Below are 56,411 nucleotides of genomic sequence, written 5' to 3' on the forward strand. Positions count from 1 at the left end.
GAGCTGATGGAGGAGATGGGCAAGCTCCAGGAGGAGCTGGACCACGCCGACGCGTGGGACATCGACTCCAAGCTCGAACTGGCGATGGACGCGCTGCGCTGCCCGCCGCCGGACGCCGACGTCACCCAGCTCTCCGGCGGTGAGCGCCGCCGGGTGGCGCTGTGCAAGCTGCTGCTGGAGGCCCCCGACCTGCTGCTGCTCGACGAGCCCACCAACCACCTGGACGCGGAGAGCGTCTCCTGGCTGGAGCAGCACCTGGCCAAGTACGCCGGCACCGTCATGGCGATCACCCACGACCGGTACTTCCTCGACAACGTGGCCGGCTGGATCCTGGAGCTGGACCGCGGCCGGGCCGTCGGCTACGAGGGCAACTACTCCACCTACCTGGAGAAGAAGGCCGCCCGGCTGGCCGTCGAGGGCCGCCGCGACGCCAAGATGAAGAAGCGCCTCACCGAGGAACTGGAGTGGGTCCGCTCCAACGCCAAGGCGCGGCAGACCAAGTCCAAGGCCCGCCTCGACCGCTACGAGGAGATGGCCACCGAGGCGGAGAAGACCCGCAAGCTGGACTTCGAGGAGATCCAGATCCCGCCGGGCCCGCGCCTGGGCAACACGGTCATCGAGGCGCACAACCTGACCAAGGGCTTCGGCGACCGGGTGCTGATCGACAACCTGTCCTTCTCGCTGCCGCGCAACGGCATCGTCGGCATCATCGGCCCGAACGGCGTCGGCAAGACCACCCTGTTCAAGACCATCGTCGGGCTGGAGCAGCCGACGAGCGGCGAGGTCAAGGTCGGCGAGACCGTCTCGCTGTCGTACGTCGACCAGAACCGGCAGGGCCTGGCCGGGGACAAGACGGTCTGGGAGGTCGTCTCCGACGGGCTGGACCACCTGATGGTCGGCAAGGTCGAGATGCCGTCGCGGGCGTACATCGCGGCGTTCGGGTTCAAGGGCCCGGACCAGCAGAAGCCGACCAAGGTGCTCTCCGGCGGCGAGCGCAACCGGCTCAACCTCGCGCTGACGCTGAAGATCGGCGGCAACGTGATCCTGCTCGACGAGCCCACCAACGACCTGGACGTGGAGACGCTCTCCAGCCTGGAGAACGCGCTGCTGGAGTTCCCCGGCTGCGCCGTGGTCATCTCCCACGACCGGATGTTCCTGGACCGGGTCGCCACGCACATCCTGGCCTGGGAGGGCGACGACGAGAACCCGGCGAAGTGGTTCTGGTTCGAGGGCAACTTCGAGGCGTACGAGAAGAACAAGGTCGACCGGCTCGGCGCGGAGGCGGCCCGCCCGCACCGGGTGACCTACCGCAAGCTGACCCGCGACTAGCAGCGGGACGCTGCCGATCATGAGTGATCGTTTCGTCTACCACTGCACCCTGCGGTGGTCCGACCTGGACGCGTACGGCCACGTCAACAACTCGCGCTTCCTCACCCTCTACGAGGAGGCGCGGGTGGCGTTGATGTTCGCCGGCGGCCGGGCGTGGGGGGTGGGCTCGTTCGCCGACGGGGTCGTGATCAGCCGGCACGAGATCGACTACCTGCGCCCGGTCGAGTACGCCCTCGGCCGGGCCACGGCGGAGGCCGCTCCCACGGTGCGCATCGAGCTGTGGGTGGAGGAGATCCGGGGCGCCTCCTTCACGGTCGCCTACGAGCTCTTCGACGGCGACGTCCTGGCCAGCCGCGCCCGTTCGGTGCTGGTGCCGTTCGACCTGACCCGGCAGCGGCCCCGGCGGATCACCCCGGAGGAGCGGACGTTCCTGCTGACGTACGCGCCGCAGGGGCCGGCGGCGTGACGACCGACGGGCCGGTCCCCCCGGCACGGGCCGCCGGCGGGCACGGGATAGCCGACGCGGCCGACGCGGGGGCCTTCCTGGCCCGCCTCGTGCGACTGGACCCCGGCGCGCCGGTCCGACTCCGGTCGACCGGCGCGAGGGGCCGTACGGCCCTCTGGGGGCGCCTGCCGTGGGGCGTGCTGGTCGTCCGCACGGTGGCCGGCGACGGCCCGGGCGACGCCACGGTGTCGGGCGCCGAGTTGCTGACCGAGCTGTCGACGGGTGGGGCGGCACTGCCGACGCGGCGGGACGAGCGCTGGCGGTGGCCGCTGCCGCCCGCGGCCAGTCGCCGGGTGGAGACGCTGCCCGCCGGCGAGCTGCGGCGGGTCGCGGCGGCGGCGGCGGGAGCCCTGCGCGACGCCAGCGCCCACGGTGTCGGTGGGCGCGCGGTCGGGCAGCGGGCGCTGCGTGACGCGCTGCTCGACCACGTGCCGGTGGTGGTCACCCCGGACGACCCGCCCGGCGAGCCGGTGGAGGTGACCCAGCGGATGGTTCAGGGGTTGGTCCGGATGGGCTTCCTGGGGTCCGGTAAGGGGTTCACCGGGACGGACGGCGGGGGCGACGTTCAGGTGCGAACGGTGGGCCGATGGGTCGGTCTGGTGGGACCGTACGGAGCGATCTGGTCGCAGACGGCCACGAATCTCGTCGTGCGGCCTGTCTGAGTTCATCCGTTCGGATGACCCGTGGTCATTCTTCTGTCCTGGTGCTGCCGTTAGGGGGGTGCCTCAACCCGGCTGTCCGGGTACCGTCCATCCTCGGATCCAACGCACCGTAGGCGGCTGGATCCGCTGGGGAGTGAGGTGCGCGAGCGATGCCGTGGTGGTCATGGCGCCCCGGTCCCGCCAACGGCGGCGGCGACCCGGAAAGTCGGAGCGGGGTCACAGTGGAGAGCACCGTCCGGGTCGGACCACCGACCCCCCGTCAACCGGGAGACGACTGCCCACCGCCGGAGCGAGCCGTGATCGCGGACATGCCCGCCACGGTCGAGCCGGTCACCCTGCCCCGCGTCTGCGACGCACTCGACATGCTCGACGTGCGCTACCTGGCCGACGGTGACGGCAACCTGCTGGCCATGTGGGAGCGGCACGCCGTGCTGGTCACCCTGGAGGGGCCGGAGGACGAGATCCTGGTGATGCGCGCCCGTCCACACGCGACGGTGCCGCCGGACTGGGCCGACCGCGCCTACCGGGTGGTCAACGAGTGGAACCACACCCGCCGCTTCTGCAAGGCCTACGTCGGCGACCCGACCGAGCGCGGCCAGCTGCCGATCTACGCGGAGTTGCAGGTGCCGTTCAGCGCCGGCGCGCACGACGCGCTCCTGGTCGAGATGCTCGACTGTGGCGCGGCCGTCGCCACGAGCTTCGTGGACTGGCTGCACGACGAGGGCGCCCTGCTCTGAGCCGCCAGACGCCCGGCGGGCGGCGGACCCGGTCCGACGCGTACCGCCGGGCTCCCGCCCGGCTGTGCCATCAGCGTGAATCTCGGCAACGCGGCCGGCATCCGGCACCGTCCGAAGCGGACCGCCGCTCCCGCCATGCATCCGGTGCCCGGGTCAGGCCGGTCCCGCCGGATCCTCCATCGCGTTGACCATGAAGTAGGCGGCCCGCTCCAGGTAGTCCCAGAGCGCGGTGGCGATCTCCGGCGGCAGGTCGAGCCGGTCGACGGCGCGGCGCATGTGCAGCAGCCACGCGTCCCGCTCGGCGGCGCCGATCCGGTACGGCGCGTGCCGCATCCGCAGCCGGGGGTGCCCCCGCTGCGCCGAGTACGTGTTGGGGCCGCCCCAGTACTGCATGAGGAACAGGGTCAGCCGGTCCGCGGCCGGGCCCAGGTCCTCCTCCGGATACATGGGACGCAGCAGCGGGTCGGCGGCGACACCGGCGTAGAACTCGTCCACGAGCCTGCGGAAGGTGGGCTCGCCGCCGACCGCTTCGAAGAGGGTCATCGACGCCTCGGGACGGTCGGACTCACCTGCGGCATTCACCGTTCCATCCTGCCAGGTGCGGCCCGGAGCGATCGGGGGGTGTCGGCTGTGGGTCGGGTCACCGTGTGCCGCTGCTGTCCCGCCTCGCCGGGGCGACCGCCCAGCGGCCCACCGGCTGGCCCGGGGACTCCTCCCCGACCAGCCCCGGCGCGTCTCCCGTCCCGGCCGCCTCGCCAGACTGCCGCAGGGTGGCCGCGCTCGCCCGCTGCGCGGCGTCGATGGTCGCGTCGATCGTCGACCGGTTCGGCCAGCGCACGGCGGCGAGCGTCATCAGCAGCACCCCGACGGCGCTCCACACCCCCACCACGAGCGGGATGGAGTATCGCTCGGCCAGTAGCCCGGTGATGAGGACGGCCAGGCCCTGGATGACCTGGACGCCGGTCGCCATCACGCCGAAGGCGCGGGCCCGGTAGCCGTCGGGCAGGGCCCGGACGAAGAGCCCGTTGGCCACTGGCAGCATGCCGGCGACGGCGAACCCGCAGGCGGCGGCGAGCAGCGCCACCACCAGTGGTGGCGGGTCGAGCAGGGCCGGCACCAGGGCCAGCGGGGAGAGCACCGCCAGCGGCCGCATCAGGCTCAGCCTGCGGTCCGGCCCGAACGCCCGGCTCACGATCAGGCCGCCGAGGATGAAGCCGACGGGATTCGCCGCCATGATGATGGCCTGGGCGGCACCCGCGTCCAGCCGGCCGGCGTGCTCGCTGGCCCACGCGGCGGCGAGGCCCTCCGGCACCACGGAGAAGAGCATGGCGGCGAAGACCAGCACGGCGATGGCCCGTAGCACCGGGGTGCCGAACACGATCTGGAACCCCTGCGCGGTCTCCCGCAGCAGGTGGCTGCGGTGCGCGGCGGTCATCGCCGTCGGTCGGTCGGCCACGCCGAAGCGGACCAGCGCGGCCGACAGGGCGAAGGTCGCCGCGTTCACCAGGAGCGCGGTGGTCGGGTTGAACGCCGCGATGGCCGCGCCCGCCAGGTAGCCGACGACCTGGGCGGCCTGGCCGACGCTGCTGATCATGGACAGCCCGACCACCAGGCGGTCCCCGGTGAGGATCAGGGGGATCAGCGCCGACTTGGCGGCCTGGCTCGGTGGATTGGCCAGCGTGGTGGCGAAGAGCAGCGCCAGGACCGCCGCGACGGGCATGCCCGGGATGGCGATGCACACCATCAGCAGCATCCGGACGAGGTCGCAGACGACCATGACCTGCCGGTAGCGGTGCCGCTCCGCGAGCGTGGCGAGCAGGGGACCGCCGACGAGCCAGGGCAGGTAGCTCACCGCGAAGGCGGCGGCGGAGAGCGCGACGGACCGGGTCTCCTCGTAGACCAGCAGGGTGACCGCCGCCTTGGCGATGTAGTCGCCGATCCAGGAGAGGGCGCTCGCCGTGAATACGGCGCCGTACTCGCGGTTGACGAACACCTCGCGGAAGGTTGCGGGCCCTTCCGGGGGTGGTCGCTCGTCAGGCACCGTCGCCTCCATCGTTCCCTGGGCGGGCCACTCGTGATGGACGGCCCGGGAACCGTCGTCAGATCTACGGATCAGCGAGGACGTGATCACGCTCCGGGGGAGCGCGTGCACCGGATTTTGCCCGATCGTCCGACGACTGGCTAGGGCGAAGGGGTTGATCGTCGCATCCCCGACTGAACGAACGGACGATACCCGAGGGGCCGCCCGGCTCGCGACCCCCACCGCCCGGCGTCGGGGTGCCTCAGGTGGCGCCGCCCTGCCCGGTCTCGCCGGGAGTGTGCATCGCTATGCCGGGGTAGAGCCGGGCGGCGGCGATCTTCGCGGTGATGCCGGAGTTCTCCAACGCCTCGGCGAGCCGGCGACGCAGTTCCCGGCCGACGGCGAACTGCCCGTCCGCGGTCGTCTTGACCACCGTACGGATGACCGCGCCGTCGACCGTCATCTGCTCGACGCCCAGCACCTCCGGCGCCTCGACGATCTCCGGAGCGAGTTCGGGGTCCATCGCCACCGAGGCGGCGGCGGTCCGTAGCACGGCCGTGGCCTCCTCGGTGCCGGCGAAGCCGATCGGCAGGTCGACCACCACCAGGGCCCAGCCCTGGCTCTTGTTACCCACCCGGACGATCTCGCCGTTGCGGATGTACCAGAGCACGCCCCGCCCGTCGCGGACGGTGGTGACCCGCAGCCCGACCGCCTCCACCACGCCGGTCGCCTCGCCGAGGTCCACGGTGTCGCCCACGCCGTACTGGTCCTCGATCAGCATGAACAGGCCCGCGATCAGGTCCTTGACCAGGCTCTGCGCGCCGAAGCCGAGGGCCACCCCCGCGATGCCGGCGCTGGCCAGCAGCGGGGCCAGGTCGAAGCTGAACTCCTTGAGGATCATCAGCAGCGCGATGCCGAAGATGAACGCGGTGCTCAGGCTGCGCAGCACCGAGCCGATCGCCTCGGCCCGCTGCCTGCGTCGCTCGGGGACGAACTCGCCGGGCTCGACGGCGGCGGTGGGGATCCGCTCGCGCAGCGGGCGCAGCATGGTCGGCACGCCCGCGTCGGTGGTGGTGCGCACCAGCCGGCGGATCGTCCGGTGCACCAGCCACCGGGCGGCGACGGCCAGCAGCAGGATCAGCACGATGCGCAGCGGCTTCAGCAGGATCCAGTAGCTGCCCTCGGCGAACCACACCGATCCGGTCATGTCGTAGACGCTCTTGCACAGGGCGTCGTCCAGGCAGGTCGGCGACGGGGCCGGGTCCGGCGCCTCGACGGCGGGCAGGGCGGGCGTCAGGCTGACATCGGTCACGGTGTCTTCGTACCGCACCCGGCGGGGCGGGATCGCGCCGACCCTCCGCGGCGTGACCCGGCCCGGCACCCTCCCGGACAGGGGCGCCAGCGGGCGCGGGTGAACCGGCCATCCTGACACGTGCCGGAAACGCATCCGGAGGGACCCCGGATTAGTACGTGCAATCCGGGGGCCGATCAGGGACGATGGGCGCACGGACGTCGGTGATCCGGCCGGCGTCGGCCGTGGTGGGTCGCTGTGCCCGTTCCCGGTCGGCGGTGGTGAGTAGGAGCCGCTGAACCGGGAGGGTGAACGCGATGCCTGACATACGACCCACGGTGGGCTCCGGTGCGCTGGTCCTCAATGCCACCTACGAGCCGCTGTGCGTCGTGTCGGTGCGTCGTGCCGCCATTCTCGTGCTCTCCGCCAAGGCGGTCTGCGTCGCCGACGGCGACGGCATCCTGCACAGCGCCCGCGACGCGCTGCCGGTGCCGTCGGTCGTCCGGCTCACCCGCTTCGTACGGGTGCCCTACCGCACGCACGTCGGCCTCTCCCGTCGCGCCATCTTCGCCCGGGACGGCTGGCGGTGCGCCTACTGCCGGGGCCCCGCCGAGACCATCGACCACGTCTTCCCCCGTAGCCGGGGCGGCCGGCACGCCTGGGAGAACGTCGTCGCCGCCTGCGCCCGGTGCAACCACACCAAAGGCGACAAGACGCCGGCCGAGCTGGGCTGGCGGTTGCACGCGCTGCCGGCGGCCCCGAGGGGCACCGCCTGGCGGGTGCTCGGCCACCGCGCGCCGGATCCCCGCTGGGCCGACTGGCTGGACCTGCGCGAGCCCGAGGCCGCCTGACCGTCGCCCCGCCCGCCGACCGCGGTAGGCGGCACGGCCGCCCGGCGACACCGGCGCCCGGCGGCCGGTCAGGCCGTGCGTGCCCGGACCAGGGACGCGAAGACCACCACGTTGTCGGCGTACCCGGTCTCGCCGCCCACCCAGCGCCCGCCGCAGGTGATCAGGCGCAGCCGGGGCCGGCTGAAGTCGCCGAAGACCTCGTCGACCGGCAGTTGGTCCTTGTCGAACCGTTCGACCGAGTCCACCTCGAAGACCGCCACCGAGCGGTCCTGCCGGGCGACCTCGATGCGGTCGCCGTCGCGCAGGTCCCGCAGCTTGTGGAAGACCGCCGGCCCGGTGGTCGTGTCGACGTGCCCGACGATCACCGACGGGCCGTACTGACCCGGGGTCGGCCCCTGGTCGTACCAGCCGGCCTCCTGGGCGCGGGCGGCGTCGGGCACCCCGATGGTGCCGTCCGGGGCGATCCCGACGGCGTGCACGGGCGCCCGGACGTCGATCGGGTCGATGGCGATGCCGACGGGCCGGCTGGCGGGCAGCACCGGGAACTCCTTCGGCGCCGGCCGCAGCGCCGCGAGGAACCGGTCCGGCAGCAGGCTCACACCGGCGATCCGCTCCACGCCGAGCATCGTGATGATCAGCGCCATCAGCGTCCCGATCACCAGGACCGGCAGACCCGGGCCCCGCTCCGAGAACGGCCGGCGGCGGCCGGCCGGAATCCGGCGGTACCGGGGGCGGGCGGACACGGTTCCGGCGGCCGGATCCGTGGTGGCGACGCTCGCCGACACCGCCTCCCCGGCCACCCGTCGCAGCCGGCGGACGGTCGCGGCCGCCGCCCGGCGGGACGCGCGCAGCGCCCGCCGGGTGCCCGCCCGGACCCGGCCCGGATCAGCTCGCCTGGTACGCCTCCGCAAGCGGGCCATGGCGACGGCGGGTCAGGAACCGGTCCCGGTCCGGCGGCGGTTGCCGAAGAAGCCGAAGCCCACGGCCAGCGCCACCACCGCGAGGCCCCCGACCATCAGCATCGAGCCGGTGCCCGACGCGCCGGCGGTGCCGCCGCCCCCGGTGGCCGGGCCCTTGCTGGGCTGCTCCATGTTCAGCACGGTGAGCGTGGTCGTCGCGGTCCTGCCGTTGTCGCAGCGCAGGTTCACCGGGTAGTCGCCGGGCGCCTTGCTGCCCGGGATGGTGACCTGACCGGTCAGGAAGCCGTTGTCCGGCCGCAGGATCACGCGCCCGAAGGCGTCGGAGTGCACGTCGGCCTGGCGGTCGTTGGCGTTGTCGCAACTGGCCCGGATACTGACCCGGGTGCCGGCCTGCGCGCTGTTGGGCACCACCTCGACGAAGGTGTTCTCGCCCGCCCACCCGGGCGCGACGGTCGCCAGGACGAACGCCCCGACCAGCGCCAATACGGTCAGAACCCTGGTCAGGGCACGTTGGAACGCTGTGAGTACCGGCATGATCCCCCCTTCCGGTGACGATCACCGGAATCCTCCCCGGGCAACAGTGGCCTGCTTTCCCGCTGGCCGGGGGGCAAACCCGGGGGCCGGTCAGCGGGACCGGTCGGCGGGGGCGTCAGCGGGGCCGGTCGGCCGGGGGCAACGGGGTGACGGGCTGCCACTGGAGCGGGGTGGAGAGCACCATCGTGCTGGACGGCTGGCCGTACGGGGCGAGCCGGTCGATGACCGCCTCGAAGTCGTCGATCGACCCGGCGGCCACCTTGAGCATGCTGCACGCGTCGCCGGTGATGCGGTGGATCTCCAGGATCTCCGGCCAGCCCGCCACGTCCGGGTCGTGCAGGATGCACCGCGACCCGTAACAGGACATCCGGATCAGCGCGACCACGGTGCGGCCGGCCCGGGTCAGGTCGACGTGGGCGTGGTAGCCGGTGATCACCCCCGACTCCTCCAGCCGGCGTACCCGCTCGGCCACGGCCGGCGGCGACAGGTGCACCCGGCGGGAGAGTTCGCTGAAGGAGAGGCGCGCGTCGGCCTGCAGTTCCCGCAGCAGCGCCCAGTCCATGTCGTCCATGCGGCGACCTTACCTCCGTAAACCCGAATCCGACTCATGCCTTCCGCGTCGCAGGTCAGAGGGGGTGTGTGCCGTTGATCCGGCATTCCAATCGGGGGTTCCGCCGAGAGACCATGTCGGTCATCCCCAAAACGGCCGACCGTCGGCCGTCCGGGTGACGCAGAACAGAGGGAGGCCACCGGTGGAGCAGACGGAGCTGCGGGTACCCGCCAAGGCGGCGGTGCGCCCGGCGACCCCGCGGCAGCGCGCCGCCCGCGCCGCCCGCAACGGCGGTGAACCGACGCTGGAGTTCACCGAGCGGGTGCCGTACGACGCGTACGTGCAGGCCAGCACGCTGCACCGGTTGCAGCAGCCACTGAGCGACGACCCCGGCGAGATGTCCTTCCTGGTGGTCAGCCAGATCATGGAGCTGTACTTCGGGCTGACCTGCCACGAGCTGCGCGAGGCGCAGCGGCTGCTGCGGGCCGACCGGGTGTGGGACGCGCTGGCCCCGCTGCGCCGCGCCGCGCTGCACCTGGAGGGGCTGAACGCGGCCTGGAAGGGGCTGCGCTGGATGACGCCGGCCGACTTCAACCGGTTCCGCAACCTGCTGGGCGAGGGCTCCGGCTTCCAGTCGGCCATGTACCGGCACCTGGAGTTCCTGCTCGGCCTCCGCGACGAGGCGCTGATCCGCCCGTTCCGCAGGCAGACCGAGGTCTACGCCGAGCTGCGCGCCACCCTGGCGGCCCCGAGCCTCTGGGACGACGTGCTCGCCCTGCTGGCCCGGCACGGCCACGACCTGCCGGCTGACCTGCTGGACCGGGAGTTCGCCGCCGAGCACCAGCCGCACGCCGCCGTGGAGGCGGCCTGGGTGCGGATCTACGCCGAGCCCGGGCCGGAGAACCACCTGCGGATGCTGGGCGAGGCGTTGACCGAGGTCGCCGAGCAGTTCGGCGACTGGCGGCAGCACCACGTCAAGGCGGTGCAGCGCACAATGGGCGCCAAGGTCGGCAGCGGCGGCTCCGCCGGACTGGCGTGGCTGCAACGCAGCATGGCCCGGGTGGTCTTCCCCGAGCTGTGGTCGGCCCGGACAGCGATGTGACCCGAGAGCGAGACAAGCCCATGCACACCCCCGCACCTGAATCGTTCGGGCTCGCCGACGGCGAAACCGGGGCGCGCCAGCTCGACGCCGCCGATCCCGGGCACCGCCACCTCTTCCACGTGCCGCCGGCCGACGGCGGCCGGTATCCCGAGGCCGCCTACCTGGCCGGCAACTCACTCGGCCTGCAACCCCGGGCGACCCGCGAGGAACTCCTCGCCGACGTCGAGTCGTGGAGCCGGCTCGCCGTCGAGGGCCACCTGGAGGGCGAGCGCCCCTGGCTGCCGTACCACGAGCTGCTGACGGCGCCGGCCGCGCGACTGGTCGGCGCCACCCCGGCCGAGGTCGTGGTGATGAACTCCCTGACGGTCAACCTGCACCTGCTCATGGTCAGCTTCTACCGGCCGGCCGGGGAACGCACCAGGATCGTCATCGAGGACAGCGCCTTCCCCTCCGACAGCTACGCCGTGCGCAGCCAGGCCCGCTTCCACGGCCTCGACCCGGACGCCACGGTCGTCCGGCTACGACCGCGGGCGGGCGAGGACAACCTGCGCACCGAGGACGTGACCGCCTTCCTGGCCGCCGAGGGCCACACCGTCGCGCTGCTGCTGCTCGGCGGGGTCAACTACCTCACCGGCGAACTGATGGACATCCCGACGATCACCGCCGCCGGCCGGGCGGCGGGGGCCGTGGTCGGCTGGGACCTGGCGCACGCCGCCGGCAACGTCCCGCTCGCGCTGCACGACTGGGACGTCGACTTCGCCGCCTGGTGCTCGTACAAGTACCTGAACTCCGGGCCCGGCGCGCTGGCCGGGGTCTTCGTGCACGAGCGGCACCTCGGCGACGCCGACCTGCCCCGCTTCGAGGGCTGGTGGAGCACCGAGGCGGCCACCCGCTTCGAGATGACCCCGGTCTCCCGGCCGCCGGCCACCGTGGAGGCCTGGCAGATCTCCAACCCGCCGATCTTCGCGATGGGCCCGGTGCGGACCTCGCTGGAGCTCTTCGACGCCGTCGGGATGCCCGCGCTGCGCGAGCGCAGCATCCGGCTCACCGGCTACCTGGCGGGGCTGCTCGACGAGGTCACCGCGACCCGGCCGCTGACCGTGGTCACCCCGCGCGAGCCGGAGCGGCGCGGCTGCCAGCTCTCGGTGCGCATCGGCGCGGGCAGCGCGTCCGGGCTGGCCAAGCGGCTGCGGCACGAGCACGGGGTGATCGCCGACGCCCGGGAGCCGGACATCATCCGGTTCGCCCCGGTGCCGCTCTATTCCACGTACCACGACTGCTGGCGGGTGGCCGAGGCGCTGGCCGCCACCGTGGCGGAGGTGAACCGATGACGCAGGAACGAGACGAGATCGCGGTGGTCGGCGCGGGCCTGGCCGGCTGCCTGCTGGCCTGCTTCCTGGCCCGGCGCGGCTACCCGGTGGCGCTCTACGAGCGGCGGCCCGACCCGCGTACCGGCAGGGTGGAGCGGGGACGGTCCATCAACCTGGCGCTCTCCGAGCGCGGCCTGGACGCGCTGCGGCGGATCGGCCTCGACGAGCAGGTGCTGGCCGACGGGTTGCCGATGCGCGGCCGGATGATCCACCCCGTGGACGGGGAGGCGCAGTTCCAGTCGTACAGCGCCTCCGGCGACCGGGCGATCAACTCGATCAGCCGGGGCGCGCTGAACAACGCCCTGCTGGACGCGGCCACCCGCCTGCCGGGCGTGCGGGTCGCCTTCGACCACCGGCTCGTCGGCCTCGACCCGACCAGCGGCAAGATGACCTTCGAGACCCCGCAGGGCGAGGTCGCGGCCACCGCGTCGGTCGTCCTCGGCACCGACGGCGCCGGCTCGGCGGTGCGCGGGCAGCTGCTGGCGTACGGGCTGCTGACCGAGAGCGTGGACTTCCTGGACTACGGCTACAAGGAGCTGACGATCCCGCCGCTGGGCGGGGACTTCGCCCTCGACCCGGAGGCGCTGCACATCTGGCCGCGCGGCACCTCGATGATGATCGCGCTGCCGAACCCGGACCGCTCCTTCACCTGCACGCTCTTCTGGCCCACCCACGGCACCGCCAGCTTCGCCTCGCTGGGCAGCCCGGCGGCGATCGAGCGGCACTTCGCCGAGCACTACCCCGACCTGCCGCCGCTCGCCCCGGGCCTCGTCGACGACTACCAGCACAACCCGGTGGGCGTACTCGGCACCGTCCGGTGCACGCCCTGGCAGGCGTACGGGAAGGTCGGCCTGCTCGGCGACGCGGCGCACGCCATCGTCCCGTTCTACGGCCAGGGCGCGAACTGCGCCTTCGAGGACGTGGTCGAGCTGGACCGCTGCCTGGACGAGTGCGCCGACGACTGGTCGGAGGCGCTGCCGATGTTCCAGCAGCGCCGGCAGGAGAACGCCGAGGCCATCGCGCAGATGGCGTTGGCGAACTTCGTGGAGATGCGGGACAAGGTCGCCTCGCCGCTGTTCCAGGCCGGCCGCAAGGTCGAGCACACGCTGGAGCGGCTGCTGCCGGGCCGGTACGTCTCCCGCTACGAGCTGGTGTCCTTCTCGACCACCCCGTACGCCGAGGTGCGTCGCCGGGTCCGCCGGCAGCACCGCCTGCTCGGGGCGGTCGCCGCCGGGGCGGCGGCGCTGCTGGCCGGCGCGGTCGGCCTGGCGATCAGCCGAGGGCGGCGTCGATGACCGCGACCTGGGATCCGCGCCTGATGGCCGGGACGGCGCCCGACGGCCCACCGCTGCTGCGCAACTTCGTCGGTGGTGAGTTCGTCGAGGGTGGGCGGCGGTTCGTCAAGCGCAGTCCGGTGACGGGTGAGCCCGTGTTCGAGGTCGTCGAGGCGGATCGGGGTTGTGTGGATGATGCGGTCGCGGCGGCGCGGGCCGCGTTGCGGGGGCCGTGGGGTCGGATGGGGGAGCGGGAACGCGCGGAGGTGTTGCGTCGGGTCGCCGATGAGTTGGAGCGGCGTTTCGATGATCTGGTGACCGCCGAGGTGGCGGATACGGGTAAGTCGATTTCGCAGGCGCGGACGTTGGATGTTCCGCGTGGTGCGGCGAATTTCCGTGCGTTTGCGGAGATCGTGGCGACGGCGCCGACGGAGTCGTTCACGACGGTGACGCCGTCGGGTGGTCGGGCGCTGAATTATGCGGTGCGTAAGCCGGTGGGTGTGGTGGCGGTGATTGTGCCGTGGAATTTGCCGTTGCTGCTGTTGACGTGGAAGGTGGCTCCGGCTCTTGCCTGTGGTAATGCGGTGGTGGTGAAGCCGAGTGAGGAGACGCCGGCGTCGGCGACGTTGTTGGCGGAGGTGATGGCGGCTGCGGGGGTGCCGGAGGGTGTGTTCAATCTGGTGCACGGGTTCGGTCCGGATTCGGCGGGGGAGTTTTTGACCCGGCACCCGGACGTCGACGCGATCACGTTCACCGGTGAGTCGTCGACGGGGAGCGCGATCATGCGGGCGGCGGCTGATGGGGTGCGGCCGGTGTCGTTCGAGTTGGGTGGGAAGAACGCGGGTCTGGTGTTCGCGGATGCGGATCTGGATGCGGCGGTGGCGGGTTCGGTGCGGTCGAGTTTCACCAATGGTGGTCAGGTGTGTCTCTGTACGGAGCGGATTTATGTGCAGCGGCCGGTGTTCGAGGAGTTCACGGCCCGGTTGGCGCAGCGGGCTGGTGAGTTGTCGTTCGGGTGGCCGGCCGACGAGGCGACGGTGAACATGCCGTTGATTTCGCATCAGCATCGGGAGAAGGTCCTCGGCTACTACGACGTGGCCCGTGGTGAGGGGGCGCAGGTGCTTGCCGGGGGTGGGGTGCCTGCGTTTGGTGATGCGCGTGATGGTGGGGCGTATGTGCAGCCGACGGTGTTGACGGGGTTGGGTGCGGATGCGCGCACCAATCGTGAGGAGATCTTCGGGCCGGTGGTGCACGTCGCCCCCTTTGACGACGAGGACGAGGCGTTCGCGCTGGCCAACGGGACGGAGTACGGGTTGGCGGCGGCGGTGTGGACGCGGGATGTGGGTCGGGCGCATCGGGCCGGTATGAGGTTGGATGCGGGGATCGTGTGGGTGAACACGTGGTTCCTGCGTGATCTGCGCACCCCGTTTGGTGGGGTGAAGGCGTCGGGGATCGGGCGTGAGGGTGGCGTGCATTCCCTTGATTTCTATTCGGAACTGACCAACGTCTGTGTGGACCTGGCATGAGCGAGCGCGGCGAGGAGCCCGAGATGAGCGTCGACTACGAGGCCGCCGCCAGGGATCTGGTCGAGGCGCGGGAGAGCGGTAAGCCGTGTCCGCCGCTGCGGGGGCGGCTGTTGCCGGAGGGCGACGTCACGTCGGCCTATCTGGTGCAGCAGCTTCAGGCACGGCAGTGGTTGCAGCGGGGTCACCGGCGCGTGGGCGCGAAGATCGGGTTGACGTCGCGGGCGGTGCAGGAGTCGTTCGGCGTGTTCCAGCCGGACTTCGGTGTGCTGCTCGATGACATGGCGGTGCCCGACGGGGCCGAGGTGTCGATGGGCCGGCTGTTGCAGCCTCGGGTGGAGGCGGAGGTCGCGTTCGTGTTGGGCGCGGATCTGCCGGATGAGCGGATCACCAGTGCGGATGTGATCCGGGCGGTGGATCATGTGTTGCCGGCGATCGAGATCGTGGATTCGCGGGTGGCGGGGTGGGACATCTCGATCGTGGACACGGTGGCGGACAACGCCTCCAGCGGCCTGTTCGTGCTCGGCACCACGCCGCGTCGGCTCGCCGACGTGGACCTGAGGCTGTGCGGGATGGTCCTCGAACAGGCCGGGGAGCCTGTGTCGGTCGGCGCAGGGGCGGCGTGCCTGGGCAATCCGTTGCACGCGGTGCAGTGGCTGGCGCAGACGATGGCCCGCTCGGGTGACCCGCTGCGCGCCGGGGACGTGGTGCTGTCCGGCGCGCTCGGCCCGATGGTGCCGGTGACGCCCGGCGCGGCGTACGAGGCGCGGATCTCCGGTCTGGGCTCTGTCCGCACGTGCTTCTCGAAGGAGGCGTCGTGAGCGTCGGGGTTGCGGTGATCGGGTCGGGCAACATCGGTACCGATTTGATGATCAAGGTGCTGCGGTTGTCGGAGTCGCTGCGGATGGTGGCGATGGTGGGTATCGACCCCGCCTCCGACGGCCTGGCGCGGGCCCGCAGGCTTGGTGTGGCGACGACTGCCGAGGGCGTCGACGGTCTCGTGGCGATGCCGGAGTTCGCCGAGGTGGAGTTGGTGTTTGATGCCACGTCGGCGGGTGCGCATCGGCGTAACGATGCGGTGTTGGCGGCGCATGGTCGCCTCGTGGTGGATCTGACGCCGGCGGCGATCGGTCCGTATGTGGTGCCGCCGGTGAATCTGGACGAGCATCTGCATCAGCGGAACGTGAACATGGTGACGTGTGGTGGGCAGGCGACGGTGCCGATCGTCGCGGCCGTCGGTCGGGTTACGCCGGTGGTGTACGGGGAGATCGTGGCGTCGATCGCGTCGAGGTCGGCGGGGCCGGGGACGCGGGCGAACATCGACGAGTTCACGGAGACGACGGCGCGGGCGATCGAGGTGGTCGGTGGCGCTGATCGTGGTAAGGCGATCATCGTGTTGAATCCGGCGGATCCGCCGTTGTTGATGCGCGACACGGTGTACTGCCTGTGTGAGGACGCTGACGCGGATCGGGCGGCGATCGCCGGGTCGGTGGCGGAGATGGTGGCGGCGGTGCAGGAGTACGTGCCGGGCTACCGCCTGAAGCAGGACGTGCAGTTCGACCTCGTGGACGCGTATGTGCCGTCGTTGGGGCGGCGTCTGAGCGGGTTGCAGGTGTCGGTGTTCCTGGAGGTCTCCGGTGCGGGGCATTACCTGCCGGCGTACGCGGGGAATCTGGACATCATGACGTCGGCGGCGTTGCGTACGGCGGAGCGGCTGGTGGCGGTGCGTTCCGAGGCTGCTTCGGGGGTGCTGTCGTGACTGATCTGTACATCCAGGACGTGACGTTGCGCGACGGCATGCACGCCGTGGCTCACCGGTACACCGTGGAGCAGGTCCGTACGATCGCCGCCGCGCTCGATGCGGCCGGGGTGGCGGCGATCGAGGTCGCCCACGGTGACGGGCTGGCCGGTTCGAGTGTCAACTACGGCCATGGTGCGGCCAGTGACGCCGACTGGATTTCGGCGGCGGCCGAGGTGATGACGAACGCGAAACTCACCACCCTGCTGCTGCCCGGCATCGGCACCATCGCCGACTTGAAGGCGGCGAAGGCCCTGGGCGTGACGAGTGTGCGGATCGCGACGCACTGCACGGAGGCCGACATCTCGGCGCAGCACATCGCGTGGGCGCGGGAGAACGGCATGGACGTGTCCGGGTTCCTGATGATGTCGCACATGAACGATCCGGCCGGTCTGGCGGGGCAGGCGAAGCTGATGGAGTCGTACGGGGCGCACTGTGTCTACGTCACCGACTCTGGCGGCCGACTGCTCATGTCGGACGTGGCGCAGCGGGTGGACGCGTACCGGCAGGTGTTGGCACCGGATACGCAGATCGGTATCCACGCCCACCACAACCTGTCCCTCGGCGTCGCCAACAGCGTGGTGGCGGTCGAGCACGGCCGGATTCTCGGCGACGCCGCGGTGAGCGACCAGGCGAGCCATGGGCGCACCGTGCGGGTCGACGCGTCGCTGGCCGGGCAGGGCGCCGGGGCCGGGAATGCGCCGTTGGAGGTGTTCGTGGCCGTGGCGGAGTTGCACGGGTGGGAGCACGGTTGTGACGTGTTCGCCCTGATGGACGCCGCCGACGACATCGTGCGCCCGTTGCAGGACCGGCCCGTGCAGGTCGACCGGGAAACCCTGTCCCTCGGCTACGCCGGGGTGTATTCGAGTTTCCTGCGGCATGCCGAACGCGCCTCGGACAAGTACGGGGTGGACGTGCGGTCGATCCTGGTCGAGTTGGGACGCCGTCGGATGGTCGGCGGGCAGGAAGACATGATCGTGGACGTGGCACTGGACCTCGCCGAAGGTCGCGCGCAGACGGGCGCGAGACAGTGAGCGTGAGGATCGAGCCGGGTGTGCGAGCCGCGCAGTCGCGAACGAGGGAGAAGCCATGATCGGGCCGGACACCGCCGGTATCGCCGAGCGGTTGGGCGTGGCGGCCGACACCGCCACCGCCATCCCACAACTGGCCGCCGAGACCGGTCTCGATGTGGATGCGGCGTACGCGGTGCAGACCGCGTTGATCCAGCGTCGCCTCGACCGGGGTGAGCGCCTGGTCGGGTTGAAGATGGGCCTGACCAGCAAGGCGAAGATGGCGCAGGTCGGCGTGGACGAGGTCATCTGGGGCCGCCTCACCGACACCATGCGTGTTCCCGACGGCGGCACCCTCGACCCGAGCAGGTTCATCCACCCCCGCGTCGAGCCGGAGGTGGCGTTCCTGCTCGACCGCCTGCCCGAACCCGGCGAGCCGGTCGGGGACTTCACCGACGCCGTCCGCGCCGTCGCGCCGGCGATCGAGATCATCGACTCCCGCTACGCCAACTTCAGCTTCTCCCTACCGGATGTGATCGCCGACAACACCTCCGCCGCCGCGTTCACCATCGGCGCCTGGTCACCCGTGCCCGACGGCCTGGACAACCTGGGTGTGCTGCTGGAGATCGACGGACGGGTCGCGCAGGTCGGCTCCACCGCCGCGATCCTCGGCGACCCCCGCCGCGCCTTGGACGAGGGCATCCGGCTGGCCGGACGCCACGGCGTACGCCTGCGCGAAGGGTGGGTGTTCCTCGCCGGTGCCGCCACCGCCGCCGTCCCCCTGAAACCCGGCGCCCACGTCCGCGTCGTCGTCGAACACCTCGGCACCATTTCCCTGCGAGCAGCAGCATGACCACCAACCACGACACGACCGCGAACCACGGCACGACAGCCGGCCCCGACACGCGCGCAGGCCACGGCACGGGCACGCAGGCGCACGTCGTCGCCGGCAAAGCCGTACCCCGAGGCGCGTTTCCCCACGTCAAGGTTGCCGGCGGCTTCGTCTTCGTCTCCGGCACCTCCAGCCGCCGCCCCGACAACACCTTCGCCGGCGTGCAGGTCGACGAGCTCGGCACCACCAACCTCGACATCCGCGCCCAGACCCGCGCCGTCATCGACAACATCGCCGACCTGCTGAAGACCGTCGGCGCCGACCTGACCGACCTCGTCCAGGTCACCACCTACCTCGTCAACATGAACGACTTCGGCGGCTACAACCAGGTCTGGGCCGAGTACTTCGACGCCACCGGCCCCACCCGCACCACCGTCGCCGTCCACCAGCTACCCCACCCACACCTGCTCATCGAGATCCAGGCCGTGGCCCTTCTTCCGTCAGGAGGTCAGTCGTGAGTGAGATCGCGGAGCCGTTCAGCTTCCCCGGCTGGATCGCGGAGAACCAGCACCTGCTGAAGCCGCCGGTCGGCAACAAGGAGATGTTCCCGGGTGGGGACGACTTCATCGTGATGGTGGTGGGCGGGCCCAACCAGCGCACCGACTTCCACGTCGACCCGTACGAGGAGTTCTTCTACCAGGTCAAGGGCAACATGCACATCAACCTGATGCTCCCGGAGGGGCCGCGTACGGTGCACGTGCGCGAGGGCCAGATGTGGATGCTGCCGCGCAACACCCCGCACTCGCCGCAGCGGCCCGAGGCCGGCTCGATCGGCGTGGTCGTGGAGCGGGTCCGCGAGGAGGGCACGCTGGAGAAGTTCCAGTGGTACTGCACCGAGTGCGGGCACAAGGTGCACGAGGTCGAGTTGCAGGTCCGGGACATCGCCGCCGACCTGCCGCCGGTCTTCGCGGCGTTCTACGCCGACGAGGCCGCGCGTACCTGCGCGAACTGCGGCGCGCTGCACCCGGGCAAGGGCTGATGCCTGCCGGGCCCGGGCAGGGGCGGCCTCCGGTGGTCGACGTGCACACGCACGTCGTACCGAAGGGATGGCCGGACCTCGGCGCGGCGTGCGGCGGGTCCGGTTGGCCCTGGCTGCGCGTCGACTCCGAGCGGGCGGCCATGATCATGGTGGGGGAGACGGAGTTCCGCCCGATCGGGGCGGAGTGCTGGGACGCGCCGACGCGGCTCGGGGACATGGCCGCCGACGGCGTGGACGTGCAGGTCGTCTCGCCCACCCCGGTCTTCTTCAGCTACGACCGTCCCGCCGACCAGGCGGTGAAGGTGGCGCGGATCTTCAACGACCTGACCCTGGAAGTCACCGCCGCCGGCGGCGACCGGCTGGTGCCGTTCTGTCAGGTGCCGTTGCAGGACCCGGAGGCGGCCTGCGCCGAACTGGACCGCTGCCTCGCGGCCGGGCACGCCGGGGTGGAGATCGGCAACCACGTCGGCGACCGCGACCTGGACGACGCCGGCATCGTGGAGTTCCTGACGCACTGCGCCGAGGTGGGCGCGCCGGTCTTCGTGCATCCGTGGGACATGCCGGGCGGCCCCCGGCTGGACCGGTGGATGGCCCGCTGGCTCGCCGGGATGCCCGCCGAGACGCACCTGTCGGTGCTGGCGCTCATCCTCGGCGGCGTCTTCGACCGGGTGCCCGACACGCTGCGGATCTGCTTCGCGCACGGCGGCGGCAGCTTCCCGTTCTGGCTGGGCCGCGCCGACAACGCCTGGCACCGCCGGGGCGACCTGGTACGCGGTGCCTCCACCGCCCCGCCCAGCTCCTACGTCGACCGGTTCTGCGTGGACTCGGTGGTCTTCTCCGCGCCGGCACTGCGGCTGCTGGTCGACACGATGGGCGCCGATCGGGTGCTCGTCGGCAGCGACTACCCGTACCCGCTGGGGGAGCGGCCGGTCGGCCGGGTGGTGCGCGAGGCGGACTTCCTCAGCGCCGAGCAGCGCGACCTGCTGCTCGGCGGCAACGCCCTGCGCTTCCTCGGCACCGCGGGGCAGGGGTGAGATCCGGAGCCGTCGCGGCCCCCAGTGCGCGCGACGGCTCCGGAGCAGAGGGACTCAGGAGTGCGGGCAGGTGTCCCGGTACTCCTCGATCGTCGAGCCTTGGGGGCCGGGCAGAGGAACTGGGCGCGTCGCGCCCGGCGGCCGGCCGTGTCGCGCGGCGCAGCGGGACACGGGCGGGCAGGATGAGGGGATGGCCGAGCCGCACGACCTGACCGCGCTGGAGCAGGCCGCCGCGATCGCGCGCGGCGAGCTGTCCAGCGTCGAGCTGGTCGAGCACCACCTGACCCGGGTCGACGCGCTCGGCGACACCGTCGGCGCGTTCGTCACGGTCACCAGCGAGCGGGCCCGCGTGGCGGCCCGCGCGGCCGACGCCGTACCCGCCGACGAGCGCGGCCCCCTGCACGGCGTACCGACCGCCATCAAGGACCTGACCCTCACCGCCGGGGTGCGCACCACCTTCGGCTCGGCGGCGTTCGCCGACTTCGTGCCGCCGGTGGACGCCGACGTGGTCCGGTTCATGGCGCGGGCCGGGCTGGTGAGCCTGGGCAAGACCACCACGTCGGAGCTGGGCTGTTCGCTCTACTCCGAGGGGCTGGTCGCGCCCCCGGCCCGCAACCCGTGGGACCTGGCGTACACCGCCGGCGGCTCCAGCGGAGGAGCGGCGGCGGCCGTCGCGGCCGGGCTGGTGCCGGTCGCCCAGGGCTCCGACGGCGGCGGCTCGCTGCGCATCCCCGCCTCGCTGTGCGGCCTGGTCGGCTACAAGCCGAGCCGCGGCCTGGTCTCCGGCGGGCCGGTCGGCTTCGGCGCCTACGGCCTGCCCACCAACGGCCCGATCGGGCGTACGGTCGCCGACGTGGCGGCGCTGCTCGACGTGCTGGCCCGGCCGGTGCCCGGCGAGCCCTACCTGGCGCCCGACCCGCCCGCCGGCGGCTGGCTCGGCGCGGCCCGGGCGGCCGACCCGGGGCGGCTGCGCGTCGGGCGGTTCACCGCCCCGATGCTCGCCGACGAGCCGGTGCACCCCGACTGCCTCGCCGCCGTGGACCGGGCGGCGGCGCTGCTCACCGCCGCCGGCCACGAGGTGGTCGACGTCCCCGCGCCCCTCGGGCCCGCCGTGTGGCCGCTGTTCGAGATCGTCTGGTACGTGCTGGCGCTCGCGCCCGTGCCGCCGGGGCGGGAGAGCGCGCTGCTGCCGCTGACCCGGCACCTGCGGGCCCGGGCGGCGGAGATCTCCGCCGGCACCCTCACCGCCACGCTCGGCGAACTCCAGGCGCAGGTACGCCTCGGTGTGCGCCGTACCGCCGGCTGTGACCTGCTGCTCTGTCCCACCCTCGCCGCGCCGCAGGCGCCGCTGGGCTGGTTCACCGAAGGCGGCGACCCGGCCGAGGACTTCGACCGGCAACGTCGCTTCTCGCCGTACTGCGCCGTGTTCAACGTCACGGGTGATCCGTCCGTCTCCCTGCCGGTGGGCGTCACCGCCGAGGGGCTGCCCGTGGGGGTCCTGCTGACCGGTCGGTACGGCGACGACGCGAGGTTGATCGCCACGGCTGCGCAACTGGAGCACTCCAGTGGCGGATGGGATCGCCACCCCGCAATCTGGCGGGCCGTGGGCTCCGCTAACGTGAATGGCGACGGTGTCGGGCGGTCGGCGCCATGATCGTCCACCCGACCCGGATCCTTGAGGTCTCTTCTTCCGCCTGGGGGCGTTGGGATTGTCTGTAACCGAGACGTTGCTGGTCTTCGTCGGCATCCCGGCGGCCGCGGTGCTGGTGATCGCCGGTCTGGCGTACGCCGGTAGCCGTGGCGGCGGCGGTGGCGGCGCCAGGCGCTACCGGCCGGGCCGGCCCTTCGACTTCACTCCGGTCTGGTTCCTGGGCCGGCCGGAGCAGCTGGCCGACTCGGCCGGCACCGCCCTGGCAGCGGGCGCGCAGGCGCCGGCGCTGACCAGCCGCAAGCAGGAGCAGGCCGGCATCGAGGCGCCGGCCGGTGGAACCGGAGGCGCAAGTGACCGTTGGTGAGAAGCAGGCCGGGACGGGTAACCCGCCCGAGGTGCTGGACGGGCCGTTCTCGACCCGCCAGCTGCTGCGCATCGACGAGGCCCTGCGCCTGGCCGACCAGGGCACCGGCCTGGTCTTCTCGGTGTTCGTCGGCGGCCTCGACGAGCCGATCCGGGAGCACGCCGAGCGGCTGCACCGCCAGCTCGCCGAGCCCGACAAGTCGGTCCTGATCGCCGTGTCGCCCAACCAGCGGCAGCTGGAGATCGTCACCGGGCGGCACGCCCGCAAGCGCATCCCCGACACCTACGCCCGGCTCGCCGCGCTCTCCATGGTGGCGGCGTTCGGCGGCGGCGACCTGACCGGCGGCATCATCATCGGCCTCGACCAGCTCGCCAGCCACGCCGGCAAGGGCTGACCGTCCGGAGACGACCCGCACCACCACGGTGAAGCCCGGTCCGCCACGCGGACCGGGCTTCACCGTGTGCTGACGCTTACGTCAGGCGCTGCGGGCGTCCCGCTCGCGGGCCCGCAGGGCGCGGACGACGCCGTCGCGGCCCTCCGCCACCAGCCGGCGCAGCGACGCCGGCTGACCGTCGCCGGCCAGCCACGCGTCGGTGGCCGCCACCGTCTCGTCGTCCACCAGGAACATCGGGTACGCCAGCTGGACGAACTCCTGCGCCGGCTCGCTGTCCCGGCTGCCCCAGACCTGGTCCACCACGGCGAAGTACTTCTCCCGGTAGGGCGCGATCAGCTCGTCCTGCGCCGGGTGGATGAAGCCCTGCAACAGTGCCCGGTTGCGCCAGTTCGGCAGCGCCTCCGGGCCCGTCAGCTCGGCCCACACGGCGGCCTTGTTCTCCGCCGTCGGCAGCAGCGCGTGCGCGTACGCGGCCTCCCGCTCGCCGCTCGACGTCCGGTCGCCGGCCAGCTCGGCCTCGATCTCGGCGGTCCCGGCCGCGCCGTTGGCGACCAGCGCGTCCAGCAGCGCCCAGCGCAGCTCGGTGTCGATGGACAGGCCGGCCGGGACGTCGTTGCCGGCCAGCCAGCCGCGCAGGGTCGCCAGGTCCTCGGCCGAGCGGGCCGCCTTGGCGTACGCGCGGGCCCAGGTCAGCTGGAATCCGCTGCCCGGCTCCGCCGCCGCCAGCGCCGTACGCGCGGTGCGGGCCAGCTGCGCCCAGCCGGTCGGCGCCCACGCCGGGTCGGCGTAGTAGGTGAGCGTCGTGATGGTCTGGCGCAGGGCGGCGTTGACCAGGTTGATGTCGGTCTCGGCGGGCAGCCCCGCCAGCACCAGCGCCACGTAGTCGCGGGCGGCCAGCTCCGCGTCGCGGGTCATGTCCCAGGCGGCGGTCCAGCACAGCGCGCGGGCCAGCGACGACTCGAAGCCGGCGATGTGCTGCACCACGGTGGCCATCGACCGCTCGTCGAGGCGCAGCTTGGTGTAGGTGAGGTCGTCGTCGTTGAGCAGCAGCACGTCGGCGGCGGGCACGCCGCGCAGCGCGGACACCTCGGTCCGCTCCCCGGTGACGTCGACCTCGTGGCGCTCGCGGCGCACCAGCCGGCCGTCGGTCAGGTCGTAGAGACCCACCCCGATCCGGTGCGTACGCAGCGTCGGGTGCCCGGCCGGCGCCTCCTGGAGCACGACCACCTGCTCGTAGCTGCCGTCCGCGCCGATCGTCAGCTCCGGCCGCAGGGTGTTGACCTGCGCCGTCTCCAGCCACTGGGCGGCGAACTTGCGCAGCTCCCGGCCGGAGGCCGTCTCCAGCTCGCTGAGCAGGTCGTCGAAGGTGGCGTTGCCCCAGGCGTGCTTGGCGAAGTAGGCCCGCAGCCCGGCCAGGAACGGCTCCTCACCCACGTACGCGACCAGCTGCTTGAGCACGCTCGCGCCCTTGGCGTAGGTGATGCCGTCGAAGTTGACCTCGACGGCCTCCAGGTCCGGCATCTCGCAGTAGACCGGGTGGGTGGAGGAGAGCTGGTCCTGACGGTAGCCCCAGTTCTTCCGGATCGACAGGAAGGTCGTCCAGGCCTCGGTGAAGCGGGTGGCGTGGGTGTTGCACCAGTGGCTGGCCCACTCGGCGAACGACTCGTTCAGCCACAGGTCGTTCCACCAGCGCATGGTGACCAGGTCACCGAACCACATGTGCGCCAGCTCGTGCAGGATCGTGTTCGCCCGCTGCTCGTACTCGTAGTCGGTCACCTGGGAGCGGAAGAGGTAGTGCGCCTCGGCGTGCGTGACGCAGCCGAAGTTCTCCATCGCGCCGGCGTTGAAGTCGGGCACCCACAGCTGGTCGTACTTGGGCAGCGGGTAGCGCACGCCGAACTGCTCGTGGAAGAAGTCGAAGCCCTGCTTGGTGACCAGGAAGAGGTCGTCCGAGTCGAGGTGCTGCGCCATCGAGGCCCGGCAGAACGCCCCCAGGTCGATGCCGTCGTGGGTGTCGCGCACCTCGTGGTACGGCCCCGCGCAGAGAGCGGTGATGTAGGTGCTCATCCGCACCGAGGTGGGGAAGTGGACCGTCTTCAGCCCCTCGCCCGCCGCCTCCTCCCGCTCCACCGGCATGTTCGAGACCACCTTCCAGTGGTCCGGGACGGTGGCGTGCCAGGTGTAGACGCTCTTCAGGTCGGGCTGGTCGAAGCAGGCGAAGACCCGCTGGGCGTCGGCCGTCTCGAACTGGCTGTAGAGGTAGGTCTCGCCGTCGACCGGGTCGACGCTGCGGTGCAGGCCCTGCCCGCTGTTCGAGTACGCGAAGTCCGCCTCGACGACCAGCGTGTTGTCGCTGTCCAGTCCCGACAGGGTCAGGCCCTTCTCGGCCGACCAGTCGCTCAGGTCCACCGGGGCGCCGTTCAGCGTCGCGGACCGTACGGAGTCGGCGGCAACTTCGATGAAGGTGCTCGCGCCGGGTTGCGCGCACCGGAACCGGACCTCGGTGGTCGAGCGGAAGGTGCGACCCTCCGCCGCCCGTACGGCGGACGAGAGGTCCAGACTGATGTCGTATCCGGTCACGTCGAGCAGGCGGGCCCGCTCGGTGGCCTCGACCTGCGTCAGGTTGCGCACTCCCGGCACTTTTCGTCTCCATCCCGTCTCGCCGCACGCCTCTTGGCGCCGTCATCGGCCGTTCGTGGCGGCCGGATTCGAGTCTTCCATGCACGAACACCCCGTGGTGGGCGAGGTCACGCTCTCATTCTGCTGTCGGTCGATGCCCGTGGGGGTGAGGATCGCAGAAGGCGCCGGGAAGCCGGCGCATCCGTCGTGAAGGGACCAGCCGTGAGCGAGCGTGCCGCCGTAGACATGTTCTTCGACCCTCTCTGCCCGTGGGCGTGGATCACCTCCCGTTGGCTGCTGGAGGTGGAGCGGGTTCGGGACGTGGACGTCCGGTTCCGCGTGATGAGCCTGTCGGTGCTCAACGAGGGCCGGGAGCTGCCCGAGCAGTACCAGGAACTGATGCGGACCGGCTGGGGCCCGGTGCGCGTCTGCATCGCGGTGGAGGAGCGGTACGGCCAGGACGCCGTACGCAAGCTCTACACCGCGCTGGGCACCCGGATCCACCTCGGGCGGGAGAAGCTCGGGCGGGAACTGTTCGTGGCCGCGCTGACCGAGGTCGGGCTCGACCCGGCGCTGGCCGACGCGGCCGAGGGCACCGACCACGACAAGGCGCTGCGGGCCAGCCACGAGGCCGGCATGCGTCCGGTCGGCACCGACGTCGGCACCCCGGTGATCCACGCGCCCGGCCCGGACGGCGGCACGGTCGCCTTCTTCGGCCCGGTGGTCACCCCGGCGCCGAAGGGCGAGGCCGCCGGCCGGCTCTGGGACGGCGTCCTGCTGGTCGCCGGGACCCCGGGCTTCTACGAGCTGAAGCGTTCCCGGGACCGCGACCCGATCTTCGACTGACCGCCCCCGCTCTGGTCGAACCGCCCCGCTCTGGTCGAGGGCCCGCGTCGGCTTCCCGGCCGTGGGCCCTCGCCCGGCCGTCGGCCCTGCCTGGCCGTGGCCCTGCCTGGCCGTGGCCCTTCGCCCGGCGGTGGGCCTCTCGCCCGGCGGTGGGCCTCTCGCCCGGCGGCGGGTGGACCCATCGCCCGTCGCGGGGCGGGGACCAGGCGGGGAGGGGTGCGGGGCGTCACCGGGACGGCGGCGGGATCGTTGGCCCCGGTGTCCGCCGCAGCGACCCGCAGGGCCGCACCCCGCAGCTCGTGGAGGCAGTTCCGATGGCCAAGCACCGTGTGCCCGGTGACGATCCGTCGACCCGGGAGGGGGTGACCGAGCGCCCGGACACGGCGTACTGGTCGGTCGACGACTCCCGCTGGCCGGCGGTCCGCCCCGACCTTCCCGCCCACATGGTGGACCTGCTCGCCCCGCCGATCGTGGTCGGTGTCGCCCGCGTGCCGGTCACCTCCCGGCTCACCCCGCCGGCCGGGCACCGGCCGGTCGTGCCCGTCGTGCCCGCCGAGCACCGGCCCGTCGTGCCCGCCGAGCAGCCCGTGCCCGCCGAGCGGCCCGTGGTGCCCGCCGAACACCGGCCGGTGCCGGCGACCTCGGCCGGGCCCCGCAGGATCGTTCCCGCCGGGCCGGGTGCGCCGGGCCGGCGACCGGCGGGCGCTCCCACGCCGGGCGGTCGGCACCGCCGGGCGGCGGGACAGCCCGACCGCACCGCCTGAGCCCGGCGCCGCCCGGTAGCTCTTTCATCTGGTGGACCCCGCGCGGGTCCCGCGTCGGCGGGACCCGCGTCGCCGGTAGCGTCTTCGCACATGACGGTCGTGCATCCGATCGCCCGGGCCTGGATCACCACTGGCGGCACCGGCGCGCAGAACTACGACGAGTTCGCCGACGACGCGGAGATCACCGCGATCATCGAGGCGAACCCGCACAGTGCCCTCGGCATCGAGATGCCGCACCGGGCGCCGGAGAGCCTGGGGAAGTCGTTCCTCGACGCCCTGCCGGACGCGGTGGCCCGCCTGGCCGAGGCGAAGGCCGACGGCAGCTACACCCCGGCTGAGCAGGTCGTGGTCCTCTACCGGATCAGCGCGCCGGGGGAGGAGCACGCGTACGGGCTCTTCGCCATGGTCGACACCAACCAGATCTCCACCCGGGCCGACGAGCCCGGTCTGGTCATCCGCAACGAGGACGTCTTCATCGCCAAGGTGCGCGAGCGGGTCGCCCTCGCCGAGGCGCTGGGTCACCTGCTGTCGCCCGTACTCCTGCTGCAGACCGGGCGTGGCGACGAGCTGCACGCCGCCCTCGCGGCGGCGACCGACGCGGCCGGGGCGCCGGCGGCGACCGACACCGACCAGGCCGGCCGCACCCACGCCATCTGGCTGCTCGGGCCGGGCCCCGAACAGGACGAGCTGACCGCGCTGGCGGGCGGCGGCGAGCTGGTCGTGGCCGACGGCAACCACCGCAGCCTGGCCGCGCAGACCGGCGGACTGCCGCGCTTCCTGTCGGTGATCACGACCCCGGCGTCGGTGGCGATCCAGCCCTACAACCGGCTGGTCAGCGAGCTGACCACCAGCGCCGACGACCTGCTCGCCCGGCTGCGCGCCGCCGGCGCGCAGATCAGCCCGATCGACGGCCCGGTCGAGGTCCCGGCGGGCGGTGGCACCGTCCACCTCCGTCTCGCCGGGCAGGGGTACGCGGTCACCCTGCCGCACGTCGGCGACAACCGGCTGGAGAACCTGGACCACGCCCTGGTCGAGCGGCTGCTGCTGCGCGACGCGCTCGGGCTCGACCCGGGCGACAAGCGGATCACCTATGTCGGCGGCGACTACCCGGCGAGCTGGCTGACGGGCGAGGTCGACGCCGGCCGGGCGGAGCTGGCGGTGCTCGTCGCCCCGGTGACGGTGGACGACTTCGTCGCGGTCAACCTGGCGCGGGAGAAGATGCCGCGCAAGAGCACGTGGTTCACCCCGAAGGCGCGCGGCGGCCTGGTGGTCGCCGAGCTGTCCCGCTGATCGTGTGACGAATCCGCCTCCGGGGCGCCGCCCGCGCGTCGTCCCGGAGGCGCGCCTGACAGACTGCGCGGTATGCGCGTCTACCTGGGATCCGACCACGCCGGTTTCGAGTTGAAGGTGCACCTGGTCAACCACCTGACCAAGGAGGGGCACGACGTGGTCGACGTCGGCCCGCACGCCTACGACCCGGACGACGACTATCCGGCCTTCTGCCTGCACACCGGTGACCGGGTGGTGGCTGACGCCGGCAGCCTCGGGGTGGTCATCGGCGGCTCGGGCAACGGCGAGCAGATCGCCGCGAACAAGGTGGCCGGTGTCCGGGCGGCCCTCGCCTGGAGCATCGACACCGCCCAGCTGGCCCGCGAGCACAACGACGCGAACGTCGTCGCGGTCGGCGCCCGCCAGCACACGCTGGACGAGGCCACCGCCATCGTCGAGGCGTTCCTGACCACCCCGTTCTCTGGCAACGAGCGGCACGCCCGCCGGATCGCCCAGATGGCCGACTACGAGGCCACCCGGCAGCTGCCTGCCCTGCCCTGACCGCGCTGTCGGTCGCCCTGGCGGCCGGGCGGTGCGGGATCACGCTCCCGGGGGGCCGTTTCCTGCCTGGGTCTGCGGTGCGCGGCGGGGGAGGTCCTCGCGGGGCGTCCAGTTGCGGCGGATGAGCACCACGCGTTCCTCGGCCGCGGCCAGGTCCTCGTCGGTGGGGCGGGAGGCGTCGCGGGCCCGCATCGCGGCGGTCACGCTCACCTGGGAGGAGCCGGGGCCGACGAGACCACGCAGGCCGCGGTCGCCCTCGTCGCCCGGGCCGCTCCGGCGGCCCCGCGGCGGCTCGGGGCCGTCGTGCACCCCGGCGGTCGTCGCGTTCGGGCCCTCGGCCCCGCGCGTCTCACCGGTCGGGTGCCGTAGCCGGCGCCGGCGGCGCTCCGTGTCCCCCATGAGCCGACCGTACCGCCCCGGGCCGATCGGTGCCGGCTGCGGCTCTCGCCGGCGCGTGGCTGGCCGGGGTCTGGTGACCTCGGTCACGACAGTGCGTCCGCCGGCCGTCGCCGGGCCCCGCCGGCCCGGTTCGGGCTGGTGACCGGTGCTCGTGCCCGGTGCGGCCTCGGCGACCGGTTTGCCGGCTGGCTACCCTCGGAACGGACGGCGGCCGGTGGTCGCCGTCGGTCCAGGGGAGGGGACGAGATGGCCGACCAGACGCAGCCGTGGGCCGAGCGGACCGTCGAGGTGCCGCCGCAGCCCGGTGTCGGGGTGCCGCCGCAGCGCGACGCGTTCCAGCGGGGAGTGGCCTCGGTCGGCCAGTCCCGTACGTCGCGCACGGAGCCGTTCCCCGTCGTCGAGCACGAGCCGACGGGTACGGGATGGCCGGACGGGCCGGCGCCGCGCCGGCCGCTGAGCTGGCACGTCGAGCAGTTGAAGCGCGGCGGCGAGTGGAGTGCGGCCGGCGCGCTCTTCGCCTTCGTCTGCTGGGGGATCTGGGCCATCTCGGGCGGTGGGAACCTGGGCGGTCCGTTCCTGATCTTCCTGCTGAGCCTGCTGGTGGCCGCCGGTCTCTTCGCGCTGGCCCGGCTGCTCGGCCGGGTGGTGCTGGAGCGGCAGCTGGGCCGGATCCGGCGCAGCGCGCGGGGCGCGCACCTGGTGACGGCGGTCTTCCTGGCCGGTCTCGGGGTCGCCTATCTCCAGCAGACCGAGTGGGTCATGTCGGCCTGGAACTGGATCAGCACCAACTGACCGTACGCCCGGGCGGGCCGGCCTGCGCCGCCCGCCCGCGCGCCGGGTCGCGGGGTCTCGCGACCTTCGGTCGTTCCACCAGGTCGCCGGCCGCTTACCCGGCCGGCCGCGGTTCATCCGTGTCCGGCCGGGGCTGATCCGCAGGTCAGTGCTTCCCGCCGTGGCCCTCCGCGTCCGCCTTCGGGGAGGCCACCCGGGCCTGCGGGTCCTCGACGCCGGGCTCCCCGCCGTCCGGGGCCACCATCCCGTCGTAGTTGTAGATCGTGCCGTCCTCGTGCTGCTTCGTGGTGCGGACGTAGCGGTGCATCATGCCGTCGAGTTCCACCTCCACGAGGGCGTCGCCGCCCGTGTCGATGGTGCTGCCGTCGCGGGGTCCGCCAACCAGGTGTGCCTTCGTGTTCGTGTCCATGTGCACGCCGTACCCGGGCCGTCCCGGCGCAAAACGGGCGGCGCCCGGTGCCGCCGGCAGCTCCCGGTCGGGCGGTATGACCGACGCGGGATGTGCACTCATCGACAGTTATCCATATGCTCCCGCCATCGGTTTCCGGTGCGCCGCCTCGGCGCGGCGCGAGGGTTCGGGAGGCTCCCATGGTCCGTTGGCGCACACTCGTCGGCCGGTTGGCCGCCGCGCTGGTGGCGGTCACCGCCGGCTCGTTCGTCCTGGCCGTTCCGGCCTCCGCCAGGCCCGCGCCCGAGGTCACCCCGTACGTCGTGGGCGGGACGCTGGCCGCGCAGGGCGAGTTCCCCTTCATGGTCCGGCTCTCGATGGGCTGCGGCGGTTCGCTCTACAGTTCGCGCCTGGTGCTGACGGCCGCGCACTGCGTCGGCGCGACCGGTACGAACACCAGCATCACCGCCACCCTCGGCGTGGTGGACCTCCAGTCGTCGAGCCGGATCCAGGTGCGCTCGAACTACGTCTACCGGGCGCCCGGCTACAACGGCTACGGCAAGGACTGGGCCCTGATCCGGCTGGCCACGCCGGTCACCACGCTCCCGACGCTGAAGATCGCCACCAGCACCGCGTACGACAACGGCACCTTCACGGTCGCCGGCTGGGGCGCCACCCGCGAGGGCGGGGCGCAGCAGCGCTACCTGCGCAAGGCGACCGTGCCCTTCGTCGACGACGCCACCTGCAACTCGTACTACGGGGGCGACATCATCCCGAGCGAGGAGATCTGCGCCGGCTACGCCAGCGGCGGCATCGACACCTGCCAGGGGGACTCGGGCGGCCCGATGTTCCGGCGTGACGCGAGCAACGCCTGGATCCAGGTCGGGATCGTGAGCTGGGGCAACGGCTGCGCCCGCCCCTCCTACCCCGGCGTCTACACCCAGGTGAGCACCTTCGCCCCGGCGATCGCCTCCGCGGCGGCGAGCCTCGGCGGCTGAACCGAACCACCCTCGGGGCCCGGCCGGCTCGTCCGGCCGGGCCCCCGCGCGTGCCCGCCATGGTCGCCCCGCCCGCTACCGTCCGTCATCGCACCTGCTCGCCCCCTTGGCGCGGTCGGGCCGTCCGCCCCCGCCGCCCGCCGGCCCGTGCGGCCGGTGGCGGGCGTCGGATCTGCGCGCCTGCCGCCGTGGGCGCGAAGGATCGCCTGGTGGGGGGCCTGTCCGCCGGATGGTCGACGGGTGGCCGGCGGGCGCCGGCCCCGGTCGCCACTCCCGAGCGATGGAAATCGATGTAGCAGAAAGTTGCATATTCCCTGCCGTCGATCAGCCCTCTAGTGTCCTTCACCAGCGGCCAGACCATAGACCAGGGGCGATAAGTTGCCTTGCCGTGCGTCGGTGCGGATTCGTCCCTTCTGCGGTGCACTGGCCGGGCGGGCTCGGGGACAGGAGGCGTGATGACGGCGGGCGACACCGGATCCGCGGCGGCGGCTTCCGTCTGCGACGGGACGACGTACCGGTACACCGCCACGCCTCCGGCGGCCGTCGGGGCCGCGTCACAGCACGACGGGTCCTTCCTGCCGGTGCCGGCCATGATCGAACAGCGCGTCGACCTGCACCCGCAGCGCCGGGCGGTGTCGTTCCGGGGCCGCTCGCTGACCTACCGGGAACTCGACGACCTGGCCAACGGCGTCGCCGCCACCCTCGCCACGCGGGGGATCCGCCGGGGCGACCTGGTGCCCGTCCTGCTCGCCGACGGGCTCGAACTGCCCGTCGTCGACCTCGCGCTGATGAAGCTCGGCGCCGCCTTCGTACCCGTCGATCCCGGCTGGCCGGTGGACCGGCTGCACGCCTCGCTGCGGGTGATCCGGCCCCGGCTCGCGGTGGTACGCGGCGCCGACCCCCGCCCCGACACCGCCGACGTCCCCTGCCTGCCGGTGGACCTCGACGACGTCACGCCGACCCGCCGCCGACCCGGCGTGCCGCTCGGCCCGGCCGACCTGATCTACGGCATCTTCACCTCCGGCACCACCGGTACGCCGAAGTGCGCGCTGAACCGGCACGACGGGATCGCCAACCGGCTGGTGTTCATGACCCGCCACTTCGCGGCCACGGGTGCCGAGGTGGTGCTCCAGAACAGCCGGCACACCTTCGACTCCTCGGTGTGGCAGATGTTCTGGCCACTGACCACCGGCGGTCGCACGGTGGTGCCGGTCGAGGGCGGCTTCCTCGACGTGGAGCGGACCGTCCGGACCATCGCCGACGAGGCCGTCACGATGACCGACTTCGTGCCGAGCGTGCTCGGCGCGCTGGTCTCGGTCCTGGACCGGGATCCGGCTGCCCGGCGGGGCGTCGCCTCGCTGCGCAACGTGATCGTCGGCGGCGAGGAGATCGACCCGTGGGCGGTGCACCGGCTGGTCGAGCTGGTACCGGGAGTGGTGGTCACCAACGGCTACGGCCCGACCGAGGCGTCGATCGGCATGATCTTCCACACCGTCTCCCGTACCGACGGCGACGTCATCCCCATCGGCCGGCCCATCGACAACTGCCACGCCGCCGTGGTGGACGACGAGCTGCGGCCCCTGCCGCCCGGCGAGACCGGTGAGATCGTCATCGGCGGTGTGTGCCTCGGCGAGGGCTACGTCGGCGACCCGGCCCGGACGGCCGAGGTGTTCGTGCCCAACCCGCTGCCCGGCATCCCGGGCCCACGGCTCTACCGCACCGGCGACCTCGGCCGGATCGCCGCCGACGGCCGCCTGCACTTCGCCGGCCGCCGCGACCACCAGCTCAAGGTCAACGGCGTGCGGATCGAGGCGGGTGAGATCGAGGCCGCCGCCACCCGGCTGCCCGGCGTACGGCAGGCGAAGGTCCTGCTGGCCCGCGAGCAACGGGGCAGGTCGCTGGCCCTCTTCCTCGCCGCCGACGCGGAGGTGACCGAGCCGCAGGTGCGCGCGCACCTGCGCCGGCTGCTGCCCCGCGCCCACGTGCCCCGGCACGTCGTCGTACGGGACGCGCTGCCGCTGACCGGCAACGGCAAGGTGGACCGGCGGGCGCTGGAGAGCTGGCTGGAGCGTACGCTCGCCGAGCGGTCGCGCCCGCCGGCCGTGCCCGCCGACGCGCGGACCCTGCCGGAGCGGGTGCTGGGGGTGTTCCGGACGGTCCTCGGCCGGCCCGACCTCGACGCGGACGCCGACTTCCTCGACGCCGGGGGCGACTCGCTCCAGGCCCTCGACGTGGTCACCGCGCTCGGCGCGGACCAGAGCCTGCGGGTCGGCGTGCAGGACCTGTTCACGCACCGCAGCGCCGCCCGGCTCGCCCGCGCGCTGGCCGTGCGGCTGCGCACGGCCGACCCCACCGAGACCGAGGACGACCTGGTGCGGCGGGACGCGGTGGTCCCGGCCGACCTGCCCATCCGCCCGGTCGGTCGGCGCCGCGTGCCGCGTACGGTCCTGGTCACCGGGGCCACCGGCTTCGTCGGCGCACGCCTGGTCCACGAACTGCTCGCCACCACCGACGTCCGGGTGCTCTGCCTGGCCCGCGCGGCCGACGACGCCGAGGCCACCGCCCGCGTCGTCCGGGCGCTGGCCGAGCGGGGCCTGTGGCGGCCCGGCCACGGCCTGCGCCTGCACGGGTACGCGGCAGACCTCGGCAGCCCGGCCCTCGGGCTGACCCCGGAGGCCTGGGCCCGGCTGGCCCACGACTGCGATCTCGTGCTGCACGCCGGGGCGCTGGTCAACTTCCTGTTCGACTACCGGGCGCACCGGGCCGCGAACGTCCTCGGCACCGCCGAGCTGCTCCGGCTCTGCCTGACGGGCCGACCGAAGCCGCTGCACCACGTCTCCACCCTCGGCGTCCTCGACAGCGAGGCCGCCCGCCACGCCGAGCCGCTGCCCGAGACGTACGACCCGGCCCTCGCCGTCCCGCCGACCAGCGGCTACAGCCGGTCGAAGTGGGTGGCGGAGCGGTACCTCGACGACGCCCGGCGGCGCGGCGCGACCGTCACGGTGCTGCGCCTCGGCGAGGTGATGCCCGCGGCCGACGACGGGCACCCCAATCCCCGGGCCCTGACCCATCTGCTGCTGGCGGCCTGCCACCGGCTGCGGATGCGCCCAGACGCGCCCGTGCGCTCCGACTGGACGCCGGTGGACTGGGCCGCCCGGCGCATCGTCGCCACCGTGGTCGACCCGCGCCAGTGGGGCGCCACGCTGAACGTCCTGCACCCCGTGAGCGTCGACTTCACCGACCTGCCGCTGGGCGGCGCGGACGCCCTGCCCCGGGTGAGCTGCGCGCGGTTCCTGGCGGGGCTGCGCGACGCGGCGGCCGGGGGCGACCGCGACGCCGCCGTGCTGCTGGCCCTCTTCCCGCCCGGTGTGGGCACCGACGAGGAGCGGCTGCGCGCGATCTTCGCGAGGCTGCTCACCGACAATCCCCGGCTGTTCCGGCGCGACGGCTGCGCCGCGCTGGAACGGCGGCGGGGCTTCACCGACCACCGGCTCGGGCCGTCCGTCGGCGCCTACCGCGCCTGGCTGGGCGAGCACGTGCGCCGGGACGCCGACCGGCTGCTGCTGCCGGCGGGACCAGGGTGACCGGCCGCGCGCGGCGCGGTGACCGGCACGGATGAGGGAGTGGAATTGCGATACCGCAGGATGGGCCGGCTCGGCTGGCAGGTCAGCGAGGTCGGGTACGGCATGTGGGGCATCGGCGGGGGGCCGGGCGGCTTCACCGGCTGGGACTACGACACCGCACCGGCCTGTCTGGACGAGGCGGTGGAACAGGGCTGCAACTTCTTCGACACCGCCTGGGTCTACGGCCGGGGCGTCAGCGAGCAGCTCCTCGGCGGCCTGGTGCGCCGGCACCCGGACCGCCGGCTCTACCTGGCCACGAAGATCCCGCCGAAGAACCGCGAGTGGCCGCCCGGCCCGCAGGACTCCCTCGACGACGTCTTCCCGGCCGAGCACATCCGCGAGTACACGCACCGCAGCCTCGAGAACCTCGGCGTGGACCGGATCGACCTGCTCCAGTTCCACGTCTGGGAGGACCGCTGGGCCGCCGACGGCCGCTGGCAGGAGGCGATCGCGGACCTCAAGCGGGAGGGCGTGGTCGACGGGGTGGGGATCAGCGTCAACCGCTGGGAGCCGACGAACTGCCACGCCGCCCTCGACACCGGCCTGATCGACGTCGTGCAGGTGATCTACAACATCTTCGACCAGGCGCCGGAGGACGAGCTGTTCCCGCGCGCCCAGCGGGACGACATCGCGATCATCGCCCGGGTCCCGTTCGACGAGGGGACGCTGACCGGCACGCTGACCGCCGACAGCACCTGGCCGGAGGAAGACTGGCGCAGCACCTACTTCGGGCCGGAGAACCTGCTGCCCAGCGTGGAGCGCGCCGAGCGGCTGGCCGCCGACGTACCGGCGGGCATGACCATGCCGGAGCTGGCGCTGCGGTTCATCCTGCACCACCCGGCGGTGAGCACGGTGATCCCCGGCATGCGCCGCGTCGAGCACGTCCGCGCCAACCTGGCCGTCAGCGACGGCGTACCGCTGGACGCCGGGGTGCTGGAGACGCTGCGCGGCCACCGGTGGGACCGCAAGCCCACGTCGTGGTCGCAGTGAGCGCGGCCCGCCGCGGGGCCGCGCCGGGGTGGCGGACGACGCGGTACGGGAGGCCGGCATGCCGGTGATCGCCATGTGGGCGCATCCCCGGGCGCTCTCCACCGCGTTCCTGCGCATGATGATCGCCCGCGGTGACGTCACCGTCGTCCACGAGCCCCTCGTCACCCTCGTCGACGAGGGGCACGTCGAGCTGCCCGCCGTCGACGGCGGCACCGTCACCGTGACCGACGCGTCCGAGGTCGTCGCGCACCTGCGGGAGCTGGGCCGGGACCGGACGGTCTTCGTCAAGGACACGCTCGAATACCGCTACGAGCACCTGTTCGCCGATCCCGGGGCGATCGCGGACGTCACGCACACCTTCATCGTCCGCGACCCGGCCCGCACGATCAGCTCGCACTACGCGATCAAGCCGACCGTGACCTGCCCCGAGATCGGCTACGAGCACCAGTGGGAGCTGTTCGACCTGGTCCGCCGGACCGCGCACCGGCCGCCCGTGGTGATCCGGGCCGAGGATCTGCTGCGCAGCCCCGGTGAGACGGTGTCGGCCTGGTGCGAGGCCGTCGGGCTGCCGTTCCTGCCGGAGGCGCTGAACTGGGCGCCGGGGGAGCGCACCGAGTGGCAGCGCACCCGCAAGTGGCACCTCGACGTCGAACGCACCTCGGGCTTCTCCCCGGTCGAGAAGTCCTTCGAGGTGACCGTCGCCAACAACGACACCCTGCGGTCGTACCACGACCACCACCAGCCCTTCTACCAGCGGCTGATCCGGCACGCCATCTGCATCGGAGAGGACTCATGACCACCACCGCCGCGCCGCCCGTGACCGCGTCGTCGACCCTGTCGCCCGGCGAGCTGTTCGCCCGCGCGTACGCCGACGATCCCGCCGGCGCCGAGGTGCGCTTCGACTACACCATCACGGACGCCTTCCAGCCGACCAAGGAACGGCCCCGGGTGACCGTCCGCAACCTGTTCCGCAAGCGGTCGGTCGGGATGGACCCGGTGCGCTTCTGGTGCGAGGGCCGGCCCGACGCGACGGAGGCCGCCGCGGTGCACGAGTCGGGGCTGCGCCGCGAGGCCGCCTTCCGGTTCGGCACCGCCACGGCCGGCGTGCACCCGATCCGGGCCTGGGTACGCATCCCCGAGGAGCTCGCCGACGACCCGGAGGCGCTGGCCGTCTTCATCGACTACCGGCTGCTGGTCCGCCTCGCCACGGCGGAGAACCAGGCGCTGACCATCGGCGAGGGCGGCCTGCTGCGGCACCCGGAGATCGGGCGGCTGCCGTACCGGCACGACTGGCTGAGCGGCCTGCTCGCCGCCTGCGACGAGATCGAGCAGACCGGCGCCACCCCGCACGCGATGATCGTCAACCCGCGGGACTACTACACCCACCTGCTCGGGAAGGGTTCCTTCCTGACGGACCTGACCCGCAACGGCGTCCAGATCAGCCGTACGCGGATGGTGGCGCCGGGCGAGGCGGTGGTGGGCGACTTCGCGATGGCGGCCCGACTGCTGGACGCCGGGCGCTCGGCGATCCGCGTCGACACCCCGCCGCCGGGCACCTTCGCCACGGACGGTCCGGCCGTCTGCGCCGAGATCCACGAGGGCCTGGCCGTGCACCTGCCGACCCACTTCTTCCACGTCGTACCGGCCTAGGAGCGTCACCGCATGACCACGACCGGCGGAAAACTCGCGTTCTACCGGCCCATCGTGCCGCTCTTCGCCGCCATCTTCCTGTGCCTGCTCGGCGTGGGCGCGTCCCTGGCCGTGCTGCCGTTCTACGTGCTCGACGAGTTGGACGGCAACCGGGTCGAGGTGGGGGTGGTCATCGCCGCGATCGCGGTCTCCGCCGTGATCGCCCGGCCCATCGCCGGTCGGTTCGGTGACCGGCACGGGTACCGGACGGTGATGCTGGGCGGGGCGGTGGTGTGCGCCGCCGCCGGGGCGGCCTACCTGGTGGCCGGCAACGTCGGCGTACTGGTCGGCGTCCGGGTCCTGCACGGGGTGGGCGAGGCGGCCGTCTACACCGCCGGCGCGGCCTGGCTGGTGGCGCTCGCGCCGGCCGACCGGCGGGGCCGCGTCGTCGGCCTGTACGGCATCCACATGTGGCTGGGCATCACGCTGGGCGCCCTGCTCGGCGCGGTGCTGCTGCGTACCTCCGGCTATCCGGCGGTGTGGCTGTTCACGATCGTGGCGGCGCTGGCCGGGGCGGCGCTCGTGGCCGTCCGGCCCGGGCCGGAGCAGGCGAGTGCGGCGGGCCCGGCCGGCATCCTGCCGCGTAGCGCGGTGGCGCCGGGCGTCGCGCTCTCCCTGGCCGGGTTCGGCTACGCCGCGCTGGCCGCGTTCGTGGCGCTGCACATGGCCGAGCGGGGCGTCGAGAACGGCATCGCCGCGTTCAACGCGTTCGGCTTCACCTATATCGGCGTCCGGCTCTTCGTGGGCGGGCTGCCCGACAAGCTCGGCGCCGGTCGGGTGGCCGTCGGGTCGGCCCTGGTGGAGGCGGTCGGGCTGCTGCTCGTCGCGGTCGCGCCGAACCTGCTGGTCGCGATCATCGGTGGGCTCGTGGTCGGCGCCGGGCTCTCGCTGCTCTTCCCGGCGCTGGCCCTGCTGGTGATCAACCGCACGGACCCGGCCCACCAGGGGGCGGCGCTCGGCGCGTTCACCTCTTTCTGGGACATCGGCCTGGTCGCCGGTGCTCCGCTGGCCGGCCTGGTCGCCAGCGTCGCCGGCTACCCGGCGGTCTTCCAGGTGATGCTGGTGGCGGCGCTGGTGTCGGCCGCCATCTCGGCGCTGACGATGCTGCCCCGCCGCTCCCTGGTGGACCAGCACCCCGGCTGACCGGCCACCCCCGATCCCGTCCGGCTTCCCGACCGCCGCCGACCGCCGCCGACCTCGTGCGGCGGCGGTCCGCCCGGGCGGGATCGGGCACGCCGGGCGGCGGGGACGGCGCTCCCGGGCCGGGCCGTCCGGGCGGGGTCGGGCGCGCCGCGAGGCGGGGCCGGTGCTCCCGGTCCGGGGCAGGTTGCCCGGGCCTTCCGGGTCGGCACCGCCGGGCCGTCCGGGTCGGCACCGCCCGACGAGACGTCAGGGGAGGCGGGAGGGGCAGAAGGGCGCGGGGTCGACGGGCGGCGTCTCGTCGACCGCCAGCGCGGCGAGCAGGGCGCCCGCCGCGGGCGCGGTCTGGACCCCGTAGCCGCCGAGCCCGGCCATCCAGAGGAAGCCCCGCGTGTCGGGCGCCGGGCCGATCACGGGCACGTCGTCCGGGGCGGCGGTCCGCAGCCCGGCCCAGGCCTGGTGCACGCGCCGGATGTCCAGCGTGGTCGCCGCCTGCACCCGGTCGACGCCGATCGCCACGTCGAGGTCGTCGGGGCGGGCGTCGCCGGGCGGCACGGGGGTGGTGTCGCAGGGGGAGACCAGCAGGCGTCCCGACTCCGGTTTGAAGTAGAAGTTGCTGTCGACGTCGCCGACCATCGGCCAGTGCGCCGACGCGACGCCGGCCGGCGCGTCCACCAGGAAGGCGGTGCGCCGCAGCGGCGTCAACCCCATCGGTCGTACGCCGGCGGCCGTCGCCACCTCGTCGGCCCAGGCGCCGGCCGCGTTGACGACGACCCGGGCGGTGAACTCGCCGGCGTCCGTGGTCGCCTGCCACCCGTCGCCGGCGCGCCGCAGCCGGCGGACCCGGGCGCCGCACACGACCCGCCCCCCGGCCGCCCGGACGCCCCGCAGGTAGCCCTGGTGCAGCGCGGCGACGTCGAGGTCCCGTACGGCCGGTTTCACCATCGCCCGCAGGCACCACTCCGGCCGCACGACGGGGCAGTGCCGGGGCAGCTCGGCGACGTCGATCTCGCGGGCGGGCGGGTCGACCTCGGCCCCGTCGTGCAGGGCCGCCTCGAAGGCCTTCTCACCGCCGGGCGGGCAGAGGGTGAGTACGCCGCGCGGGGTGAGCAGCGGGTGCTCGCTGAATCCGGGCGGCGGCGCGGTGAGGAAGCGCCGGCTGGCCCGGGTCAGCGCGCGCACCGCCGGTCCGCCGTAGTACTCGGAGAACGTGGCGGCCGACCGGCCGGTGGAGTGCTGGCCGGGCACCTGTTCCGTCTCCAGCAGCACCACGGTCCCGTACGCGGCGAGGTGGTGTCCGGCACTGGCGCCCGCGATGCCCCCGCCGATGACCAGATAGTCGATCATCGATCAAAAGGTAGTCGGCGAGCCCCGCCGGGACAAGGGTCGACCGCTGCCGATGCCGGTGTCGTCGTCGGGGCGTCGCGAGCGTGGCCGGGCCGCGCGGCCCGCCGGTGCGTCGGGCCGCGCGGTCGGGCGTCGGGCTGCGCGGTCAGGGGCCGCAGTAGAGCAGGCGGTTCGGCGTGCCGCTGACCACCCCGGTGACCACGCTGGTCGTCGCCCTGCCGATCAGGTAGGCCGCCACCTGGGCGGGGCTCCAGGTCGGATTCGTCGAGAGGGCGAGCGCTGCGCAGCCGGCGACGTGCGCGGCGGCCATCGAGCCGCCGCTGAGGACGGCCACCGCCGCGTCGCCGGTGTGCCAGGTGGAGGTGATGGTGGCGCCGGGGGCGTACAGGTCGAGGCAGCTGCCGTAGTTCCCGCTCGGCATCCGGGCGTCGGTGCTGGTGGTGCCTGCCACGGTCAGCGCCGCCGCCACCCGCGCGGGGGAGTAGTTGCAGGCGTTGGCGTTCGAACTGCCCGCCGTGACGACGTAGGTGACGCCGGACGCGATCGACTGGTTAACCGCGTTGTCCAGCGCCGTGCTGGCGGCGCCGCCGAGGGCCAGCAGCGCCACCGCCGGGCGCACCGCGTTCGCGGTGACCCAGTCGACGCCCGCGATCACCTGGGAGAAGGTGCCGCTGCCGGCGCAGTTGAGCACCCGTACCGGCCGTAGCTGGATCTCCTTGGCCACCCCGTGCCGGGTGCCGCCGATGGTGCCGGCGAGGTGGGTGCCGTGGCCGTTGCAGTCGTCCGCCGGGCCGCCGTCGACGAGGTCGACGCCGCCGCCGGCCCGGGTGCCGAAGTCGGTGTGCGTGCTCCGCGTGCCCGTGTCGATGACGTACGCGTGCACGTTGTGCGCGGTGTTCGGGTAGGCGTACCGGCCGTCGAGCGGCAGGTGGCGCTGGTCGATCCGGTCCAGCCCCCACGACGGCGGGTTGAGCTGCACGCCCGGCCCGACGAGGGTGACCACGCGGTCCCGCTCCACGTACGCCACCGCCGGGTCGGCGGCGAGCCGGCGGGCCGCGCGCTCGGGCAGGTGTGCCACGAATCCGTTGAGCGCGTGCCCGTAGACGCGGTCGACGGTGGCCCCGTAGCGGTCGGCCAGCCGCCCGGCGGCGGTCGTGACGGCGGCCCGCCGGTCGCCGGCGGAGCCCAGCGCCTCAGCCTTGAGCACCACGACGTATCCGTCGGTCGTGGCGTTCGCGGCACCGGCGTGCAGGATCTCGCCGGTGGCCGGGCTCGCCGCGGCGGGGACGCCCATCGCGGCGACGAGCGCGGCGGCGGCGAGTACGCCCACCGAGCGGGCCCGCCATCTCCGGGTACGGGGAAGTGTCATCTGCCGGTCCTCCTCCTGTCGGCCCCGCGCCGGCTCGTGACCGGGAGGCGGGGCAACCTGGCCGTTGGAAGGAGGCTATCGGCTATATAGATCCATCTAAATGGATCTGGTCTGTCGGCTACTCGGCGAAGCGGTAGAGCACGAAGCCGTACGGGGACTGCGCCCCGGCGTCCCCGCGCTCCCTCCCGGCGCCGCAGACGACCACGCTGGTGTTCCACGAGCAGGTGTCGCTGCGGACGTCCTCCAGCTGGCCCAGCTCGCTCACCTCGCCCGAGCCCACCGACAGCCCGGCGACGCTGCGGTCGTCCTCGCCCGAGCTGGGCGGGTCGGCGAAGAGCAGCAGGTTGCCCGCGTCGAGCCGGACGGCCACCCCGCCCCGGTCGGACAGCACCGCGCGACCGTCGGGGGCGAACAGCGTGCCGGCCGACCTCGGGGACGTCCGCCGGGCGAGCACGTGCTCGCCGAGCGGCACCAGCACCTCCGCCTCCGGCGCCTTCCAGGTGGTGACCTTCTCCTCGGTCGCCGCCACCACCTCGGCGGTCTCGTCGTCGCCGCCCGCGACCTCCAGCAGGCACGCCCGCCGCTCGCCGCAGGGCACCAGCGCCTCCGGCCGGCGCTTGTCGTCCCTGGCGGTGTACAGCACCTTCGGCTGGGCGTCGCTCGTCAGGTCGTACGCGAGCAACTGGTAACCGGCGTCGTCGCGGGCCACGTAGAGCCGGTCCTCGTGCGCCACCACCAGGTCGTCGTGGTCGGCCACCCCGGCGCGGCTGCGGAGCACCCGGCCGCTGCCCATGTCGATCAGCCGCACGGACCGGTCCGTGCCCACCTGCACGATCCGGCTGACGTCCCCGCGCCAGGGATCGCGCGGGGAGCCGTCGAGGAAGGCCGGGCCGCCCCGCGCCCTGTCGGTGCCGACCCGGTGGACGCGGGTCCGGGCGTTGTCGTACTCGTCGCGCGGGCTGGGCAGCGTCCAGGCCTCCCCGCCGTCGCCGAGGCGCAGCCCGACCAGCCGCTTCCCGGCGCGGTCGACCTGCACCGCGACGCCGTCGCCGAAGATCACGTCGTCGTTGCCCAGGATCGACCGGCGCCACCGCTGGTCGCCGGAGGCGCCGTCGAGCAGCACGAGGTCCCGCGGGTTGTCGTCGCCGATGGCGTCGGCGAAGACCGCGACCGCGCCGGGGACCGCGACGATCCCCTTCCACCGCTCGGCGGACACCCCGGTCTGCTTCCGCCACTTCACCGCGCCGGTGCCGGCGTCGACCGCCACCACCTCCAGCCGCCTGTCGTCGAGCGGATACCCGAGATAGGCCCGGTCGCCGAGGACCGCCGTGAACATGTCCGTCGGCCGCTGCGTGCCGGCGGGGACCCGGGCGACGAGGTCGACGGTGCGGAACTCCAGGGCGGGGTAGCGGTCCCGGGTCAGGTACAGCACCGCCGCGGTCGCCACGCCGGCGAGCGCGAGGACGGCGGCCAGCGAGATCCAGAGCGCCCGGCGTCGGGGGCGCCCCGGTCCGCCCCGGCCGCCGGGTGCCGGCGACACCGGCGTCCCGGAGCCGGGTACGCCGGGCCAGGCCCCGCCCGGCGCCGCGTACGGTGCGGCGCCTCCGGCCGGTACGCCCGAGGCCGGGTCCGCCGCCGGCGCCCACGGCGACGCGTACGGCGTGGTGCCTCCCAGGGGCGCGTAGGGCGCGGTGCCTCCGGCCGGCGCGCCCGGCGGGGGGTCGGCGGCCGGCGTCCACGGTGCGGACTGCGACGGGACAGCGCCCGGCGGTGCGAACAGGGTGGCCGGTGGCGGCGCGGCGGACGTGGTCGGCGGGCCGGCGACCATGGTCGGCGTCAGCCCGCCGGGCATGGCCGGCGTGACGCCCTCGGGCCCGGCGACGGCGGTCGGCGTGGGTGTCGGGCCGGCGGGCACCGTCGGCGCGTTGCCGTCCCCGTCGCCCGGCGCGGCGGGCGGTGCCGGCGCGGCGGGATCGGGTGGTGCGGCCCCGGCCGGTTGCGTCGGGGCGGCGGGATCGGGTGGTGCCGCTCCGGCCGGTTGCGCCGGGGCGGCGTGTTGCGCCGGAGCGGCGAAGGCGTCGGCGGTCCGGGCGCGCCGGGGCAGGGGCAGGTCGGTCAGTGCCCCCTCGGCCACCGGCAGTTCCGGCTGCTCCAGCACCGTCGGTGCGACGCCCAGCTCGGCGTGCAGCAGTCGGGCCACCATCGGCATCCGGGTGGCGCCGCCGACCAGGAACAGGCCGGAGAGCTGCTGCGGGTCGAGACCGGCCGCGCCGATCACCTCCCGGGTCACGGTCACCGCCCGGCCCAGCAGCGGCGCGGCCACCCGCTCCAGGTCGGCCCGGGTGAGCGTGACCGCCGCCTCCACCCCCGGTACGGCCACCGGGGCGGCGGGGACCCGCGACAGCATCTCCTTGGCGCCCCGGACGTTCTCCCAGAGTTCGTGGCGCTCCCGCCACTGCGTCGCGGACTCCGGGTGGGTCAGCCGCGCCCACCGGGCCGGGTGCGCCTCGGCGACCAGCTCACCGAGCCGACCCAGCAGGGCCGCGTCCACGTCCAGGCCACCGAGGTCGTCGGCGCCGCCCGCCGTGACGACCGTGAACCCGGAGTCGCCCCACGGATCGGCGCCCTCGTTGCGCAGCACCGCGACGTCCAGCGTCCCGGCGCCGAAGTCGAAGACCGCGATCGTCCCGCCCACCGGCACCGGGCGGCGCAGCACCTGGGTGTAGTAGCGGGCGGCGGCCACCGGCTCCCGCAGCAGCCGGGTGCCCGGCGGCGTGGGACCGGAGAGCGTGTGTTCGGCCGCCGACGGCCAGCCGGCCGCCGCGAGCGCGTCGGCCAGCACCTGACGTCGGGCGTCGTCCCAGGTGGCGGGGCAGGTGAGCACCGCCGGGGGCAGGAACCCGACCGCCTCTACGGCCGCCCGGGCCACCGCGTGCAGCGTGGCGGCCAGCAGCTCGGCCGGCCGGTACCGGCGATCACCCAGCAGCACCGTGGGCTCGTCGACGCGCCGCTTCGGGTTCGGTTCGTACCGGCCCGGGTCGGTACGAGCCAGCCGCTGGGCGTCCCGGCCGGCGTGCAGCAGCCCGTCCGCGTCGGCGTACACGCCCGAGGGGATGATCGGCTGTCCGTCCACGAGCAGGGGACGGGTGTGCCCGTCGGGCCGACGCAGCACGGCGACGGTGTGGGACGTGCCGAGGTCGACGCCGAGGGCGTACCCCTCGTGCTGGCCTGCCATCTGCCGTTACCTCCGCGGGACGAGGGGATGCCCGGTCCCGCATCGTACGCAGCAGCCGCATCCGCGCCGATCCCGCCCTGACCGGCGGATCAGACGACGTGCACCAGCCGGAAGCGCTCGACCAGCACCGGGGTGTCGTCGTCGACGGTGAAGCCCGGATCGCCGAGTTCCTCGCGTACCTCCGCGCTGTGCCAGAACGTCTCGTGCCCGGCCCGCCACTGCGCCACCGACCCGTACCCCTCGCCCTCGTCGAGGGCGTGTCGCAGGTCGACGTCGGCGAGCCGGACCACGCGTACCTCGGTCACCTCGATCACCGCGACCCGCCGGCCCGCCGAGTCGAGCACCGCCGAGCGTTGGCCCACCTCTGGCATCGGCTCGCCCGTACGCTCGTAGCTGAGCACGAGGCCGGACGTGGAGGTCTTCGCGCCGGACAGGATCGCACTCACCAGTTGGTCCCGCAGCGGCCCCGGGAACGCGAACTCCGCAGTGGGAAGAACGTCAATTTCCACCCCGGCAGGGTACGCGCACAAGCCGCTCGGAAGCCCTCGGATTTGTCGACGGCCTCGGCGTCCCCGGGTCCCGCTCGGCTCCGGTCTAATGGAGCCGTGCCCAAGCGTCGAGCATCGGCCGTCGCAACCGTCATCGCCGCAGCGGCCATCGTCATCGTCGCCGGGCAGGCGCCCGGCTGGCTCGCCGCGCGGGCCGACGCGGCTCCCGCCGAGGCCGTCCCGAGCCGCGTACGGGATCCGTGGCTGTGGCAGGCGACCGTGGGGCAGCACCCGGTCGGCCCGGCCTCGGTGCTCTTCTTCACCGCGCACACCCGTTACTTCGAGTCCACCGGGGTCGTGGTCGGCCGGGCCGGCGGCTACCGGCTGTTGCCGATCAGCGTGGGCGAGCAGCACGGGCTGCTCTCGTCGGACGGCAGGTGGTACCTGCGCCCCGGTACCGGCAGCCTCGTCGACCTGCGGACGGGCGACGAACGGCCCGCGCACCGGCCGGGCCTGCGCCCGTTGGCCTGGTCCCCGCACGGCGGGCAGGTCCTGTTCACCAGGGACAACGACGACACCGTGATCGCGTACGGGCCGGACAACCAGCAGCTCGACGACCCGTCGAAGCCTGACGACCTGCTCATCGTCGATCCCTGGAGCGGGGCGGAGCGGGTGATCCCGGTCGGCACGTTCGCCAGCCACAGCAGGGCGGCCTGGTCCCCCGACGGGTCGCTGCTCGCCGTGACGGGCCGGGCCGACCCGACCGCTGAGGCCTCCGAGCGGCAACGGTTGGCGGTGATCGACCCCGTCGGGGGCGGGGTGCGTTGGCAGGTCGAGCTGGGCGAGCAGCGGCAGCTGGCGGGCCGGGGCGCCTGGAGCCCCGACGGACGCCGGATCGCCCTGCTGACGTACGACGGCTGCGCCCGGTGCGCCGACACCGCCGAGCTGCTCCGGCGCTCGTGGCGGATCGAGTACCTCGACGCGGCCACCGGCCGCCCGGTCGACGGCGTCACCCCGGTTCGCGGCTCGGCCGTGGAACTGGTCGCCTGGCGCAACGGCGAACCGGTGGTGGAGCGCCAGTCGCAGGAGGCGGATCACGCGAAGCGGCACACCGTTCTCGCGGCGGTCTCCGCTCACGGCGGTGAGCAGGTGCTGCTGACCGCCCCGGGCGGCGTCAGCGACGTCGAGGTGCCCGGCGACCTGCTGGCCCGGGCTGCGTACGGTGGCCCGGAGCCGCGTCCGTCCCCGTTCGCCGCACCGCCGTGGTGGTACGCCGCGCTCGCCGTACCGCCACTGCTCGTCGTCCTGGCACTGGCGCGTCGGCGGCACCCGTTGGGAGCCCGCGCCGGATGTGATCACGGCGGTTCGGCAGACCCGCCGGATGCCCGACCACGGTGACGGAGGTGAACAGCCCCGGAGCGACGGCTGCGGTACCGTCTCGGCCCATGCGGACAAGGCCTGCGGGACGGCTCTCGTTGCAGCTCGACTCGATCTACTGCGCGGTGGCCGCGCTGTCGCTGATCCTCTTCGTGAATCCGCTGTCCGAGCGGCTGTCCGTACCCCCGGCGGTGACCATCGCGATCGCGGTCGGTGTCGGCGTGTGGGCGTTCCTGCTCCACCGCGTCGCCCGGCGTCCCAGGCTCCGCCCGTGGCTGATGGTGGTGCTCATCGCCAACGTCGTCGCGGCCACGCTGCTCGCCGCGTTCGCCGCGGTCCCGCCGTGGGACGGTGCCTTCACCCTGCTCGTCGCCGCGGTGGCCGTCGAGGTCGGAGCGTTCGCGGTCAGCCAGGCCGTGGCCCTGCGCCAAGCGGTTCCCTGCGGCTGAGAGAGCCGACCGCATCCGGGTAGCACCCCACCGGCGTACCGAGATCGCGTCAGGCCGCATCTCGGCCTGACGCGTTCGTCGTCGTCGCCACACCTACCGCCGCCACGCTTCGGCTGGCAGGCAGTTCGTGGCCGATCTGCCGTAGATCAGGGCCCCGGACGGCGTGGTGTAGCAGCGGTCGAGCTGGTTCTCGGCCTGAAACAGCGGGCGTCTGTCGAGCACTGCTCCCCGGTCGTCGTAGCTGATCAGCTCGGGACGGTCGTCGGCCCGCAGCCGGGCACCCGTCGTCATCAGGCCGAACGCCCCGCCGGAGAGACGTGCGGCAGTGGTACGGCCGTCGCCGTGGTCGAGCACCAGTCGGTTCACGCGTCCGCTGACCCGGCCGCTGACGCTGACGTCGCCGCCGTCGTGCTCGGTGGACGTCAGCAGGAGTCTCTGCACGGGGCCGGGTAACCATTCGCCATGCGGCCAGCGATCGGCCGACAGCCCGCCGGAGGGCTCCCGGCGCGGTCCGGCCGCCCGCACGTCACACGTCGCGTAGCCGACGTCGTTCATGAACAGCAACAGTGCGCGGGATCCACGCTCTGTCGCCATGGCCAGGTCGGTCAACGAAAACCTCACCGGGTCCTTACCCGCAGCCGGCTCAGGTCCCCGCTCGTGCCAGGTCAGGCATCGCTCGGCCGCGTCCCGTAGCGTCGGTGACAGCTCGCCCGGCCCCATTGCCAGCGCCTGGACCTCCGGCCCACCCGACCCGCGCCAGACAGCCGTCACGCCTGCGGCTACGGCCAGCAGGGCGACTCCGGCCACGGCGATCCTCAGCCGTGGCAGGCGGACCGGGCGCTGGCGGGCCATACGGAGGAGGTCGGCCCGCATCCTCCGCGTCGCAGCCGGGGGCAGGTCCCGCTCCGCGGGCAGCTCAGCGATCTCGTTCACCGCTTCCCCTCCTTGATCTCGTCGGGCAGCAGACGGGCCAGGCGGCTACGGGCACGACTGATTCGGGAGCGCACCGCTACCTCGCTGATTCCCAGCACAGCCGCCGCGTCGGCGTACGAGACGCCCGACCACAGGCACAGCGCCACAGCCTCCCGCTCGGCCGGCGAGAGCCGGCGTACGACGGCGAGGACCCCGCGCATGCGCCGCTCATCGTCCAGCCGTGCGGCGACGTCATCGGCGAGATCACCGTCAGCTTGTCGTTCTGTCGGCAACCGGCGTAACAACGCCAGCCATCGTCGGGCCGACCGCCACTCCGAACGCGCTCCGTTGGTGGTCACGACCAGTAGCCATGGCAGCACCGAGCCGTCCACCAGATGAGCGTCACCGCAGCGGCGCCACGCGACCAGGAAGGTCGCCTGGGTGACGTCCTCAGCCGTCGTCCACGACCCGGTCAGGCGGAATGCGTGGTTGTAGACCGCGCGGGAGTGCCGGTCGAAGAGCCAGCCGAAGGCCATCTCGTCGCCGGCAGTGATCAAGGAACACAGTTCCTCGTCCGGCGGCGGCATTCTCTGCGTCACACCACACCATGTCCGCCCAGGCCCTGCCTGTTGCAGATCATGGCCGACGATCTCGGACGGCCGTGGAAGTCCGCCCGGGAGAGGGGTGGGTTCATCTTGGGCTATGGGCGGCAGTCACCCCGAGACGGGGTGGTCTGACTACCCTGACCGCCGTGACGACCATCGAGCAGCTTGAGCGCGACGTGTGGCCGGACCCCGGCCCGGACGGCACCTCGCTCGTCCGGCGCTGCACCGAACTGCGACGCAAGCCGGTGGGGGAGTTCACGGTCGAAGACCTGCGCATCATGCTCGGTCAGCAGATCGGGGTGTCGGCCCTGCTGCCCCTCGCGGTAGAGGTCCTGCTGCGGGATCCCCTGGCCGAGGGCGACTACTACCCGGGCGACCTGCTCATCAACGTGCTGCGGCTGCCCGACGCCGCGTGGTCGAATCTCCGAGCCGAACGAAAGCGCCTGGCAGCGACTTTGACCCAGCTCATGGCCAACGCCCCGTTCTCCACCCCTGATCTCAGGCCGCGTGACCCGAACCGGCAGCTGCGCGACGCCATGGCGCGGTTCCTCAGCCGATGACCGCCGTTATCGGCCCCTCAGGACGTCGGAACTGCGCCTTCCGTCACGGATGCTCGGGTCCAGTCGGGGCGTCCACGGAGAGGTTCTCCGCTGCCCACCGGGAGATCCCACCCAGCTTCATCGCGGCGGTCTGCGGATCTCCCTGTCGGATGTCCTGGCCGACCTCGGCATCGAAGCCCTCCAGCCCGGTCTCCTCCTCGACGATCCGCGCGAGGCGGTACGCCTCCTCGGCGACAGGCAACGCCGCTGCTCCCGGATACCGGTAGGGGATCTCGATGCTTGCTGACGTTCCGTCGTAGTCGAGTTGGTAGAAGGTCGACGGTCCGTCGCGCCACAGGGCCAGCGTGGTCGGGTACTCCTCGACGGTGATCGGCCCCAACTCTGTGGCCGCCCTACGTGTCACCCGCTCCCACGCGCTCCGCTCGTTCACCCCGAGCTCCATGAGCGACGGCTCCTGCGGGTCGTACGTCGCCGAGATGTCATCGAGCGTTTCGGACAGAGTCCGGCCGGCCCTGCGCCGTACGAGATGGATGTCGTAGGTCACGACGCAACCCTAGAGCGACGACCGTCTTCCCTGGCGCGGCTTGTTGGCTCAGCAGACCCGGGGCGACCAAGCAGGACCCGCAAGGAAGCCAGCGCGGGGCGGCCCGAGGGTACGAAGAACAAGCGGTCTTGTCAGCTTCACGCTAGCGGTCCGGGTCGCTCCTCATCTTCTGGATATTCGAGTAGACCGACATCCTTCAAATATCCGGATACATCGACGAGCGTAAAGCTCCTCAGTAATCCGGTGTGAGTAGTGGTGCTGGTCGTGGTGCTGCCGCCTGGAAGCATGACATTGAATGAGTGGAGATTGCCGTGTCTGCGTCCGGTGGCGTCCCTGCTGGGATCGCGCCTTCTCCGGATCTTCTTTGATGTGAAGCGGGTAAGCGCGTTTCTGGCCTTGACGTAGTTGGATCTCACGGCTCTCGGTACCGCCCGGCCGGCTGCCCCGAGAGCGAACTTCGAGGCGGTCAGAAGCTTGAGCAGCTTCCCCGGCCGCTCCTCGATGATCGCCGCCCACTCCTCGGAGTACGTCCCGGCCGCCTCGGGGTCGGTGGTCCAGCGGTAGGCCGACCACCGGACCAGCTTCTTCGCGAGCCAGGGCGAGACGTCAGTGATCTCGTTGACAAGTAGCCCGAACACGATGCCGAGGGTCATCTCCCACTTGCTCAAGTCTGGCACCACCCGAAGGCGAGGCGGGTCTGGGCGGCGGGGGCGGCCTTGGCCTCACGCTGGGCGATCAGCTGCCGGGCGCTGGCGATGCCGTGACCGGTGAGCTGGTAGTAGCGGCGGCGCGGCTTGCCGGGCTCGGTGTGCTCGTCCCAGCGAGAGGTCACCCACTCTGACTCGGCGAGCCGCTCCAGGATCTTGTAGATGGTGGGTCCGGACTTCCCCGTTGCCTTCATGATCGCCCAACCGTGCAGCTCGTAGTCGTCTGCGGCGAGCAGGGCGTTCAGGACGGCAAGAAGGGGTCCGGTCACCCGTACGGGTCCGTCTGGCACGCCCTTAACGATAGTAGGTGAAATAAGCCGTGTCCACATGGGACGCCTGGTCCGGCTTGCGGGTTGAACAGGCTGGCGCTCGGCTCGCGGGCCCGATCGAGCGCTACGTCCGCCCGTTGGTGGGGGCGGCGCGGCGTGCAACCGCCTGCCCATCTCCGCTGCAGCAGCACGCGTAGCAGGTCGAGATGGCGGCCCCGAAGCTGCGTACGCCCCGGTAGCCGTCGCCATCTGGCAGTAGGTGCTCTCCGATGCCACCGCCACCTTGTGCGGGTTCGCAGTGGCGCGCTCCAGGAGGCGGCCGGAAGGAAGCCTGGCTGCCGGGCCGATTTGATCGACTGCCGCTGATGCAGCCGCCGGCTGGCGCCGGCCTTGACCTGTAGATGTTGCTGGAGCGGGCGACGAGAATCGAACTCGCACCGTCAGTTTGGAAGATCGTTCTCGGCTGAGCTGATCTGTCCGGAACGCCTGGCCAGGGGCGGTGCCGTGGTGCCCGACCATGACCGCTGCTGACCGTCGGGGGCACCGGCTACTGGCACGTGTCTGGCACGGCACCGATGGGTGCGCGGTTGTCCAGCGGCGTACGGCTTACCGCCCCCGGGCCTTCGGGCCGGGGCGGCTTGCCGTGTCGCCGGCTCTCCGCGCGCCTGAACCCCGATACCCGGTGGCAAGCCGCGAAGCGGCGCGGCAGCCGATCGCCCAGCCCTCGACGGACATTGACCACCTTGCGATCGTCAACATCTAGGCTGAACTCGTGTCAACAACCCGACTGCCGCTCGTTAGCTAGCGGCGTCGCGTTGTCGTACGCTGCTCGGGCGGATAGGGCCGAGCTGTAAATCCGTCGCGGAAGCTACAGAGGTTCGGATCCTCTACCCCCGCCAGGGAGTTGCCAGACCCCTGGCCTGCGGAAAAGCAGGTCGGGAACCTGGTTGGCTTAACCTGGCAATAACCACCGTTGTCCACGAGACACCCTTCGATCGGGCACATAGGGGGCACGACGTGAGCGAGCCGACGCCGCCGGATGGGGCGGCTACGAACGTCCCGGCGAAGCCGTGCTTCGTCATCGCGCCCATCGGTCCCGCCGGCTCAGAGATAAGACGTCGCAGCAATCAGATCATGAAGTACCTGATCCGTCCGGTGCTGGGCAGGCATGGCTACGTGGCTGTCCGAGGTGATGAGATGGATCAAGGCGGCTTGATCACCAGTCACATTCTGACCCGGATCGCAAATGATCCGCTTGTGATCGCCGATCTAACGGACGCCAACCCCAACGTCTACTACGAGTTGGCTGTGCGCCATGTTCTGCGGAAGCCCTTCATTCAGCTGATCGATTCCGCTCAGCGTCTGCCGTTCGACGTTGCGGGCCTACGGACGATCCACGTCGATCATCGGGACTTGGACAGCGTGGAGGACGCAAAGGCGGCGCTCGCGCGGGCGATCGAGAGCATCCACAAGGGCGAGCCAATCGAGACGCCTATGTCCTTTGCGATCGAGCTGCAGGATCTGCGAACATCCGCTAACCCTGAGGAGCAGGGACTCGCGCAGATCTTGGAGGCTGTGAAACGCATTCAGCGGGACGTTCAGGTCAGCCGGACACGGGGGGCGTCTGTTGAGGATTTCATGTCTCTTCGAATGTTCGTTGAAAGGCTTGCGCAGGAAGGCCGCCTGACAGACGACGACGTCGCCACTCTAGTCACTAGGACGACCACCGGTCCTTTTGACGACTGGGCTAATTCATTGCCAATCAAGAGCGGGACCTTCGACGACCCGTGGGCGAATACGCCCCCGCCGGCGTCGACCTCGTCGAACTTTGATGAGGAACCGCCGTTCTAGCTTGGGCAAGCGTGCAGAGGTGGGCGTAGCTGACTTGATAATTCAACCGATCCTCTCGTCGGGCAGTCGCCAGACCTTCCAGCCTCCCCGTCCGGGGAGGCTGGCAGCCCTTGTGGTGCCCGGCGCGGAGATCCGTGGCGGCATCTCTGAGGAGGGCCCGGGTTCGGGGCGGAGCCCGAGTTCTTTAGCTCCTAGTTGCCCTCGACGTGGCAGGCCGGGGCCGGGCCGGCGCCGCCCTTGATCAATTAGAGAGCAAATCGGCAAGCTTCTAGAAACGGACGGGGCTCCGGGTGGTTATGGAACGCGTTGCGGTACAGGACTACAAAATTCTTGTCCTTGCGGAGGGCGAGACGCCGTCCGCCGTGGGCAACGCTAAGGGGCACCTTTTTGAGGCCTTCATCGCAGCATTACTGCATGAGTTTGGTTTTGAAGCGCCGAGGAAGCCGAACGTTAACGTAACCTCCGACGGGATCGAGCTCGACGTCTCCCTGGTTCATGAGCTCACTAGGGAGAAGGCAGTTGCCGAAGGGAAGGCATATTCAACTAATGTTAAAGCTCAGGCTCTGACTTCTTTCTACGGCAAGCTTCAGATGGAGCGTTTCGAGGAGCCAAGCACTCATGGCTTCCTGTTTGCAATACCGCGTCTCGTGGCGGAGGGGGCGGAAAAAGCTAAGGCGGCTGAGCGCAATGATCCGAAATTCCGCTACTTTGACGCTGAACGCATAGTTGGTCATTTGATCTCGCGCGGACTGGTTCGAACTGAGGCGGCTACGCTTCCCTCGGGCCTGATCCTTAGTGATCCGGCGATATTGATCGCCGAAGAAGGCCTCTATTCGTGTGTCAAGAGCCTTGACCATGAATCCCGTCGTGCCGAGCGGATATTTATTTGGGGGCAGCGTGCGGGCGACCGCGTTCCAACATCTACAATCGAATTGTTGCGCGAATCCGAATACGGTGCCGATCTTGTCGTAGAAGAGGCCGAGAACTCGCTGACTGGTGCTCGGCAGGTTCCTGCCCCTCGGAGGCCAGAGGCTTCACCGCCAATCGTCGTTGCGGTTCGCGGAAGCTCCTCCGATTTTGAGTACCAATTTCCCGCATCACCCGACTTCTTCGTGGGCCGCCGGACTATCGTTTCCGAGCTGGACCGCGTTCTGAAAGCGGGTAAGGGTGCCTTCGTTCTGAACGCTCAGTCGGGCTGGGGTAAGAGTTCGCTAGCCTTGAAACTCCAGCGCATGGTATTCGAGTCTGGAGGCTCTGCCTTAGTTGTTGATAGTCGCACAGCTTCCTCGCCGGCCTTTGTTACGGAGGCGCTCAGAATTGCGGCTAAGGCAGCTGAAAGTCAGGGTCTACTTACCCTTCCGGCGGACAGTTCGTGGGCAAGTCTGCAAAGTGCAGTCTCTACTCTAAATCGGACTTCCTGGCTCAGGCCGCAGCCGCTGGTTGTGTTCTTTGATCAGTTCGAAAACGTATTTCAGGATGAGCTAATAACGCGTGAGTTTCGAGACCTTGCGATGGTGGTGCAAGAGGCGACTAATCCAATCTTGGTTGGGTTTGCGTGGAAAACCGATCTTGTGGGGTGGACGGAATCTCACCCCTATCGTCTTCGCGACGAAATTCGTGCCACGAGCACTCAAATTGTGGTCGAGCCGATGGGCGCGAAGGATATTGAGGCGTTGCTCAAGCGTCTCGAAAAGCGCGTTGATCAGCGATTGGCGAGGGAACTCCGGCAGCGGCTTCGCGAGTACTCGCAGGGACTCCCATGGCTTTTCAAGAAACTGGCAGAGCACGTGATTAGGGAGATTGAGGAGCGCGGAAAGACCCAAGAGCAGCTCGTCAGTGAGGCGTTGAATGTTCAAAGTCTCTTCGATGCCGATCTTGCGGGTCTGCAGCCAGTGGAGCAGGATGCTGTCCGGCATGTTGCAAGATTCGCCCCCGTGTCCGCCGCCGAGATTACTGAGAAATACGATGGCGCTGTTATCCAGTCACTGCTTGATCGGCGGCTGATCGTGGCAGTAGGCGAAAAGCTCGATACGTACTGGGATACCTTCCGCGACTTCTTGAACACCGGACAGATTCCCATCCAGGACTCGTATACGATTGGCCTTAATCCCCAAGCGGTTGCCCCCTTGCTTGCTCAAGTTGTCGCATCCGGCGGAGACATGTCTGTCCCTGATGTCGCGGCCGCTATCGGATCAACTCCGGCGAGCGTTGTCAACTCTTCGCGCATTCTACGATTGCTCGGTGTAACGATGTACGAAGCAAACCGCGTGCGCATCGCAGACGCGATTCTAGGCTCAGGTGACCGCGAGGGTGCCCTGCGTAAAACAGTAGCCTCTGCGCTGCGACGTCATCGGGCCTACTCGCTTTTCCTGCGACTGGCCGAGCGGCATGGCGAGTGGGTCTCAATTTCACTGTTTACTCGTGAACTCTCCCAAGCCTTCCCTGCCGTTGAGGCGCAGCCTAAGACGTGGGCAACGTACGCGCGCGCTTTCGCTTTTTGGTTCGAATATTCCGGCCTCTCTATCATTCGCAATAATGACCTTTATCTTCCCCATGAAGGTTATAGTGGTAAGGGGAGCCTGCTTGCTAGCAAGCATGTGGCAAGTGTGCGGGTAGAGCACCTTCATGGTGCGCCTGGTCCGTCCGTTCAACTGCTACTGCGATTGGATTCTGCGGGAGTTCGTTATAAGGATTTGAGTAGAGCTTCTCAGCGGGCCGCGCGAGGGCTATTGCTGCTAGGTCTTGCGCAAGAGCACCCAAAGGGTGTCGTGGTTCGAGCGCCGGGTAGCGTCCGTGACGGTTCTGTCAACCCGGTTAATGTTCGAATGGGCCTGCAAAGGCTGCCAGGGGGCCGTGAGGCAATTTCCGTTCTGGAGCGGGACCCGGCGGCGGACATGTTCTCGATCGGAGCGATTCTTCGGGATGCCTGCGCCGCGGATTGGAAGGACAGTACTACTCAGTTGAATGGCAAGCATTTTCGCAGTTGGGCTAAGGTTGCGGGTGTGCCACTGGTGCGCGCGCGCGAGAGAGTCCTTCCTGCCGATGGTCAAGCCCTATTCGACTATTGATCCGTGCTCGGCGTATGCCGGACGCCGGCGACGGCGGGCCTCCGTCGCAGCCATAATTCGGCGCGCGAGGCGTTCGGGCATCCGATCGGATAGGTCTTTCAGGCTGACAAACTCGTGTGCAGCAATCTCGCCGTCCCTGTAGGATATTTCTTTCGTGCACGCGGGGGGCAACACATGGCCGTCGAATATAAAAAGTAACTTGTCGCCCTCATTTTTTGCTGGCGCCCAGTCGACGACCAGCATTGGGCCTATCTGGACAACCAGGCCGAGTTCTTCCTCGACCTCGCGAATGCATGCGGCACGAGGTGCCTCACCTGGTTCTACGTACCCACCAGGGATGTCCCACGTTTCTTTGTAGGTTGGCCGTACCAGCAGCACACGGCCCTCGTCGTCGTCGAAGAAGAGGGCGCCTGCGGCGACGCGTGGGGTTGCCATGGGTGGCATCTCGTTGGCCGTCACCAGGGCAGCCTAGATGGGCTGGGTTCAGTCGAGCACCTTGAGCCGCCGGGCCAGGCCGACCAGTTCGGCCGAGGGTTTGCCGCGCTGTCGGCGTATCCAGGTCAGGGCGAGTTGTCGGCTGAGGAAGTGGTGGCGGACCTGTTCGGGTGCCATCTGTTCGGCGTCGAGCAGCACGGCTTGGGCGTCGTCAACGCGGTTCCACGAGCTGTAGGCGCGGGCGACTTCGAGGGCGTGCCGTACCCGTCGTTCCATCGGTAGGCCGGCGGTGTCGACGCGCGGTCCGAGGTCGATGGCGATTTGCAG

General features: G+C 71.8%; 55 protein-coding genes (2 of these 55 cut by a window edge). 35 read left to right on the forward strand and 20 right to left on the reverse strand.

What is annotated here, in order from left to right; genetic code table 11:
• The 4 genes from ettA to ACGFIG_RS05060 form a co-directional block, all read left to right on the forward strand.
• A protein-coding gene (gene ettA, locus ACGFIG_RS05045) for an energy-dependent translational throttle protein EttA (RefSeq protein WP_392999246.1) crosses the window boundary here: on the forward strand, positions 1-1,329 show its 3' portion. 348 nt of this gene lie to the left of the window's left edge; only the last 1,329 of its 1,677 coding nucleotides appear in the window; the start codon falls outside the window, past its left edge; its stop codon occupies positions 1,327-1,329.
• Positions 1,330-1,348: 19 nt separating this feature from the next.
• On the forward strand, positions 1,349-1,795 hold the full coding sequence (locus ACGFIG_RS05050; RefSeq protein WP_392999248.1) for an acyl-CoA thioesterase: 447 nt from the start codon (positions 1,349-1,351) through the stop codon (positions 1,793-1,795).
• The gene (locus tag ACGFIG_RS05055) at positions 1,792-2,496 is read left to right on the forward strand and encodes a hypothetical protein (RefSeq protein ID WP_392999250.1); all 705 of its coding nucleotides are present in this window, start codon (positions 1,792-1,794) and stop codon (positions 2,494-2,496) included. The genes ACGFIG_RS05050 and ACGFIG_RS05055 overlap by 4 nt, the downstream gene beginning before the upstream one ends.
• A gap of 149 nt (positions 2,497-2,645) precedes the next feature.
• Positions 2,646-3,233, forward strand: coding sequence for a YbjN domain-containing protein (locus tag ACGFIG_RS05060; RefSeq protein ID WP_392999252.1), 588 nt, complete (start codon positions 2,646-2,648; stop codon positions 3,231-3,233).
• Between the two features lie 153 nt (positions 3,234-3,386).
• On the opposite strand, the gene ACGFIG_RS05065 is transcribed toward ACGFIG_RS05060, so the two are convergent.
• The 3 genes from ACGFIG_RS05065 to ACGFIG_RS05075 form a co-directional block, all read right to left on the reverse strand.
• Entirely contained in the window at positions 3,387-3,776 is a 390-nt protein-coding gene (locus tag ACGFIG_RS05065) for a globin (protein WP_392999470.1), read from the reverse strand.
• A gap of 97 nt (positions 3,777-3,873) precedes the next feature.
• Positions 3,874-5,286 carry an MFS transporter gene (locus tag ACGFIG_RS05070; protein ID WP_392999254.1) on the reverse strand — a complete coding sequence of 471 codons (1,413 nt, stop codon included), beginning with the start codon at positions 5,284-5,286 and terminating at the stop codon, positions 3,874-3,876.
• Between the two features lie 229 nt (positions 5,287-5,515).
• Positions 5,516-6,565 carry a mechanosensitive ion channel family protein gene (locus ACGFIG_RS05075; protein WP_392999255.1) on the reverse strand — a complete coding sequence of 350 codons (1,050 nt, stop codon included), beginning with the start codon at positions 6,563-6,565 and terminating at the stop codon, positions 5,516-5,518.
• A gap of 296 nt (positions 6,566-6,861) precedes the next feature.
• Here ACGFIG_RS05075 and ACGFIG_RS05080 point away from each other — a divergent pair, with 296 nt between their 5' ends.
• On the forward strand, positions 6,862-7,395 hold the full coding sequence (locus ACGFIG_RS05080; protein ID WP_334609954.1) for an HNH endonuclease: 534 nt from the start codon (positions 6,862-6,864) through the stop codon (positions 7,393-7,395).
• 68 nt (positions 7,396-7,463) lie between these two features.
• On the opposite strand, the gene ACGFIG_RS05085 is transcribed toward ACGFIG_RS05080, so the two are convergent.
• The 3 genes from ACGFIG_RS05085 to ACGFIG_RS05095 form a co-directional block, all read right to left on the reverse strand.
• Positions 7,464-8,315 carry a class F sortase gene (locus tag ACGFIG_RS05085; protein WP_392999257.1) on the reverse strand — a complete coding sequence of 284 codons (852 nt, stop codon included), beginning with the start codon at positions 8,313-8,315 and terminating at the stop codon, positions 7,464-7,466.
• Positions 8,316-8,327: 12 nt separating this feature from the next.
• The gene (locus tag ACGFIG_RS05090) at positions 8,328-8,849 is read right to left on the reverse strand and encodes a hypothetical protein (RefSeq protein WP_392999259.1); all 522 of its coding nucleotides are present in this window, start codon (positions 8,847-8,849) and stop codon (positions 8,328-8,330) included.
• A gap of 115 nt (positions 8,850-8,964) precedes the next feature.
• Positions 8,965-9,420, reverse strand: a complete 456-nt coding sequence (locus ACGFIG_RS05095; RefSeq protein WP_363899516.1) for an Lrp/AsnC family transcriptional regulator — start codon at positions 9,418-9,420, stop codon at positions 8,965-8,967.
• A gap of 181 nt (positions 9,421-9,601) precedes the next feature.
• Between ACGFIG_RS05095 and ACGFIG_RS05100 the strand changes: the two genes are divergently transcribed.
• The 14 genes from ACGFIG_RS05100 (at position 9,602) to ACGFIG_RS05165 (ending at position 22,790) form a co-directional block, all read left to right on the forward strand.
• Complete coding sequence (locus ACGFIG_RS05100) at positions 9,602-10,501, forward strand: tryptophan 2,3-dioxygenase (protein ID WP_392999261.1); 900 nt, start codon at positions 9,602-9,604, stop codon at positions 10,499-10,501.
• A 20-nt stretch (positions 10,502-10,521) separates the two neighbouring features.
• Positions 10,522-11,832 (forward strand): kynureninase, encoded by a 1,311-nt coding sequence (gene kynU, locus ACGFIG_RS05105; protein WP_392999263.1) that lies wholly within the window; start codon positions 10,522-10,524, stop codon positions 11,830-11,832.
• Positions 11,829-13,166 carry an FAD-dependent oxidoreductase gene (locus ACGFIG_RS05110; protein WP_392999265.1) on the forward strand — a complete coding sequence of 446 codons (1,338 nt, stop codon included), beginning with the start codon at positions 11,829-11,831 and terminating at the stop codon, positions 13,164-13,166. The genes kynU and ACGFIG_RS05110 overlap by 4 nt, the downstream gene beginning before the upstream one ends.
• A gap of 23 nt (positions 13,167-13,189) precedes the next feature.
• On the forward strand, positions 13,190-14,671 hold the full coding sequence (locus ACGFIG_RS05115; protein ID WP_392999472.1) for a 2-hydroxymuconic semialdehyde dehydrogenase: 1,482 nt from the start codon (positions 13,190-13,192) through the stop codon (positions 14,669-14,671).
• Between the two features lie 23 nt (positions 14,672-14,694).
• Complete coding sequence (locus ACGFIG_RS05120) at positions 14,695-15,489, forward strand: 2-keto-4-pentenoate hydratase (protein WP_392999474.1); 795 nt, start codon at positions 14,695-14,697, stop codon at positions 15,487-15,489.
• Positions 15,486-16,427, forward strand: coding sequence for an acetaldehyde dehydrogenase (acetylating) (locus tag ACGFIG_RS05125; protein WP_392999267.1), 942 nt, complete (start codon positions 15,486-15,488; stop codon positions 16,425-16,427). Before ACGFIG_RS05120 ends, ACGFIG_RS05125 begins: the two co-directional genes overlap by 4 nt.
• A complete protein-coding gene (gene dmpG / locus ACGFIG_RS05130; protein WP_392999269.1) occupies positions 16,424-17,500 on the forward strand; it encodes a 4-hydroxy-2-oxovalerate aldolase in 1,077 nt (358 codons plus the stop codon). Before ACGFIG_RS05125 ends, dmpG begins: the two co-directional genes overlap by 4 nt.
• Before the next feature lie 55 nt (positions 17,501-17,555).
• On the forward strand, positions 17,556-18,329 hold the full coding sequence (locus ACGFIG_RS05135) for a 2-keto-4-pentenoate hydratase (protein WP_392999271.1): 774 nt from the start codon (positions 17,556-17,558) through the stop codon (positions 18,327-18,329).
• Positions 18,326-18,826, forward strand: coding sequence for a RidA family protein (locus tag ACGFIG_RS05140; RefSeq protein ID WP_392999273.1), 501 nt, complete (start codon positions 18,326-18,328; stop codon positions 18,824-18,826). The genes ACGFIG_RS05135 and ACGFIG_RS05140 overlap by 4 nt, the downstream gene beginning before the upstream one ends.
• Positions 18,823-19,347: a 3-hydroxyanthranilate 3,4-dioxygenase gene (locus tag ACGFIG_RS05145; protein ID WP_392999275.1), complete on the forward strand. Its 525-nt coding sequence runs from the start codon at positions 18,823-18,825 to the stop codon at positions 19,345-19,347. The genes ACGFIG_RS05140 and ACGFIG_RS05145 overlap by 4 nt, the downstream gene beginning before the upstream one ends.
• Positions 19,347-20,381 carry an amidohydrolase family protein gene (locus ACGFIG_RS05150; RefSeq protein WP_392999277.1) on the forward strand — a complete coding sequence of 345 codons (1,035 nt, stop codon included), beginning with the start codon at positions 19,347-19,349 and terminating at the stop codon, positions 20,379-20,381. Before ACGFIG_RS05145 ends, ACGFIG_RS05150 begins: the two co-directional genes overlap by 1 nt.
• A gap of 190 nt (positions 20,382-20,571) precedes the next feature.
• A complete protein-coding gene (locus ACGFIG_RS05155) occupies positions 20,572-22,035 on the forward strand; it encodes an amidase (protein ID WP_392999279.1) in 1,464 nt (487 codons plus the stop codon).
• A gap of 73 nt (positions 22,036-22,108) precedes the next feature.
• Positions 22,109-22,396 (forward strand): hypothetical protein, encoded by a 288-nt coding sequence (locus tag ACGFIG_RS05160; protein ID WP_392999476.1) that lies wholly within the window; start codon positions 22,109-22,111, stop codon positions 22,394-22,396.
• Positions 22,383-22,790, forward strand: a complete 408-nt coding sequence (locus ACGFIG_RS05165; protein WP_392999281.1) for a DUF5130 family protein — start codon at positions 22,383-22,385, stop codon at positions 22,788-22,790. The genes ACGFIG_RS05160 and ACGFIG_RS05165 overlap by 14 nt, the downstream gene beginning before the upstream one ends.
• Before the next feature lie 81 nt (positions 22,791-22,871).
• Here the strand turns inward: ACGFIG_RS05165 and pepN are convergent, their stop codons facing one another.
• Positions 22,872-25,421 (reverse strand): aminopeptidase N, encoded by a 2,550-nt coding sequence (gene pepN / locus ACGFIG_RS05170; RefSeq protein ID WP_392999283.1) that lies wholly within the window; start codon positions 25,419-25,421, stop codon positions 22,872-22,874.
• A gap of 210 nt (positions 25,422-25,631) precedes the next feature.
• On the opposite strand from pepN, the gene ACGFIG_RS05175 reads away from it, so the two are divergent.
• The 4 genes from ACGFIG_RS05175 (at position 25,632) to ACGFIG_RS05190 (ending at position 28,849) form a co-directional block, all read left to right on the forward strand.
• Complete coding sequence (locus ACGFIG_RS05175; protein WP_392999285.1) at positions 25,632-26,255, forward strand: disulfide bond formation protein DsbA; 624 nt, start codon at positions 25,632-25,634, stop codon at positions 26,253-26,255.
• 314 nt (positions 26,256-26,569) lie between these two features.
• Positions 26,570-27,019, forward strand: a complete 450-nt coding sequence (locus ACGFIG_RS05180; RefSeq protein WP_392999287.1) for a hypothetical protein — start codon at positions 26,570-26,572, stop codon at positions 27,017-27,019.
• Positions 27,020-27,109: 90 nt separating this feature from the next.
• Entirely contained in the window at positions 27,110-28,309 is a 1,200-nt protein-coding gene (locus ACGFIG_RS05185) for a DUF1015 family protein (protein ID WP_392999289.1), read from the forward strand.
• A gap of 72 nt (positions 28,310-28,381) precedes the next feature.
• A complete protein-coding gene (locus tag ACGFIG_RS05190; protein WP_392999291.1) occupies positions 28,382-28,849 on the forward strand; it encodes a ribose-5-phosphate isomerase in 468 nt (155 codons plus the stop codon).
• Positions 28,850-28,888: 39 nt separating this feature from the next.
• Here ACGFIG_RS05190 and ACGFIG_RS05195 read toward each other — a convergent pair whose 3' ends face one another.
• Entirely contained in the window at positions 28,889-29,248 is a 360-nt protein-coding gene (locus ACGFIG_RS05195; protein WP_392999293.1) for a hypothetical protein, read from the reverse strand.
• A 246-nt stretch (positions 29,249-29,494) separates the two neighbouring features.
• On the opposite strand from ACGFIG_RS05195, the gene ACGFIG_RS05200 reads away from it, so the two are divergent.
• Positions 29,495-30,040, forward strand: a complete 546-nt coding sequence (locus ACGFIG_RS05200) for a hypothetical protein (RefSeq protein ID WP_392999295.1) — start codon at positions 29,495-29,497, stop codon at positions 30,038-30,040.
• A gap of 145 nt (positions 30,041-30,185) precedes the next feature.
• Here ACGFIG_RS05200 and ACGFIG_RS05205 read toward each other — a convergent pair whose 3' ends face one another.
• Positions 30,186-30,551, reverse strand: coding sequence for a hypothetical protein (locus tag ACGFIG_RS05205; RefSeq protein WP_392999297.1), 366 nt, complete (start codon positions 30,549-30,551; stop codon positions 30,186-30,188).
• A 77-nt stretch (positions 30,552-30,628) separates the two neighbouring features.
• Here ACGFIG_RS05205 and ACGFIG_RS05210 point away from each other — a divergent pair, with 77 nt between their 5' ends.
• From ACGFIG_RS05210 to ACGFIG_RS05235, 6 genes are all read left to right on the forward strand, one after another.
• Positions 30,629-31,426, forward strand: coding sequence for a S1 family peptidase (locus ACGFIG_RS05210; RefSeq protein WP_392999299.1), 798 nt, complete (start codon positions 30,629-30,631; stop codon positions 31,424-31,426).
• A 455-nt stretch (positions 31,427-31,881) separates the two neighbouring features.
• Positions 31,882-35,010: an amino acid adenylation domain-containing protein gene (locus ACGFIG_RS05215; protein ID WP_392999301.1), complete on the forward strand. Its 3,129-nt coding sequence runs from the start codon at positions 31,882-31,884 to the stop codon at positions 35,008-35,010.
• Between the two features lie 39 nt (positions 35,011-35,049).
• Positions 35,050-36,039, forward strand: a complete 990-nt coding sequence (locus tag ACGFIG_RS05220; protein WP_392999303.1) for an aldo/keto reductase — start codon at positions 35,050-35,052, stop codon at positions 36,037-36,039.
• Positions 36,040-36,067: 28 nt separating this feature from the next.
• On the forward strand, positions 36,068-36,835 hold the full coding sequence (locus ACGFIG_RS05225) for a hypothetical protein (protein WP_392999305.1): 768 nt from the start codon (positions 36,068-36,070) through the stop codon (positions 36,833-36,835).
• Entirely contained in the window at positions 36,832-37,689 is an 858-nt protein-coding gene (locus tag ACGFIG_RS05230) for a family 3 encapsulin nanocompartment shell protein (protein ID WP_392999307.1), read from the forward strand. The genes ACGFIG_RS05225 and ACGFIG_RS05230 overlap by 4 nt, the downstream gene beginning before the upstream one ends.
• A gap of 12 nt (positions 37,690-37,701) precedes the next feature.
• Positions 37,702-38,871: an MFS transporter gene (locus ACGFIG_RS05235; protein ID WP_392999309.1), complete on the forward strand. Its 1,170-nt coding sequence runs from the start codon at positions 37,702-37,704 to the stop codon at positions 38,869-38,871.
• 246 nt (positions 38,872-39,117) lie between these two features.
• Here ACGFIG_RS05235 and ACGFIG_RS05240 read toward each other — a convergent pair whose 3' ends face one another.
• The 4 genes from ACGFIG_RS05240 to ACGFIG_RS05255 form a co-directional block, all read right to left on the reverse strand.
• Entirely contained in the window at positions 39,118-40,215 is a 1,098-nt protein-coding gene (locus tag ACGFIG_RS05240; protein WP_392999311.1) for an NAD(P)/FAD-dependent oxidoreductase, read from the reverse strand.
• A 145-nt stretch (positions 40,216-40,360) separates the two neighbouring features.
• The gene (locus ACGFIG_RS05245; protein WP_392999313.1) at positions 40,361-41,584 is read right to left on the reverse strand and encodes a S8 family peptidase; all 1,224 of its coding nucleotides are present in this window, start codon (positions 41,582-41,584) and stop codon (positions 40,361-40,363) included.
• 118 nt (positions 41,585-41,702) lie between these two features.
• A complete protein-coding gene (locus tag ACGFIG_RS05250) occupies positions 41,703-44,819 on the reverse strand; it encodes an Hsp70 family protein (RefSeq protein ID WP_392999315.1) in 3,117 nt (1,038 codons plus the stop codon).
• 89 nt (positions 44,820-44,908) lie between these two features.
• Positions 44,909-45,322 carry an ASCH domain-containing protein gene (locus tag ACGFIG_RS05255; protein WP_392999478.1) on the reverse strand — a complete coding sequence of 138 codons (414 nt, stop codon included), beginning with the start codon at positions 45,320-45,322 and terminating at the stop codon, positions 44,909-44,911.
• A gap of 102 nt (positions 45,323-45,424) precedes the next feature.
• On the opposite strand from ACGFIG_RS05255, the gene ACGFIG_RS05260 reads away from it, so the two are divergent.
• A complete protein-coding gene (locus ACGFIG_RS05260; protein ID WP_392999317.1) occupies positions 45,425-46,705 on the forward strand; it encodes a TolB family protein in 1,281 nt (426 codons plus the stop codon).
• A gap of 47 nt (positions 46,706-46,752) precedes the next feature.
• Entirely contained in the window at positions 46,753-47,133 is a 381-nt protein-coding gene (locus ACGFIG_RS05265) for a hypothetical protein (protein ID WP_392999319.1), read from the forward strand.
• A gap of 93 nt (positions 47,134-47,226) precedes the next feature.
• Here the strand turns inward: ACGFIG_RS05265 and ACGFIG_RS05270 are convergent, their stop codons facing one another.
• Positions 47,227-48,066 (reverse strand): hypothetical protein, encoded by an 840-nt coding sequence (locus tag ACGFIG_RS05270; protein ID WP_392999321.1) that lies wholly within the window; start codon positions 48,064-48,066, stop codon positions 47,227-47,229.
• A complete protein-coding gene (locus ACGFIG_RS05275; protein WP_392999323.1) occupies positions 48,063-48,632 on the reverse strand; it encodes an RNA polymerase sigma factor in 570 nt (189 codons plus the stop codon). Before ACGFIG_RS05275 ends, ACGFIG_RS05270 begins: the two co-directional genes overlap by 4 nt.
• A gap of 164 nt (positions 48,633-48,796) precedes the next feature.
• Between ACGFIG_RS05275 and ACGFIG_RS05280 the strand changes: the two genes are divergently transcribed.
• On the forward strand, positions 48,797-49,210 hold the full coding sequence (locus tag ACGFIG_RS05280) for a contact-dependent growth inhibition system immunity protein (protein WP_392999325.1): 414 nt from the start codon (positions 48,797-48,799) through the stop codon (positions 49,208-49,210).
• A 43-nt stretch (positions 49,211-49,253) separates the two neighbouring features.
• Here the strand turns inward: ACGFIG_RS05280 and ACGFIG_RS05285 are convergent, their stop codons facing one another.
• From ACGFIG_RS05285 to ACGFIG_RS05295, 3 genes are all read right to left on the reverse strand, one after another.
• Positions 49,254-49,754: a hypothetical protein gene (locus ACGFIG_RS05285; RefSeq protein WP_392999326.1), complete on the reverse strand. Its 501-nt coding sequence runs from the start codon at positions 49,752-49,754 to the stop codon at positions 49,254-49,256.
• Positions 49,755-49,891: 137 nt separating this feature from the next.
• The gene (locus ACGFIG_RS05290; RefSeq protein WP_392999328.1) at positions 49,892-50,422 is read right to left on the reverse strand and encodes a hypothetical protein; all 531 of its coding nucleotides are present in this window, start codon (positions 50,420-50,422) and stop codon (positions 49,892-49,894) included.
• The gene (locus tag ACGFIG_RS05295) at positions 50,419-50,751 is read right to left on the reverse strand and encodes a PadR family transcriptional regulator (RefSeq protein WP_392999330.1); all 333 of its coding nucleotides are present in this window, start codon (positions 50,749-50,751) and stop codon (positions 50,419-50,421) included. Before ACGFIG_RS05295 ends, ACGFIG_RS05290 begins: the two co-directional genes overlap by 4 nt.
• A 996-nt stretch (positions 50,752-51,747) precedes the next feature.
• On the opposite strand from ACGFIG_RS05295, the gene ACGFIG_RS05300 reads away from it, so the two are divergent.
• Complete coding sequence (locus ACGFIG_RS05300; RefSeq protein WP_392999332.1) at positions 51,748-52,581, forward strand: hypothetical protein; 834 nt, start codon at positions 51,748-51,750, stop codon at positions 52,579-52,581.
• A 290-nt stretch (positions 52,582-52,871) separates the two neighbouring features.
• Positions 52,872-55,649: a hypothetical protein gene (locus ACGFIG_RS05305; protein ID WP_392999334.1), complete on the forward strand. Its 2,778-nt coding sequence runs from the start codon at positions 52,872-52,874 to the stop codon at positions 55,647-55,649.
• On the opposite strand, the gene ACGFIG_RS05310 is transcribed toward ACGFIG_RS05305, so the two are convergent.
• Positions 55,635-56,108, reverse strand: a complete 474-nt coding sequence (locus ACGFIG_RS05310) for an NUDIX domain-containing protein (protein ID WP_392999336.1) — start codon at positions 56,106-56,108, stop codon at positions 55,635-55,637. The genes ACGFIG_RS05305 and ACGFIG_RS05310 overlap by 15 nt on opposite strands.
• 24 nt (positions 56,109-56,132) lie before the next feature.
• Positions 56,133-56,411: the final stretch of a helix-turn-helix domain-containing protein gene (locus tag ACGFIG_RS05315; RefSeq protein WP_392999338.1), read on the reverse strand. The gene runs 945 nt beyond the window's last position; only the last 279 of its 1,224 coding nucleotides appear in the window; the start codon falls outside the window, past its right edge; its stop codon occupies positions 56,133-56,135.

It is taken from the genome of Micromonospora sp. NPDC049048 (assembly GCF_043197615.1).
GTDB lineage: Bacteria > Actinomycetota > Actinomycetes > Mycobacteriales > Micromonosporaceae > Micromonospora.

Excerpts from the sequence above, each read along its gene's own strand:
- ACGFIG_RS05150 (WP_392999277.1), top strand. The coding sequence starts at position 19,347 with ATGCCTGCCGGGCCCGGGCAGGGGCGGCCTCCGGTGGTCGACGTGCAC.
- ACGFIG_RS05275 (WP_392999323.1), bottom strand. The coding sequence starts at position 48,632 with ATGCCGCCGCCGGACGAGGAACTGTGTTCCTTGATCACTGCCGGCGAC.
- ACGFIG_RS05090 (WP_392999259.1), bottom strand. The coding sequence starts at position 8,849 with ATGCCGGTACTCACAGCGTTCCAACGTGCCCTGACCAGGGTTCTGACC.
- ACGFIG_RS05210 (WP_392999299.1), top strand. The coding sequence starts at position 30,629 with ATGGTCCGTTGGCGCACACTCGTCGGCCGGTTGGCCGCCGCGCTGGTG.
- ACGFIG_RS05245 (WP_392999313.1), bottom strand. The coding sequence starts at position 41,584 with ATGACACTTCCCCGTACCCGGAGATGGCGGGCCCGCTCGGTGGGCGTA.
- kynU (WP_392999263.1), top strand. The coding sequence starts at position 10,522 with ATGCACACCCCCGCACCTGAATCGTTCGGGCTCGCCGACGGCGAAACC.
- ACGFIG_RS05200 (WP_392999295.1), top strand. The coding sequence starts at position 29,495 with ATGGCCGACCAGACGCAGCCGTGGGCCGAGCGGACCGTCGAGGTGCCG.
- ACGFIG_RS05120 (WP_392999474.1), top strand. The coding sequence starts at position 14,695 with ATGAGCGTCGACTACGAGGCCGCCGCCAGGGATCTGGTCGAGGCGCGG.
- ACGFIG_RS05265 (WP_392999319.1), top strand. The coding sequence starts at position 46,753 with ATGCGGACAAGGCCTGCGGGACGGCTCTCGTTGCAGCTCGACTCGATC.
- ACGFIG_RS05155 (WP_392999279.1), top strand. The coding sequence starts at position 20,572 with ATGGCCGAGCCGCACGACCTGACCGCGCTGGAGCAGGCCGCCGCGATC.
- ACGFIG_RS05060 (WP_392999252.1), top strand. The coding sequence starts at position 2,646 with ATGCCGTGGTGGTCATGGCGCCCCGGTCCCGCCAACGGCGGCGGCGAC.
- ACGFIG_RS05185 (WP_392999289.1), top strand. The coding sequence starts at position 27,110 with ATGACGGTCGTGCATCCGATCGCCCGGGCCTGGATCACCACTGGCGGC.
- ACGFIG_RS05080 (WP_334609954.1), top strand. The coding sequence starts at position 6,862 with ATGCCTGACATACGACCCACGGTGGGCTCCGGTGCGCTGGTCCTCAAT.
- ACGFIG_RS05250 (WP_392999315.1), bottom strand. The coding sequence starts at position 44,819 with ATGGCAGGCCAGCACGAGGGGTACGCCCTCGGCGTCGACCTCGGCACG.
- ACGFIG_RS05110 (WP_392999265.1), top strand. The coding sequence starts at position 11,829 with ATGACGCAGGAACGAGACGAGATCGCGGTGGTCGGCGCGGGCCTGGCC.
- ACGFIG_RS05180 (WP_392999287.1), top strand. The coding sequence starts at position 26,570 with ATGGCCAAGCACCGTGTGCCCGGTGACGATCCGTCGACCCGGGAGGGG.
- ACGFIG_RS05240 (WP_392999311.1), bottom strand. The coding sequence starts at position 40,215 with ATGATCGACTATCTGGTCATCGGCGGGGGCATCGCGGGCGCCAGTGCC.
- ACGFIG_RS05235 (WP_392999309.1), top strand. The coding sequence starts at position 37,702 with ATGACCACGACCGGCGGAAAACTCGCGTTCTACCGGCCCATCGTGCCG.
- ACGFIG_RS05205 (WP_392999297.1), bottom strand. The coding sequence starts at position 30,551 with ATGAGTGCACATCCCGCGTCGGTCATACCGCCCGACCGGGAGCTGCCG.
- ACGFIG_RS05085 (WP_392999257.1), bottom strand. The coding sequence starts at position 8,315 with ATGGCCCGCTTGCGGAGGCGTACCAGGCGAGCTGATCCGGGCCGGGTC.
- ACGFIG_RS05140 (WP_392999273.1), top strand. The coding sequence starts at position 18,326 with ATGACCACCAACCACGACACGACCGCGAACCACGGCACGACAGCCGGC.
- ACGFIG_RS05095 (WP_363899516.1), bottom strand. The coding sequence starts at position 9,420 with ATGGACGACATGGACTGGGCGCTGCTGCGGGAACTGCAGGCCGACGCG.
- ACGFIG_RS05230 (WP_392999307.1), top strand. The coding sequence starts at position 36,832 with ATGACCACCACCGCCGCGCCGCCCGTGACCGCGTCGTCGACCCTGTCG.
- ACGFIG_RS05195 (WP_392999293.1), bottom strand. The coding sequence starts at position 29,248 with ATGGGGGACACGGAGCGCCGCCGGCGCCGGCTACGGCACCCGACCGGT.
- ACGFIG_RS05070 (WP_392999254.1), bottom strand. The coding sequence starts at position 5,286 with ATGGAGGCGACGGTGCCTGACGAGCGACCACCCCCGGAAGGGCCCGCA.
- ACGFIG_RS05190 (WP_392999291.1), top strand. The coding sequence starts at position 28,382 with ATGCGCGTCTACCTGGGATCCGACCACGCCGGTTTCGAGTTGAAGGTG.
- ACGFIG_RS05050 (WP_392999248.1), top strand. The coding sequence starts at position 1,349 with ATGAGTGATCGTTTCGTCTACCACTGCACCCTGCGGTGGTCCGACCTG.
- ACGFIG_RS05115 (WP_392999472.1), top strand. The coding sequence starts at position 13,190 with ATGGCCGGGACGGCGCCCGACGGCCCACCGCTGCTGCGCAACTTCGTC.
- ACGFIG_RS05215 (WP_392999301.1), top strand. The coding sequence starts at position 31,882 with ATGACGGCGGGCGACACCGGATCCGCGGCGGCGGCTTCCGTCTGCGAC.
- ACGFIG_RS05135 (WP_392999271.1), top strand. The coding sequence starts at position 17,556 with ATGATCGGGCCGGACACCGCCGGTATCGCCGAGCGGTTGGGCGTGGCG.
- ACGFIG_RS05065 (WP_392999470.1), bottom strand. The coding sequence starts at position 3,776 with ATGACCCTCTTCGAAGCGGTCGGCGGCGAGCCCACCTTCCGCAGGCTC.